General features: G+C 70.8%; 47 protein-coding genes, 1 tRNA gene and 3 pseudogenes (1 of these 51 cut by a window edge). 24 read left to right on the top strand and 27 right to left on the bottom strand.

The window, feature by feature from the left end; genetic code table 11:
• Positions 1-453, bottom strand: partial view of a helix-turn-helix transcriptional regulator gene (locus ABZT12_RS13220; RefSeq protein WP_356382035.1) — the 5' portion only. It extends 432 nt beyond the left edge of the window; 453 of the gene's 885 nt are visible here — the first part of the coding sequence; its start codon is at positions 451-453; its stop codon lies off the left edge, out of view.
• Between the two features lie 335 nt (positions 454-788).
• Between ABZT12_RS13220 and ABZT12_RS13215 the strand changes: the two genes are divergently transcribed.
• Positions 789-1268: a hypothetical protein gene (locus ABZT12_RS13215; RefSeq protein ID WP_356382032.1), complete on the top strand. Its 480-nt coding sequence runs from the start codon at positions 789-791 to the stop codon at positions 1266-1268.
• A 43-nt stretch (positions 1269-1311) separates the two neighbouring features.
• On the opposite strand, the gene ABZT12_RS13210 is transcribed toward ABZT12_RS13215, so the two are convergent.
• From ABZT12_RS13210 to ABZT12_RS13200, 3 genes are all read right to left on the bottom strand, one after another.
• Positions 1312-2169 carry a hypothetical protein gene (locus tag ABZT12_RS13210; RefSeq protein WP_356382029.1) on the bottom strand — a complete coding sequence of 286 codons (858 nt, stop codon included), beginning with the start codon at positions 2167-2169 and terminating at the stop codon, positions 1312-1314.
• A 316-nt stretch (positions 2170-2485) separates the two neighbouring features.
• Positions 2486-4507, bottom strand: a complete 2022-nt coding sequence (locus tag ABZT12_RS13205) for an MFS transporter (RefSeq protein ID WP_356382026.1) — start codon at positions 4505-4507, stop codon at positions 2486-2488.
• Between the two features lie 186 nt (positions 4508-4693).
• Positions 4694-7249: a D-alanyl-D-alanine carboxypeptidase gene (locus ABZT12_RS13200; RefSeq protein ID WP_356382023.1), complete on the bottom strand. Its 2556-nt coding sequence runs from the start codon at positions 7247-7249 to the stop codon at positions 4694-4696.
• Positions 7250-7483: 234 nt separating this feature from the next.
• Between ABZT12_RS13200 and ABZT12_RS13195 the strand changes: the two genes are divergently transcribed.
• The 3 genes from ABZT12_RS13195 (at position 7484) to ABZT12_RS13185 (ending at position 9975) form a co-directional block, all read left to right on the top strand.
• Positions 7484-8239, top strand: a complete 756-nt coding sequence (locus ABZT12_RS13195) for a GPP34 family phosphoprotein (RefSeq protein ID WP_356382020.1) — start codon at positions 7484-7486, stop codon at positions 8237-8239.
• Positions 8240-8582: 343 nt separating this feature from the next.
• Positions 8583-9440, top strand: a complete 858-nt coding sequence (locus ABZT12_RS13190; RefSeq protein ID WP_356382017.1) for a helix-turn-helix transcriptional regulator — start codon at positions 8583-8585, stop codon at positions 9438-9440.
• Between the two features lie 325 nt (positions 9441-9765).
• Entirely contained in the window at positions 9766-9975 is a 210-nt protein-coding gene (locus ABZT12_RS13185; RefSeq protein ID WP_356382015.1) for a DUF397 domain-containing protein, read from the top strand.
• Between the two features lie 138 nt (positions 9976-10113).
• Here the strand turns inward: ABZT12_RS13185 and ABZT12_RS13180 are convergent, their stop codons facing one another.
• Entirely contained in the window at positions 10114-10650 is a 537-nt protein-coding gene (locus tag ABZT12_RS13180) for a glutathione peroxidase (protein WP_356382013.1), read from the bottom strand.
• A gap of 9 nt (positions 10651-10659) precedes the next feature.
• Positions 10660-11676 carry an ArsR family transcriptional regulator gene (locus ABZT12_RS13175; RefSeq protein WP_356382011.1) on the bottom strand — a complete coding sequence of 339 codons (1017 nt, stop codon included), beginning with the start codon at positions 11674-11676 and terminating at the stop codon, positions 10660-10662.
• A gap of 79 nt (positions 11677-11755) precedes the next feature.
• Between ABZT12_RS13175 and ABZT12_RS13170 the strand changes: the two genes are divergently transcribed.
• On the top strand, positions 11756-13024 hold the full coding sequence (locus ABZT12_RS13170) for an MFS transporter (protein ID WP_356382008.1): 1269 nt from the start codon (positions 11756-11758) through the stop codon (positions 13022-13024).
• 142 nt (positions 13025-13166) lie between these two features.
• Here ABZT12_RS13170 and ABZT12_RS13165 read toward each other — a convergent pair whose 3' ends face one another.
• From ABZT12_RS13165 to ABZT12_RS13155, 3 genes are all read right to left on the bottom strand, one after another.
• Positions 13167-14597, bottom strand: a complete 1431-nt coding sequence (locus ABZT12_RS13165; protein ID WP_356382004.1) for a DUF2252 domain-containing protein — start codon at positions 14595-14597, stop codon at positions 13167-13169.
• A 159-nt stretch (positions 14598-14756) separates the two neighbouring features.
• Positions 14757-15083 (bottom strand): carboxymuconolactone decarboxylase family protein, encoded by a 327-nt coding sequence (locus tag ABZT12_RS13160; protein WP_356382001.1) that lies wholly within the window; start codon positions 15081-15083, stop codon positions 14757-14759.
• A gap of 91 nt (positions 15084-15174) precedes the next feature.
• A complete protein-coding gene (locus ABZT12_RS13155) occupies positions 15175-15654 on the bottom strand; it encodes a hypothetical protein (RefSeq protein WP_356381998.1) in 480 nt (159 codons plus the stop codon).
• A 790-nt stretch (positions 15655-16444) separates the two neighbouring features.
• Between ABZT12_RS13155 and ABZT12_RS13150 the strand changes: the two genes are divergently transcribed.
• The gene (locus ABZT12_RS13150) at positions 16445-17017 is read left to right on the top strand and encodes a hypothetical protein (protein WP_356381995.1); all 573 of its coding nucleotides are present in this window, start codon (positions 16445-16447) and stop codon (positions 17015-17017) included.
• Positions 17018-17456: 439 nt separating this feature from the next.
• On the opposite strand, the pseudogene ABZT12_RS13145 reads toward ABZT12_RS13150, so the two are convergent.
• Together ABZT12_RS13145 and leuA are read right to left on the bottom strand one after the other, a co-directional pair.
• Positions 17457-17878 (bottom strand): annotated as a pseudogene (locus ABZT12_RS13145) (ATP-binding cassette domain-containing protein); the annotation flags it as partial.
• Between the two features lie 20 nt (positions 17879-17898).
• Positions 17899-19701 (bottom strand): 2-isopropylmalate synthase, encoded by a 1803-nt coding sequence (leuA, locus tag ABZT12_RS13140; RefSeq protein ID WP_356381992.1) that lies wholly within the window; start codon positions 19699-19701, stop codon positions 17899-17901.
• Positions 19702-19893: 192 nt separating this feature from the next.
• Here leuA and ABZT12_RS13135 point away from each other — a divergent pair, with 192 nt between their 5' ends.
• Positions 19894-20610 carry a FadR/GntR family transcriptional regulator gene (locus ABZT12_RS13135; protein WP_356381989.1) on the top strand — a complete coding sequence of 239 codons (717 nt, stop codon included), beginning with the start codon at positions 19894-19896 and terminating at the stop codon, positions 20608-20610.
• Positions 20611-20863: 253 nt separating this feature from the next.
• Here ABZT12_RS13135 and ABZT12_RS13130 read toward each other — a convergent pair.
• Positions 20864-21434 (bottom strand): annotated as a pseudogene (locus ABZT12_RS13130) (Uma2 family endonuclease).
• A 388-nt stretch (positions 21435-21822) separates the two neighbouring features.
• Here ABZT12_RS13130 and ABZT12_RS13125 point away from each other — a divergent pair.
• The 3 genes from ABZT12_RS13125 to ABZT12_RS13115 all read left to right on the top strand — a co-directional run bounded on the left by ABZT12_RS13125 (position 21823) and on the right by ABZT12_RS13115 (position 24429).
• The gene (locus tag ABZT12_RS13125) at positions 21823-22092 is read left to right on the top strand and encodes a type II toxin-antitoxin system prevent-host-death family antitoxin (RefSeq protein ID WP_356381986.1); all 270 of its coding nucleotides are present in this window, start codon (positions 21823-21825) and stop codon (positions 22090-22092) included.
• Positions 22082-22549 (top strand): type II toxin-antitoxin system VapC family toxin, encoded by a 468-nt coding sequence (locus ABZT12_RS13120; RefSeq protein WP_356381983.1) that lies wholly within the window; start codon positions 22082-22084, stop codon positions 22547-22549. Before ABZT12_RS13125 ends, ABZT12_RS13120 begins: the two co-directional genes overlap by 11 nt.
• Positions 22550-23010: 461 nt before the next feature.
• A complete protein-coding gene (locus ABZT12_RS13115; RefSeq protein WP_356381980.1) occupies positions 23011-24429 on the top strand; it encodes a DUF234 domain-containing protein in 1419 nt (472 codons plus the stop codon).
• Positions 24430-24514: 85 nt separating this feature from the next.
• Here ABZT12_RS13115 and ABZT12_RS13110 read toward each other — a convergent pair.
• From ABZT12_RS13110 to ABZT12_RS13095, 4 genes and pseudogenes are all read right to left on the bottom strand, one after another.
• A pseudogene (locus ABZT12_RS13110) lies at positions 24515-24672 on the bottom strand (NAD(P)/FAD-dependent oxidoreductase); the annotation flags it as partial.
• 92 nt (positions 24673-24764) lie between these two features.
• A tRNA-Arg gene (locus tag ABZT12_RS13105) sits at positions 24765-24837 on the bottom strand.
• A gap of 90 nt (positions 24838-24927) precedes the next feature.
• The gene (locus ABZT12_RS13100; protein WP_356381977.1) at positions 24928-26697 is read right to left on the bottom strand and encodes an IclR family transcriptional regulator C-terminal domain-containing protein; all 1770 of its coding nucleotides are present in this window, start codon (positions 26695-26697) and stop codon (positions 24928-24930) included.
• A gap of 351 nt (positions 26698-27048) precedes the next feature.
• Entirely contained in the window at positions 27049-28326 is a 1278-nt protein-coding gene (locus tag ABZT12_RS13095) for a M6 family metalloprotease domain-containing protein (RefSeq protein ID WP_356381975.1), read from the bottom strand.
• 273 nt (positions 28327-28599) lie between these two features.
• Here ABZT12_RS13095 and ABZT12_RS13090 point away from each other — a divergent pair, with 273 nt between their 5' ends.
• Both ABZT12_RS13090 and ABZT12_RS13085 read left to right on the top strand, forming a co-directional pair.
• Complete coding sequence (locus tag ABZT12_RS13090) at positions 28600-29244, top strand: TetR/AcrR family transcriptional regulator (protein ID WP_356382357.1); 645 nt, start codon at positions 28600-28602, stop codon at positions 29242-29244.
• Between the two features lie 141 nt (positions 29245-29385).
• Complete coding sequence (locus tag ABZT12_RS13085; protein ID WP_356381973.1) at positions 29386-30933, top strand: MFS transporter; 1548 nt, start codon at positions 29386-29388, stop codon at positions 30931-30933.
• Between the two features lie 133 nt (positions 30934-31066).
• Here ABZT12_RS13085 and ABZT12_RS13080 read toward each other — a convergent pair whose 3' ends face one another.
• Positions 31067-31594 (bottom strand): MarR family transcriptional regulator, encoded by a 528-nt coding sequence (locus ABZT12_RS13080; protein WP_356381970.1) that lies wholly within the window; start codon positions 31592-31594, stop codon positions 31067-31069.
• A 94-nt stretch (positions 31595-31688) separates the two neighbouring features.
• On the opposite strand from ABZT12_RS13080, the gene ABZT12_RS13075 reads away from it, so the two are divergent.
• Complete coding sequence (locus ABZT12_RS13075; protein ID WP_356381967.1) at positions 31689-32480, top strand: class III extradiol ring-cleavage dioxygenase; 792 nt, start codon at positions 31689-31691, stop codon at positions 32478-32480.
• Between the two features lies 1 nt (position 32481).
• Here the strand turns inward: ABZT12_RS13075 and ABZT12_RS13070 are convergent, their stop codons facing one another.
• The gene (locus ABZT12_RS13070; protein WP_356381964.1) at positions 32482-33012 is read right to left on the bottom strand and encodes an N-acetyltransferase family protein; all 531 of its coding nucleotides are present in this window, start codon (positions 33010-33012) and stop codon (positions 32482-32484) included.
• A gap of 170 nt (positions 33013-33182) precedes the next feature.
• Here ABZT12_RS13070 and ABZT12_RS13065 point away from each other — a divergent pair, with 170 nt between their 5' ends.
• Positions 33183-34181: a sigma-70 family RNA polymerase sigma factor gene (locus ABZT12_RS13065; RefSeq protein WP_356381961.1), complete on the top strand. Its 999-nt coding sequence runs from the start codon at positions 33183-33185 to the stop codon at positions 34179-34181.
• Positions 34182-34725: 544 nt separating this feature from the next.
• Here the strand turns inward: ABZT12_RS13065 and ABZT12_RS13060 are convergent.
• Positions 34726-35691 (bottom strand): YafY family protein, encoded by a 966-nt coding sequence (locus ABZT12_RS13060; RefSeq protein WP_356381959.1) that lies wholly within the window; start codon positions 35689-35691, stop codon positions 34726-34728.
• A 144-nt stretch (positions 35692-35835) separates the two neighbouring features.
• Here ABZT12_RS13060 and ABZT12_RS13055 point away from each other — a divergent pair, with 144 nt between their 5' ends.
• The 8 genes from ABZT12_RS13055 (at position 35836) to ABZT12_RS13020 (ending at position 44951) form a co-directional block, all read left to right on the top strand.
• Entirely contained in the window at positions 35836-37377 is a 1542-nt protein-coding gene (locus ABZT12_RS13055) for an MFS transporter (protein WP_356381956.1), read from the top strand.
• Between the two features lie 1604 nt (positions 37378-38981).
• Positions 38982-39713, top strand: a complete 732-nt coding sequence (locus ABZT12_RS13050; protein WP_356381953.1) for a Crp/Fnr family transcriptional regulator — start codon at positions 38982-38984, stop codon at positions 39711-39713.
• 207 nt (positions 39714-39920) lie between these two features.
• Positions 39921-40439: a hypothetical protein gene (locus ABZT12_RS13045; RefSeq protein ID WP_356381951.1), complete on the top strand. Its 519-nt coding sequence runs from the start codon at positions 39921-39923 to the stop codon at positions 40437-40439.
• Positions 40440-40552: 113 nt separating this feature from the next.
• Entirely contained in the window at positions 40553-41314 is a 762-nt protein-coding gene (locus ABZT12_RS13040; protein WP_356381948.1) for a DeoR/GlpR family DNA-binding transcription regulator, read from the top strand.
• Positions 41311-42258 carry a 1-phosphofructokinase gene (gene pfkB, locus ABZT12_RS13035; RefSeq protein ID WP_356381945.1) on the top strand — a complete coding sequence of 316 codons (948 nt, stop codon included), beginning with the start codon at positions 41311-41313 and terminating at the stop codon, positions 42256-42258. The genes ABZT12_RS13040 and pfkB overlap by 4 nt, the downstream gene beginning before the upstream one ends.
• Positions 42255-42497 (top strand): hypothetical protein, encoded by a 243-nt coding sequence (locus ABZT12_RS13030; protein ID WP_356381943.1) that lies wholly within the window; start codon positions 42255-42257, stop codon positions 42495-42497. The genes pfkB and ABZT12_RS13030 overlap by 4 nt, the downstream gene beginning before the upstream one ends.
• Entirely contained in the window at positions 42494-44566 is a 2073-nt protein-coding gene (locus ABZT12_RS13025; RefSeq protein WP_356381941.1) for a fructose-specific PTS transporter subunit EIIC, read from the top strand. The genes ABZT12_RS13030 and ABZT12_RS13025 overlap by 4 nt, the downstream gene beginning before the upstream one ends.
• 130 nt (positions 44567-44696) lie before the next feature.
• A complete protein-coding gene (locus ABZT12_RS13020; RefSeq protein WP_356381938.1) occupies positions 44697-44951 on the top strand; it encodes a hypothetical protein in 255 nt (84 codons plus the stop codon).
• A 24-nt stretch (positions 44952-44975) separates the two neighbouring features.
• On the opposite strand, the gene ABZT12_RS13015 is transcribed toward ABZT12_RS13020, so the two are convergent.
• Complete coding sequence (locus ABZT12_RS13015; protein ID WP_356381935.1) at positions 44976-45722, bottom strand: DUF6227 family protein; 747 nt, start codon at positions 45720-45722, stop codon at positions 44976-44978.
• Positions 45723-45949: 227 nt separating this feature from the next.
• On the bottom strand, positions 45950-47050 hold the full coding sequence (locus ABZT12_RS13010; protein ID WP_356381932.1) for a P1 family peptidase: 1101 nt from the start codon (positions 47048-47050) through the stop codon (positions 45950-45952).
• Positions 47051-47127: 77 nt separating this feature from the next.
• Here ABZT12_RS13010 and ABZT12_RS13005 point away from each other — a divergent pair, with 77 nt between their 5' ends.
• Positions 47128-47304, top strand: coding sequence for a hypothetical protein (locus ABZT12_RS13005; RefSeq protein WP_356381929.1), 177 nt, complete (start codon positions 47128-47130; stop codon positions 47302-47304).
• Positions 47305-47312: 8 nt separating this feature from the next.
• Here ABZT12_RS13005 and mscL read toward each other — a convergent pair whose 3' ends face one another.
• From mscL to ABZT12_RS12975, 6 genes are all read right to left on the bottom strand, one after another.
• A complete protein-coding gene (gene mscL, locus ABZT12_RS13000) occupies positions 47313-47810 on the bottom strand; it encodes a large conductance mechanosensitive channel protein MscL (RefSeq protein WP_356381926.1) in 498 nt (165 codons plus the stop codon).
• Between the two features lie 138 nt (positions 47811-47948).
• Positions 47949-48584 carry a hypothetical protein gene (locus ABZT12_RS12995; RefSeq protein WP_356381923.1) on the bottom strand — a complete coding sequence of 212 codons (636 nt, stop codon included), beginning with the start codon at positions 48582-48584 and terminating at the stop codon, positions 47949-47951.
• 127 nt (positions 48585-48711) lie between these two features.
• Positions 48712-49545, bottom strand: coding sequence for an S-methyl-5'-thioadenosine phosphorylase (locus ABZT12_RS12990; RefSeq protein WP_356381920.1), 834 nt, complete (start codon positions 49543-49545; stop codon positions 48712-48714).
• An 85-nt stretch (positions 49546-49630) separates the two neighbouring features.
• Complete coding sequence (locus ABZT12_RS12985) at positions 49631-49975, bottom strand: FmdB family zinc ribbon protein (protein WP_356381917.1); 345 nt, start codon at positions 49973-49975, stop codon at positions 49631-49633.
• A 67-nt stretch (positions 49976-50042) separates the two neighbouring features.
• Positions 50043-51305, bottom strand: a complete 1263-nt coding sequence (locus tag ABZT12_RS12980) for an MFS transporter (RefSeq protein WP_356381914.1) — start codon at positions 51303-51305, stop codon at positions 50043-50045.
• A 270-nt stretch (positions 51306-51575) separates the two neighbouring features.
• Positions 51576-53102, bottom strand: coding sequence for a potassium/proton antiporter (locus ABZT12_RS12975; protein WP_356382354.1), 1527 nt, complete (start codon positions 53100-53102; stop codon positions 51576-51578).
• A gap of 280 nt (positions 53103-53382) precedes the next feature.
• Between ABZT12_RS12975 and ABZT12_RS12970 the strand changes: the two genes are divergently transcribed.
• Positions 53383-56241 (top strand): penicillin acylase family protein, encoded by a 2859-nt coding sequence (locus ABZT12_RS12970; RefSeq protein WP_356381911.1) that lies wholly within the window; start codon positions 53383-53385, stop codon positions 56239-56241.
• Positions 56242-56359 lie beyond the last annotated feature (118 nt).

Below are 56359 nucleotides of genomic sequence, written 5' to 3'. Positions count from 1 at the left end.
CGGAACAGTCCCCTCGAACACCGCCCGCGCATACCCCTCCGACTGCAACAACCCCGGCACCAACCGGCACTCGTACGTGTACAGGCTCACCGCCACCCGCTCCAACTTGGCCCACTGCCGGAACCACGCCGCAAGCCCCACATCCCCGCGCCCCCGCGTCACGTACTTCGACGACTTACGTAACGCCCCCGTGTTCCCCAGCAGCTCCTCGGACCGCTCCACGTACGCCTCGTCCGCCAGCCGCCGCCCCAACTCCACTGACTCCACGGTGTGTTTGGAGTACCGCACCAGCTCCGCGAAGTCGGCCCTGCTGTACCCCGCGTGCTCGCGCAGCGCCTGGGCCACCGCCCCGAACGTCCGCAGACTGTCCGAGGGGTCGGGCTCACGATCCGGCTCACCGCTGACCGGCTCCCCGACGCCGCTGTCGCCCATGATGTCGATGCCGCCCGTCATACGCGGCCACCTCTCGTTCCGTACACGCACCACGCACTGTCCGTCGGCCCACGTCCGACAGCGCCCAGCGTGACGGAAGACCCCGCGTACCGTCCACAGAATGTCCCCGTACGGTGACGCACCGTACGGACCTCACCTCCGGAACGCGCCCCCACGGCGGCCTCCTGAGCGCAACCCTTCCCCCGCTGGTGGGCACCGTGGCGACGTTCGCCGGAGCGGCTCCTGTCCTCCACTCGCCGAGGTGTCCCCCTCGCCCGCCTCCTCGCCACAACCCGGCTCCGCGCCCCTCTTCTGGGCGATAGCGCCAGGCCAACTTTCGAAGTAGTTTCGAAGTCATGAGCGCCGCGAGTGCAGCCGTGAACTTCTCCGAGCTGGTGAACAAGAACAAGCAGACGCTTGCCCGCCTCCAGGAATCGCCGAGACTGCTCCTGCACCGCAGGGATGGCGAGGATCTGGTCCTCACCACCGCAGCGCGGGCCGAGCAGGACCAGACCGTGGTGTCGGCAGCCACCCGGATGCTGGTCGCGATGGCTCGACGGGAGCCCGGCAGCATGGAACTGCTCCTCGACATACTGCCGGACGCATTCCCGTGGGTTCGATTCCTGCCCGAGCCCGATCTCCACGCCTTCGCCGTCGAACTGGTCGACACTATGCGCGCCGCCGACTCCCTCGGCAACAGCGCGTCCGTCGCCCAATTGCTCATCGCCTGGCAGCACACCGCCGAGGTCCACTCCGACCCCGAACTGCTGGCCGCACTGTCCAGGGATCACGGCGAGGACTACGGCCCGGTACCAGACCCACGGGACGTGGCGTGACCGCGGGCCGCGTGTGTGCGACCTCAGACGGCGCGCGTTGGGCTCATCGCAGCTCGTCCACGTAGCGGTCCGTTCCCGGCACGGTGGGGATGAACGGTGCGACGAACCGCACGACGCCCAACTCCGAAGCCGCCACGGCCGTGTCCAGGTTCGCGAAGTGGTCGCGCCAGGTGTCGCGGGGGTCGTGTTGCAGGAACCACAGCAGGGTCAGCCGGGTTCCGACCCCCTCGACCTGCTTGACGTAGGTCATCCGGTCCATGGGCAGCGGCGTCGGCGCGAAGACGGTCACCATGGCCGCGGGCGAGCCCGCCAGCTGCTTCGGAAGATGGTCGTCGCGCAGCCAGGCGAGCAGGTCCGTGAGCCCGGCGGGGGAGTCGGCGTCGATGACCTGGACGACGAGCCCGGCGTAGGGATGGTCGAGGGCATGGATGTCGCGGGGACCGTGGCCCCCGTCGCGGTAGACAGTCGTCGTGTGGTCCTGGAAGGCGGTGAAGACGTGCGTGCGATCCTGGAAGACACGGTGGTCGCGGTTGAGGCGCTTGTTGATGCCGACAGTCCATTTCATGTGGTCGGCGTAGCGGCCGGCGGTCATCCAGTAGACGGATAGGTAGCACCCGGCCGTCACTGGCTGCGCGACGGCGGACTTCTCGGGGTAGCGCAGGAGTTGCAGGTCCCGCGTGGCGACCCAGCGGCGCCCGGCGTACATCCATGGCATGGCCATCGCGCCGGCGATGAAGTGGTCGTCTTCGTACCAGCGATTGTATTCGCGCTCCCGGCCGGGGTGCGGCTCGACCATGGTGATGAGCGCGTGCCCGAGGTCGGCTCCGTAAGGGCCGACGGCGGCCAGCTCGGCGTACAGGTCGCTGTGAGTTCCGTCTGCGTGCGTCGCGTCGTCTGTCATGGCTCCGGTCTAGCTGACGCGGCATCAGATTGGGAGAGGCGTTCCGCTCGACTCTGTCCGAGGTTCAGCGATCACGCGCGCCAAGCCGACAGGCGGATCAACGGCCGCGCCCCGCCGCGCGCAACGGACCACCGACAAGGAACGAGGATGCTGCGCCGACTCTTCGCTGACCACGGCTCCTTCCGTACGGTGACGTCGCGTTCGTCCCCGATCCGCGTGCCCGAATCGGGCCTGGGACGCGTGGAGTTGCTCGCTCCGTTCGTCCCCCACGGTGCCGGGCACGGACACCTACGTGGACCGGCTCCGCTGGCCGCCGCTACTTCTTCAGCTCGTCCGGACACGCGGTGCCCCGCGGCAACTGGTACGGCGCCGCCAGCCGGTACGTGCCCGCCTTCGGCGCCAGCAGCATCGTCCACTTGTCGCCCGACGCGTCCTGCTCCGTCTCCATCAGACAGCCGTTGACGTTGTCGAACGTCTTCGGCGTACCGTTCGCGCGGTGCTTGGACGCCGCCGTCTCCTGGGGCGCCTGCACGCTCTTGCCCTTGGCGTCGACCAGGCCCAGCCAGGGGGAGTACGGCACCCGGATCAGGACCCGGCCCGGCTTCTTCACCTCGATGGTCAGCTCGCCCTGCTCGGCCCGGTCCACCGTGGCCGGCGGATCGGCCAGCGGCACCGGGTCGGTCACCGCGAACAACTGCCAGTTCGCGTCGCCCCAGATCTGCTTCAGATACGGCATCCCGCGCTGCACCAGCCCCCGTTCGCGCTCCCCGCCGGAGCCGTCCGGCTCGTCCTTGGGCAGCACGACGTAGTGCACCGCCCAGCGCTGCAACCACTGGTGGTAGTTGGCCGAGTCGAGGGTGTCGTCGTAGAAGAGGGGGTTGCGCTCCATGTCGGCCTGACGGTTCCAGCCGCGCGCCAGATTGACGTACGGCGCGAGTGCGGAGGCCTCGATGTGCGAGCGGGCCGGGACCACCTCGACCCGGCCGCGCTCGGCGCCGACGCCCTGCAACTCGTTGACGAGCGGGGCGAGTTCACGGGCCCAGGAGGCGGCAGGCGTGGTGTGCACTATGTCGTCGACCGACTTGAAGCCGATCCAGCCGGTGAAGCCGAGGAAGGCGAGCACGATCACGTACCACTTGCGCGACCGCGGCACCGCGAACGGCAGCGCCGCGATCAGCACGACCCCGGCGAAGAGCATCGCCAGCCGCGTGATGTTGGAGCCGATCTGCGAGCTGACCAGCCAGACCAGGATGACCCCGAGGGAGTAGACGGCGGACGTCAGCCGGACCGTCGTCCACTCGCGGGGCACCACGGCGTAGACGAGGACCCCGGACAGCAGCGGCAGGATCACCGAGCCGAACCCCATCGGCTGGGTGCCCGAGAACGGGAACAGCCACGCCGACACCGCGACCACCGCCGCCGGCGCGACCCCCAGCGCCCAGGCGCCCGGCCGCCGCTTCTGCAGGAACAGGGCGACCGCCACCAGCCCCACGAACAACCCCGCCACCGGCGAGGACATCGTCGCCAGCGCGGCCAGCGGCGCCGCGCACAGCGCCTTCGCCCAGCGCTTGTAGCGCCAGCGGTACGGCCAGCAGAACACGACGGCGACCGCGCCGAGCGCGAAGACCGTGCCCAGTCCGTACGTCACCCGGCCCGACGCCGCGTTGCACAGCAGCGCGAAGAGTCCGGCCAGCGAGGCCCACAGCGGGTTCCTCACCGAGCGGCTGCGGATCAGGATCATGGTGAGCAGACCCGCCGAGAGCGTGCCGGCGATCATCATCGTCGTACGGACGCCGAGCACCGACATCAGGTACGGCGACACCACGCTGTACGACACCGGGTGCATACCGCCGTACCAGGCGAGGTTGTACGCCGAGTCGGGGTGGCGGCCGACGAACTCCGCCCACGCGTCCTGTGCGGCCAGGTCGCCGCCACTGTTCGCGAACGTGAAGAACCAGACTATGTGCAGGGCACCGGCGAGGAGGGTGATACCGACCACCGGGTGCCGCAGGAAGGGGGCGCGCGCTTTGAGCACGAGGGCGAGCGCGCGGGCTTTCCAGGTGGTGCGGGGCGGGTCGGGGACCTGTGCGGTCTGCTCGGGCCGCGAGGGCTGCGAGGGCTCCGCGGAGTGCGCGGGCTGTGCGGGGTGCGCGCTCTGCGCCGTATGGGTGGCGGCCCGCGGGGTGGGGGCCTCAGGAGTGTCCGGGGTGTCCCGAGTCTCCTGGGTCTCCCGGGCGTCCGGGGTGTCCAGGATTTCTGACTCGGGCAGGCGTATTCGCGGGCCGGTACTCCGGCCCGGTTCGACGTCGTCGGTGCGTGTCGGCTCCACTGTGGCCACCTGAAGGCACTCCCCGTGTCCCGTCTCCTGTTCGCGACCGCGTCCCGTTCTGTGCGCGGTCGGTGTGCGGTCGCGTCCCGGCGACCGACTGCTCGCCCCGTTTCGTGACGCTAGCACGCACCCCGCCGGTCGGCTCCGGAGCAGACCCCGGACAGCGGGGTGCGGTGACACACGTCGGCTGTCGGGTCAGCCGAGGCGGGTCAGTTTGTCGCTGAGGCCCGGCTCCGCCAGGTCCTTCTGGAGGGCCACGGGGACCTTGACCGCGCCGCTGGAGCCGTCGCCGACGGTGAGCGTGCCCACCTGGGTGCCGGCCTTCGCGGTGTGCGGTACGGCGTCGGCGTCGAACGACAGCTTCACCTTCAGGCCCGCCCAGCCGACCGCGGCGACGTCCTTGGTGAGGACGACCGGGGTGTGGTTGCCGAGCTGGTCGTCCACGTACCCGACGACGTCACCCTTCTTCAGGATCTTCGCTGAGGTCAGCGCCGACTGCGCACCGAGCATCGCGGTCCTGCTGACCGTGTTCACCGTGTCGATGATCGGCGCCGTGTGCTGGCCGAGGATCGCGCCGACGACGGTGACCGTCTCGCCGCCGACCGCCTTCGTCGCCGCGAACAGCAAATTTCCGCCGGCCGCGGTCGTCGTGCCGGTCTTGATGCCGATCGCGCCGTTGTACGGCACCAGCTCGTTGTAGTTGCGCCACTTGTGGCCCGACGGGTCGGTCCAGCTGGGCAGCTTGGTGATGTCCATCAGGGCCGGGATCTTCACCAGCTCGTTGCCGAGCTTCACCTGGTCCTCGGAGGTGGAGACCGTCGACTCCTTCAGACCCGAGGCGTCGGTGTACGTCGTGTGCGTCATCCCGAGCTTCTTGGCGGTGGCGTTCATCTTCCGGATGAACGCCGTCTCGGAACCCGCGTCCCACCGGGCAAGCAGCCGCGCGATGTTGTTCGCGGACGGAATCATCACCGCGGACAGGGCCTGCTTCTCGGTGAGGACGTCGCCGGCCTGCACCGTGTTGAGGGTCGACTCGCCGTTCTTGTCGTAGCCGCCCTCCTTCTGCGCCGTCGCGTCGACCTTGATCTTCGCGCCCTCAGAGCCCGTCTTCAGCGGGTGGTCCTTGAGAACGAGGTACGCGGTCATCGCCTTCGCCACCGACCCGATGGCGACCGGGGTCTGCTTGCCGAAGTTGCCCATCGTGCCGATGCCGTTGACGTCCAGCCAGCCCTGCCCCTCGGAGGGCCAGGGGAGGGCCGCCTTCTTGCCGCCGAAGGTGTACGAGTCGTCGGCGGTGAGGGTGAGGGACGGGGCCGGGAGCGGGCGTACGGCCTGGACGACCGCGAGCACGATCGCCAGCAGGAGGACCAGCGGGGTCCAGATCTTGACCCGCCGGACGATCGTGCGGACCGGCGTCTCCGGCGGCGGCGGAGTGTTGGTCAGCTCGGCGAGCAGGTCGAGCGGGGGCTTGGGCGGCAGCGGCTGCTGGGTCGTGCGCTCGGGACCGACCTGCGGGACCGGGCGGGTCGCGTCCGGCTGGGCGCGCCGTTCGTCCAGCGGCTTGAGGGCGACGAACCTGCTGATGCGCTCGGCTTCCGACTCGGATGACTCGGGGGCCTTGAGGGTTTTGAGGTTTTTACGATTCTTGGGGGTTTCGTCGGCCTTGGGAGAGTCCGTGGGAGTGGGCGTGCTGCCCAGCTTGAGCATGGTGGTCGGCTGGTCGCCCTCGGGCTCGGGCGGGCGTACGGCCTTGAAGATGGCGGTGGGGTGATCGACGGGAGCGGCGGGCTCGGGCGCTCTTTCGCCTTCGGCCTCGGCCTCGGCCTCGTCGGCCTCGGCTCCGCCCTCGGCCTCGTCGGCCTCACCCGCGTCGGCCGTGCGGCTTTCGTCGTCGGTTGCGGGTTGCTTCCGCGAGGCATCGTCGGCAGCGGCAGCGGCAGCGGCACCGGGAGCAGCATCTGCGTCTGCGTCGGTGGCCTTGGGCTCAGGCTCGGCGTCGGTCTCCGGCTTCGGGTTCGCGCCGGCAGGCGCAGGCGCCGTGGTGCCGGTCGCGTCCTCGGCCTCGGTGGCTCCTGCCGCGTCCTCGGTGTTGTCCCCGGCCTTGTCCACAGCCGCGGGTGTCTCCGCGGCTGCGCCCGCGCCCGCGGCCGGAGTCTCCGCGCTCTTGTCCTCTGCCTCGGCCGGTGGCTCGACCTCAGCGACAGCCTCAGCCTCAGCCTCAGCGTCGTCCTTGCCGTTGCCGTTGCCGTTGCCGTTGCCGTTGCCGTCGGCCGTGCCCCCGGAGTCGCCCGCGGCCTCGGCACCGTCATTCGCGTCGGCCCCGGAGTTTGCGTCCGCAACAACTTCCTTGTCCGGAGCGGGCGTTGACGCACCCTCCGCCTCCGCCCCCGTTCCGGACCCCGACCCGGTCTCCGGCGTCGGCTTCTCGTCCTCCGGTCCCGCGCCCCGGGTCACGACCGCCTCGCGGAGAGGGGCCTCGCCCTCCGGCTCGGGGGCGGGCGTGGGGACGGGTGCGGGGGCGTCCGTGGCGTCCTTCGGGAGGTCCCGTACGGAGAAGACCTTCGTCGCCGTGTCCACGCCGCCGCGCGCGGTCGACGGCTTGTTCTCCTCGCGGGCCACCGAGAGCCGCGGGTCGCGGCTCCCGGTCCTGGCCTCGGGAACCGGACCCGCGCTCCCCGACGTCGGTTCTGCCGACGACTCGCGCTGCTTCGACCTGTCGGGGGACTCGCCCGCCACCGATGCCTCCTCCATGCGCCGCACGCTCTCCGTGCGTCTACCGAACCGACCGCTCTACCGCTGACTGCCGCTCCGACAACGACTCCCCATCGCTGTCCGAACCATGTACCAGTGTCCTGTGTGCGGGCTTGACTCCTGCGGTAGACGAGAACGACATACCTATCGGTTCCACTACGAAGCGGTCACGCACCCTCGACAAGCCAATGTGAGAGGGGTCACCCTGTCATTCATCCACGCGGGGAGGCATGGATGGGCAGGAGCCGCAGAACCATTCCGGAAGAGCTGCTGTTGCTGGCGCTGGACCCGACCACGGGTACCACCGCACAGCCGCAGTCGCTCGACCTTGGTCTGGCCGGAGCACAGCTAGTGGAGCTGGCGCTGGCCGGACGGATAGCCCCAGACGGGGATCGTATCGCCGTGGTAGCCCCACGGCCGACCGGAGATCCGACTTTGGACTCCGCACTGGAGTTGCTGCGCAGGCGTGGCGCTCCCGTACGGGCCGTCCATTGGATTGGCGGGCCCCGCCTGGGGCTGCGCCAGACCTACCTCTCGCATCTGGAACGGTGCGGCATGGTGCATGCCGTGGCGGGTCAGATGTGCGGGGTACTGCCGACGACTCGCTATCAGGCGACCGACACCGAGATCAGCCGGGAGATCAGGTCCAGGCTGGACTCCGCGATCCGTACCGGCGTCCCGCCGGACCCGCGGACCGCGGCGCTCGCCGCGCTGGCGCACGCGGTCGGCCTCGGCAAGCATCTGTATCCGGGCAACGAGGGACGCTCCTCGCGTTCCCGGTTGCGCGACCTGATCAGGCACGACCCGATGGGCGGACTCGTGGCGCACGCCGTGATGGACGTCCAGAACGGTGCGGCCGCTCAGCCGCGCCGCAGCCAGGCTCCGGCCGGCCGTCAGGCCGCACCCGGATCCAGGCCCGCGCCGGAGCCCGCTCATGGGGTTCCGATGCAACCGCGCCGCGGCGGCATGGCGCGCGCCGTGGCCCACTGAGCCGCAGTCCCACGGCTCCGCACGACCGTAGGAGCACCACCGCAGCACCGCACCGCCAACAAGCGCCGCACCGCCAGTCCCCAAGACCCGGTACGGGAGCCGCTGGTCCGAGCGGGGTGCAGAGACGTTACGTCTCCGCACCCCGCTCGGCCGCGTCCGCACCCCTTCGGACCGGACGGGGCCCTGCCGCATATCCCTGGTTCGGCAGCGCCGGTAAGCATCTTGGTGGCAGTCTGCTCAACAGCAGATACGCAAAGTCGCACGCGGCACGTCAGCTGCGACGAGCGACACGTCGTCAGCAGCAATCAGCAAGCGAAGGCACGCAGCCGGAGGTGCACGTCCCGTGGCGTCCAATGTCAATCCCACCGTCAGAAGGCGCCGGTTGGGCCAGGAGTTGCGCCGGCTCCGCGAGCTCAAGGGCATGACGGCCGAAGAGGTCGCCGAGCGCCTCCTGGTCTCCCAGTCGAAGATCAGCCGGCTGGAGAACGGGCGCCGCAGCATCAGCCAGCGTGACGTCCGCGATCTCTGCGGGGTCTACGAGGTCGAGGACCACCGGATCGTCGACTCGCTGATGCAGATGGCCAAGGACTCGCGCCAGCAGGGCTGGTGGCACTCCTTCGGCGACATCCCCTACAGCGTCTACATCGGCCTGGAGACGGACGCGGCGAGCCTCCGCGTCTACGATCCCCAGGTCGTCCCGGGCCTGTTGCAGACCCGGCAGTACGCGGAGGCGCTGATCGCCGGCGCGCTCCCGGAGACCGCCCAGGCCGACATCGACAAGCGCGTCCAGGTACGGCTGCGCCGGCAGGAACGCATCGTCGCCCCGGAGAACCCGCTGCGGCTGTGGACCGTGCTGGACGAGTCCGCGCTGCGCCGGGTCGTCGGCAACCGCTCGCTGATGCGGGACCAGTTGGAGCACCTCGTCGAGCAGTCCCAACTGCCGCACGTCACCGTGCAGGTGATCCCCTTCGACATGGGCGCGCACCCCGGGCTCAACGGGCAGTACGCGATCCTGGAGTTCCCCGACGCGGCGGACTCCAGCGTCGTCTACATCGAGGGCGTCACCAGCGACCTGTACCTGGAGAAGGCGAACGACGTGCAGAAGTACAGCGTGATGTACGAGCACTTGAGGGCGCAGGCGCTGAACGTCGAGCAGTCACGGCAGTTCATCGCGGACATCGCCAAGGAGTATGCGCGCTGAGGCAGTTGGGGAATTGAGGGAACTGAAGGAGCTGAGTGGCGCGCTGACGGGGCTTCGGGGGATGAGGGAGTCGGGCGGGCGAACGGCCCGTACCGACTGACCCGTACAAGCGGGGCGGAAGATACACCCTGCCTCAGGTTGGATGGAAGACCCAAGGGGATATGCCATCCAGACGAGTGAATAGTCGCTTCGCAGGCCGAAGTTGGCGAGTAGCGTCGATCACGCCATCGATTCACACCGATGGCGCAAACCGCGCGACGGGCCCGGGAACGGACCCCCGTGGCGCGGGGGACAGCAACTCACCAACTGGCATTCCGGAGCAAAAATGGCAATTCGTCAGGGCGCCACGGACGCGTGGACCAAGTCGTCGTACTCCACGGGCAACGGCGCGTGCGTCGAGATCAAGTCACCGCTTCTCGCGGCGATGGCCGTCAGGGACTCGAAGGTTCCCGGGGGCCCGACGCTGGCCTTCCCCGCGGAGTCGTGGAACGCCTTCGTCACCGAGGTCGGCAGCGGAGCGTTCGACCGCCACTGACGCGGCACCGGCTCCCCCGACTCCACAAGCACCACCGGCAGGACCGCGTACCAGCACCACCGCACGAGCGGCACAGCACCGAAGAAGGAGCCCTCTCGACCAGTTCGCCGTCTTGGCCGAGAGGGCTCAGGTGTTCGGCTACGCGGCGAGCTGGGCCTCCACCGCCGTCACGACCTCCGCCGACTCCGGCTCGGTCTGCGGGGAGAAGCGGGCCACGACCCGGCCGTCGCGGCCGAGCAGGAACTTCTCGAAGTTCCAGCGGATGTCGCCGCTGTGCCCCTCGGCGTCGGCGAAGCCGACCAGACGCTCGTACAGCGGGTGCCGGCCGGCGCCGTTCACCTCGGCCTTCTCCGTCAACGGGAACGTCACTCCGTAGGTCGCGGAGCAGAACTCGGCGATCTCCTCGGCGCTGCCGGGCTCCTGCCCGAGGAACTGGTTGCACGGGACGCCGAGCACGGTGAAGCCCTGCTCCGCGAACCGTTCCTGCAACCGCTCCAGACCGGTGTACTGCGGGGTCAGTCCGCACTTGGAGGCCACGTTCACCACGAGGACCGCCTTGCCCGCGTACTGCGAGAGGTCCGCCGAGCCGCCCTTGAGAGCGCCGATCTCCACCCCGAGAGGGGAACTCCCCTCCGTACCGTCCGTACCGTTCGAGCCGTTCGTGTCTGCAGTCATAAGCGGATGCTAGCTCCGAAAGGCGCCGTCACCCCCGCTGACCCCGGCCGTTCCGGCCGTTCCGGCCGTTCCTGACGCCTCCACGAGCGCCTCCCCGGCGGCCGTCCGCGAGTACAGCACCGACCGCCCCGAACGCCGGCGCCGCACCAGCCCCGCGTCCAGCAGTATCCGCAGATGGCGGCCGACCGAGCCGAGCCCCTGCCCGGTCACGGCGGTCAGCTGGCTGGTACTCATCGGCGACGCCAGCAGCACCAGCACCCCCGCCCGAGCGGTGCCCAGCAACGTGCCCAGGGCCGCGGGCACCGGCCGCCCGCCGCGGTCGGCGAGCGCGCCCGCGCACGGGTAGACGACCGCGTACCGGTCCGGCTCCTCCCACGACACCCACCCCGCCTTCGGCGTGACCGGCACGAAGAGCAGCTCCGCGCCGGAGATCTCCCGCGGCGGATACTCGTGCGGATTGACCTGGAGCCGGTTCTCCCCGAGCCACCGCGTCCCCGGCCGCAGCGCGTCCAGCACGGCCGCCCAGCCGCCCTCGCCGACCTGCGCGGTCCGCGCGACGACATCGGCCTCCAGCACTCGGCGCCGCCGCTCCCAGGACGGCCGTACGGTCTCCCGCCAGACGTACTCCAGGAGAGCCGCCGCGTGCTCGGGCAGATCGTCGCGCTCCAGCGGGGCGGGGAGCGGACCCGCGAGCGAGACCCGCAGATGGGCCCGCGCCCGCCCGGGGGGCGTCGCCCGTACCCGCTCCACCGCCTCCTCGAACGTCTCCCGGTCCCTCGGTGCCGGGGAGAGGAAGTCGGCGATCCAGGCCCGCCCCAGCCCCGCCCGGATCAGCGGTCCGGTGACCGGATCGGCCGCGAGGCGCGCCCGGTATCCCGGCAACTGCTCGTGCAGCCAGGCCCGTTCACCGGGATGCGCGGCCCGCCCCGAGTGCAGCAGCCTCAGCGCCGCGAAGGTCTCCGCGAACGGCGACAGCACGAACCGGCTCCGCGCGAGCGTGTCGGCGTTCACCTGCCACCAGCCCATGAACATCCCTCTCCCGTACGATGTTTCGCCACCCCGCGAAACAGTACGACCGCGGCCCCGGCCACCGCAGACTTCCCGCATGCGCACCGACCGCCGCCCCCGTCAGGGCTACCAACACCTTTTCCGCACACCGGAGTTCACCCCCCTCTTCATCGCCTCGGCCGCCCAGGGCGCCGCCGGAACCGTGGGCAGTCTGGCCCTGGGCACCCTCGTGTACCGGGCGACGGAATCACCCCTGCTCTCCGCGGTGAGCATGTTCGGGCCGTCGCTGGCCCAGGTGCTGGGCGCCACCACACTGCTCTCGGCGGCCGACCGGCTGCCCCCGAGAGCGACCATGGCGGGCATCGCTCTCGCCTTCGCGGCCGGTACGGCCCTCCTGGCCCTGCCCGGCCTGCCGATCGGTGCCCTCTTCGCCCTCGTACTCGCCCTGGGCCTGGTCGCCTCCCTGGGCGGGGGAGTGCGCTGGGGGCTGCTGAACGAGATCCTCGCCGGGAACGCCAACGGCGGCTATCTGCTGGGGCGTTCGGTCTTCAACATGATGAGCGGACTCACCCAGGTCATCGGGTTCGCGACCGGCGGCGCACTGCTGACCACGCTGTCGCCCCGCGTGGCACTGCTCCTCGCGGCCGTCCTCTACCTCGCCGCGTCGGCCGTACTGCGCCTGGGCCTGTCCGGCCGCCCCCCGCGCACGTCCGGCCGGCCGTCCGTCGCGGCGACCTGGCGCACCAACGCCGTCCTGTGGTCCTCCCGCCCCCGCCGCCTCACCTACCTCGGCCTCTGGCTCCCCAACGGCCTCGTGGTCGGCTGCGAATCCCTCTACGTCTCCTACGCCCCCGGCAGCGCGGGCACCCTCTTCGCCTGCGGGGCGCTGGGCATGCTGGCCGGCGATGTCACGGTGGGCCGCCTGCTGCCACCTGCCGTCCGCCGCCGTACCGCCACCCCGCTGCTGCTCCTACTGGCCCTGCCCTACGCCCTGTTCGTACTCCGGCCGGCCGTACCCCTGGCCGCCGCGCTCGCCGCCGTAGCCTCCGTCGGTTTCGGCGCGAGCCTGGTCCAGCAGGAACGGCTGATGGAACTGACACCCGACGAACTCAGCGGCCACGCCCTGGGATTGCACTCCGCCGGCATGCTCACCATGCAGGGCGTGGCCGCCACCCTGGCCGGCTCCCTGGCCCAACTCACCACCCCCGCAACAGCGATGACCACCATGGCCCTCGCCTCGGCCACCATCACCCTGACCCTGTCCGCACTCGCCCGCCCCAAGAGGGCGATGGCCGACAGCGGACCGGCGGACGGGGTTCCGGACGGCGAAGCGGGCCGACACGTCGGAGGGCGGACGAGGAAGTGAGCTGCCGGCCCAGGAGTTGAGAGCCGGGGAAGCCCGTCCACGCGAGTCCTCGGCGTGTCCCCGGTGCGTCCTCGGTGCGAAGTGCTGTCGGGAGGATCCGCTGGCGGACGCGGGCCGGGCGCGGCGCTTCTCGCGGGTCAGGTCAGGCCGCCGGCAGTTGTTCCGCCCTCAGCCGGCCCGCGCGTACCGCGTCGACCAGGGCTTGGTGGTCGCGCTCGTTCTGGTCGGCGTATGCCTCCGCGAAGGTGGCGAGTGCCCGGTCGAACGAGTCGCCGCCGCCCAGGTACCCGGCGATCGCGATGCGGTCACCGGAACGCGCGTGCGCGCGGGCCAGGGTGACCCCGCACACCTCGCCGAACGCCCGCATGCCCTTCGGCTCCATGCTCTCCGGTACGGCGATGCCCTTCCAGTCGCGCAACTGGCGGACGTAGAAGTCGCGTTGCCTGCCGTCGATGCCGTCCACCCGTTCCCAGCCGAGGAAGATGTCACTGGTGGCTTGCATCAACCGCTGGCCGGAGACCACCCGTTCGCCCTGGTTGCGGTAGCGGCTCGCGCCTACGTGCGCGGCGAGTACCGAGGTGTCGGCTTCCTTGGCCTGGAGGAAGAGCGGGTCCTGGCCGTCGCGGCCGAGCAGGAGGAAGATCCAGCATCGGGTGCCGACGCTGCCGACCCCGACCACCTTGCGGGCGACGTCCGCCAGCCGGTAGTCCTCCAGGAGCGTGCGCCGGTCGGACGTCAGCGTGCTGCCGTACCGCTCGATGAGACCACGGAACTGGCGCTCCAGGGCGCTGCGTTCGAGGTCCGGCAGCAGGTCGCCGGCCGGGATCAGCAGCGGGGGATCCGCCGCGATCCTGCGCCGGCCGTCGGCCGTCTCGGTCAGCTTGTCGAACGCCTGCAAGCTGTCGCGGGTACGGGCCTTCGCCAGAGCGCGGGCCACGTTCTTCTGACCCCGCTTGCGGAGCCGGCCCGCGGCCATCGACTCAAGAAGGTCCGCGTCGATCCTCGCGTACCAGAGGTCGAGGTTGCCCGTCCGGGCGAAACGGATCATCGTCTCGCGGTACGAACGGACCGTGGCGCTCACGATGCCGGCCCGCTCGGCGTCGTCGAAGCCGTTCGCCCGGCCCGCGATGACGAGACTCGCCGAGAGCCGCTTGACGTCCCACTCCCAGGGGCCCGGCAGCGTCTCGTCGAAGTCGTTGATGTCGAACACCAGCCGTCTCTCCGGCGAGGCGAGCAGCCGGAAGTTCAGCATGTGCGCATCCCCGCACAGCTGGGCCGAGAGTCCCGAGCGCGGGCTGTCCGCCAGGTCGGACGCCATGATCGCGGCGGCGCCCCGGTAGAAGCGGAACGGGGACTCCATCATCCGGCCGTAGCGGATCGGGACGAGTTCGGGCACCCGTGCCGCGGACTGCGCCTCCAGGAGCGCCACCGGGTCCGGCCGGTCCGGAGACGGCTTGTACACGGCGTGGGCCGACCGCGGTGAGCGGCGCCGCGCCTCCTTGCCGAGAGCCGCGCGTTCCCCGGGCGTCGTGTGGGGTGCCGCGCGCATGGCCGTGGTCGCTTCGCGGGACATCGAAGGCCCTCCTGCCTGCTCGTTCCTCGGCCGTTGAGATCCCGGCGCAGGGCGCGTCCGCGCGTCGGCGCGCCGGAACGTCGGACGGAGAGCGGCTCGGTGGTCCGCCCTCCGACGCCCGACCGCGCGGATCATCGATTGCCGGGTGGGTGCCCGCTCTCAGCTCTGAGGATCCATTCCGGCGTCGGCGACGGCGATGGCGATACCGAGCGCGGTGGCGATGTTGCCCGCTGCCGTCATGACGCGGGCGGTGCCCACGATGGGAGCGATGGCGACCAGGACGTCCTGCAACTGTTCGGCGGTCAGGCCGGTCCTGAGGGCGGGGTCGATGTGGGCCACGTAGGAGATGGGCGGGGCGTCCGAGGCGGCGAGTGCCGCGATGCGCGTGAGGATGAGCATGTCCGGGGCCATCCCGCACCGCTCCAGTGAGTCGACCGTCATGGCCGCGAGGGTGTCGAGGACAGGTGTTTCCGATGAAGTGGACATGTCGCATGCCCTCCTGGTGAGTTCCGAACCCGAGAGATGGAAGGCGGATCCGCCGCGAGACAGGAGACGGACGCGCGAACGTGGAATTCCCTCAACCGTAGAACGCTTTCGAGCCACACGCATGGGGGGCGGACAGCCGGGCGCTCGGCGCGGCCTCGCCCCACCCCGCGCATCCGCGACGCCCGCTCCGGCCGCCAGCGCGTCCGACGGAGGTCCGGACCGAAGAAGCCGCAGACGCGCTGCGAGTCCCGAGGGAGGAGACACCGCCGGCGACGGAGGCAGCGGGGCAGGAAGCCGAACCGTCCAGGCCGAGGCGGATCACGGCGAGTGCTTCGGCTGTCTCGACGGTCATCTCGTCGTCGGGGCCGAACACCATGCACATGTCCTGGTGCAGTGGTTCGAGGACCTGCCGGGCTTCGGCGGCCCGGCCCCGGGCGAGCAGCAGCATCCCGATGTTGTGCCGCGGTTCCACGGCTTCATCGCTCACGTCGCTGGCGACGGCCCCTACGACGGTCAGCACGCCCTGGAGCGCGACGAGCGCGTCGGTGACCTGGCCGACTCGGAGCGGCACCGGGCTGCCTGGGCGCGGCAGGCGCGGGCCTGCTCGCCGGTGGGTCCGGCGAGGCGGGCGTAGGCGAGGGGGTCGAACTCGGGCAGGGCGGCCCGGTAGTCGCCGCCGAGGAGGCGGATCGCCGCCCGCCGGCGACGCAGCGCCAGGACCTGCTGGCTCTCGGAGCCGAGGGCGTGGGCCGCGCGTACACCTCCTGCGTGCCGGCGGGCCGCGCCTCGGGCGCCTTGCGCAGCAGGTGCAGGACCAGCTCCTCCAGCGCCTGGGGGACTCTGCCAGTTGTGGGGAGTTGACCGACGCCTGCTGGATGAGCTTCACGGCGACGGGCCGGTCGAGCACGGCGTCGTCGTAGCCGCGCCACACGTCCCCCATGCCGCCGTGGCTGAGCTCCTCCAGCAGTTCGTAACGGTCGGAGATCGCCTCCCGCGGCACCTTGCCCGCGGTGTGCGTGGCCGGGGCATCACCCCGCGAACGACGGCAATCAGCGGTTCGCACGGGCGTGCGCGTCACCCCTTCATCGAGTAATGTTGCAGATGCGCAACACCCAGTTAGGTTGGCCTGTTGATTTCCAAAGGAAGGCACCAGGACGGCGATGTCGCCGCCGCCCTGGACCGAGCCCGGAAGGCCGGTTGCCGCGTGATCGCAGACGAGAACGGCCACCGCTGGGGATGGGTGGTCTGCTGTGGTTGCGGAGTGCGCCTCGCCGTGTCCGGCACGCCCAGGAATCCCGGGAACGAGGCGAAGCGCATCGATAGGTTCGTCACGGTGCATCAGCACTGAAAGGAGCGCGACCATGCCCGAGTGGAATTTCACCCTCCGGCTCAATCAGGCCCTCACCCCTGAGCAGGCCGATGCCTTCGACCACTGCGACGCCTTCGCCGATGGATCCGTGTCGTACGTTCTCGGCCCTCAGCCCCCGGAGCGGATCCCCTCGCTCAGCCCGGACGCCGCAGAACTCAGGGAGTTGGTATGCGACGTCGAGGCACCAACGCTTCTGGAAGCCATCGCGCAGGTCTCCCGGGACATCAGGCTGATCCCGGGACTGCACGCCGTCGGGGTCCACCACGACGACATGGTCACCCTCGGAGATGCCGCGCAACGCTGCGGGCGGTCACGGCAGTCCCTGGTGCAGCTCTCCCGGGGACAGCGGGGCCCGGGAGACTTCCCGGAACCGGTCGCCCGTACCGGGGGCACGGTCTTTTACTCGTGGTGGCGCATCGCGGGTTTCCTCCGAGACATCGGCGATGACATCCCGGAAGCCCCCCGTGACCTGATCATTGCCGACCATGCGCTCCGCCTGGCCGACGAGCTGGAAGGGGTCCCCGTCGCACCGGGTACGCTCCGCTCCCTCGGGGTGGTGGCATAGAGCGCGGCACCCGTCGCGTGGGCGCGAGGGCGCTGCGGCCGGTCAGCCTCCCGCCGGCAGGACGCACTCCGCCCACACCGTCTTGCCCGGGCCGTCGGGGCGGGGGTGCCAGTCCCAGCGGTCGGCGAGGTGCTCCACCGGGGAGCAGGCCCCGGCCGGTGTCGCTGAGGTCTGTGGGCGCTTTCTGCGACCGGTCCGCCTTTGGTACGGGTGTCGGTGACCTCGATCCGTTCGGTCGTGGCGCCGGTGGCCAACGCGAGACGGAAGCCGCGGCCGGGGACCCGGCCGTGTCGAACGGCGTTGGCGGCGAGCTCGGCGACGATCGGCGTCAGCGCATGGTGCGCGTCGCAGGCGTAGGTGATGCCCCACGCGTCGAACCGCTGCCCGGCGAGCAGCCGGGCGAGCCGCGCGCCCCGCGAGGTGGAGCTGAAGCGCATCGCTCGTCGGCGGGTCCCGACGCCAGGCAACGCCCGTCGCACAGCAGCGGCACATGGGTCGTCCTCGGAGGCAGCTCCTCCAGGTGGTGGGTGACCAGGACCGACGCGAGCTCCGGGCAGGTGTGCTGAAGCGTGGCGATCCGCTCGATGAGCTGCTCGCGGCCGGCGACGTCCAGGCCGGTCGCGGGTTCCTCGAGCAGCAGCAGTCGCGGACCGGGCATGAGGGCACGAGCGATCAGTGCACGGCCCTGTTCCCCCTGTCCCCCTGGGACAGGGTCGGCGCGAGCGCCCCGAGGAGACTGAGCAGGGTGCTCTTGCCCGCCCCGTTGGCGCCGAGCAGCGCCCAGTGCTCACCGGCGCGTACGGTCAGCGACACCTCGCGCGGGGTCGGGTTCCCGTCGCGGACGACATCCACGCCTTCCAGGCGCAGTACCGGGGTCGTGCTCACGAGGAGACCCGCCCGGAACGGTTCACGGCAGACATGACCGCGTGGACCGACGCGGTCAGGACCGAGGTGTCCCAGCCCACTCCCCAGCAGGTGACCTCGTCCACACGGCCCTCGACGTAGGCGACGGCAGGGCTGCCCGGCCCCGAACCGGTCGCGTGCTCCGCGTAGTTGAGGATGTCGACGGTGACGCCGGCACCCCGGAGCGCGTCCGCGAGCGCGGACAGCGGCCCGTTTCCGGCGCCCTGGCATGAGCGTTCCTCTCCGCCGATGCGCAACGTGCAGGTCAACTGGTGCTCGCCGGGGGCGGGTTCCGTGGCGCTCCAGGACGCCAGGGTGACCGGGCCGTCCAGTGCCGGAGTGACGTACGTGGTACGGAAGAGCTCCCACAACTCCTTGTGGGACAGCTCCTGACCGGTCGCGTCGGTGACGTGCTGGACCGCGCGGGAGAAGTCCGGGCGCATCGTCCGGGGCAGGTCCAGTCCGTGGTGGGTGCGCAGGAGGTGGGCGATGCCCCCCTTGCCGGACTGGGAGTTGATGCGGATGACCTCCTCGTACGTACGCCCGATGTCGCCCGGGTCGATGGGCAGATACGGCACGTTCCACGGGGCATCCTCGACGGGGAGCCCCTTCTCGGCGGCCTGCTCGGCGTGGTGGGCCATGCCCTTGGCGATGGCGTCCTGGTGGGTGCCGGAGAAGGCCGTGTGCACGAGATCGCCCCCGTAGGGGTGGCGGGGGTGGACCGGCAGCCGGTTGCAGTACTCCACCACCTCGCGCACCGCGTCGATGTCGGAGAAGTCGATCATCGGGTTCACGCCCTGCGCGTACAGGTTCAGCGCCAGGGTCACCAGGTCGACGTTCCCGGTGCGCTCACCGTTGCCGAACAGGCAGCCCTCCACGCGCTGCGCGCCTGCCAGGACGGCGAGTTCGGCACAGGCGACGCCGGTGCCGCGGTCGTTGTGCGGGTGGACCGACAGAATCACGGACTCGCGGCGCGCCAGGTGACGGTCCATGTACTCGATCTGGTCCGCGTAGACATTGGGGGTGGCGATCTCCACCGTTGCCGGCAGGTTGTGCACCACCGGCCGGTCCGGGCTCGCCTCCCACAGCTCGGTCAGGCTGTCGCACACGTCCAGGACGAAGTCCGGCTCGGTGAGGTTGAAGACCTCCGGGGAGAACTCGAAGCGGATGTCGGCACCCGGCCGTTCTTCGGCACGCCGCATCAGGTAGGTGGCGGCGTCCCGGATCAGCACGTGGAGCTCGGCCCGGGAGCGGCTCAGGACCACGTCCCGCCACGTGGGCGCGGTCGCGGTGTAGAGGTGGACGAGGGTGCGGGGGAGTCCTTCGACGGAGGCGATGGTCCGGTCGATCAGGTCCCGGCGCGCCGCGGTGAACACGGAGACGGTCACGTCATCGGGGACAGCGCCGCTGCGGGCCAGGTGACGTACGAAGTCGAAGTCGGTTCGGCTGGCCGAGGGGTAACCCACCTCGATCTCCTTGAAGCCCATGGTGACCAGGAGGTCGAACATCCGGCGCTTGCGCTCGGTGTCCATCGGCTCGGCCAGCGCCTGGTTGCCGTCGCGCAGGTCGACCGGCACCCACAGCGGGGCCCGCTCGAGCCGCCGAGACGGCCAGGTCCGGTCCGTCAGGGGCAGGGCGACCCGCTGCTCCACCGGCCGGTAGCGGTGATGGGGCATCGCGCTCGGGCGCTGGGGATTCCAGCGGGGTGAGTCCGCCGGGATGTCACCGGAGGGAGTGCGCAGGGTGCGGAACGCCGCCGCGCTCCGGAAGGAGGAAGCCATCGTGCGGAACTTCTTTCAGTCGGCCGTACGTCGACCGGCGCAGCCCGGTACCCCGCTGCGGGGTGCCGGTCGGGTCAGGCCCCGCAGCGGCAGCCGAGAAGAAGACGCTCGCGCAGCAGCATGCGGGTACAGTAGCGACAACTCAGCTCCTCAGACAACCTGAGTAGTGCGACGCGGGAAAGTGAAGCTCTCATGTCACTAGGTGCCTTGCGGCCGTCCCCTCTGGTCGAGCAGGCCACAGAGCACTTGCGCGAACAGATCACCGGAGGTGAATGGCCCGTCGGGACGAAGCTCCCCGGCGAGACCACCCTGGCCAAGTCCCTCGGTGTGGGGCGCTCCACTGTTCGGGAAGCTCTGCGGGCACTGGCCGGCGCCGGGCTGGTGCAGGCACGCCAGGGCGCCGGTGTCTTCGTCATCGCGACCAAGCCCAGGGAGGACTGGGCCACCCGGCTCCGACAGGCGGCCATCACCGATGTCTACGAGGTCCGGATGCTCGTAGAAGTCGAGGCCGCGCGGTTGGCCGCGCAGCGCCGCACCGACGACGACATCGCCGCGCTGCACGATGCTCTGGCGAGACGTAGGGAGGCTGCGAACTCCGGCAGCCCCAGCAACCCCAGCAACTCGGGCAACGCCGCGTTCGTCGAGGCCGACATCGCCTTGCACGAGGCCGTGGTCGCCGCAGCACACAACCCGGTGCTCACCGGCATGTTCACCGAGTTCGTCCCCGTGCTGAAACGACGGCTACTCGATCTGGTCGACCTGCTCGACCTGCGTTCCGACGATCCGAACCACGGCGACGAAGGCCACACCGCACTGATCAACGCCGTCGTACAAGGGAACGCCGAGGCAGCCGGACGCGCCCTACGGGACGAGCTCGAACAGACTCTGGCCCTGCTCCACTCCCTCTGACGTCGCCCGCCGTTCCGGTTCCCGTCCCCCGTCCCCCGTCCCCTGTCAATCAAGGGACGTGGAACGTGGTCATGCCCGACGGACGCCGATCCACCGATCCGCCGGATCCGCTGTAACGGGTCCTTCCCTGTCCGGCCGGCGCCGACTGCCGCGCCTTGGACTTGATCCGGCTGATGCCGCCCTGTGTCGGGCCGTCCGCTCACGCATCGCTCACGCATCGCTCACGCGCCGCCGACTGCGAAGCAGCGCAAGGTCAGATCTGGCCGAGGTCGATCTCCACCGGGAAGGGGGCCGCTACCTTGAGGACGCCGGTGAGCACGTCTCCGTCCCGGTAGGTCTTCGTCGCGGGATCGAGAACGTAGGTGTACACAAGAGGGACGCCTGTCGCGGCTTGCTCGATCCGCCAGTAGAAGCCGATGCCTGCCTTGGCGTACTGGTCGACCTTCACGATCCGGTCAGTGGTCTCCGAGCCCGGCGACACCACCTCCGCGACCAGCAGCACGTGCTCAGGACGGGTAGGGGCGATGTCGATCATGTCTGCGCGGTACACGACGACGTCCGGGCGGCGATTGGTGAGCGGGACGTCCAGCAACCGGACGTCGAAGTCCGTGTCGGCGTTCCACTCCCGGCCCGCCGCGGCATCCAGGCCGTTCGCCAGAATCCGAGCCAACCGGCTGTGCCGCTTGCCACGCACTCGGACGGCTGACAACGACCATCCCGTCCACGATCTCGATACCGGCGCACTGCTCCTCGGACCAGGACTCGTACTCCTCCGCCGTGATCTGCTCATGCATCCATGCCGGGGCCACCATCTCGGCTGTCATGAAGCACCTCCCGGACACTGTGCCGCGGGCCCGATCCTGCTGGATTCAGCGTACTGTCCGCCACGGTCCGGCACGCTGATCTCGCATACGCCCCCTCCCCGCCGCCCGGCAGCGACCGGCGAGCCCACGACAAGCGAGAAACCGGCGCGGTGGACTCGTCACCGGGGGATCGGAAGAGACGAGCGGCACCACCGAGTCGGTTCAGAGTGCCCTGGCCGATGCCGCTCAGCGGTCCGTACCTGTTCGCGATGTTTGGGCTGCCCGTGACGAATGCAGGGCCTGCCCTAATCGCTCTCTGCGCTCAGGGTCGAAGGCTTGTCGGCGCAAGGCTTCCAACAGGGAGTACTCGGAGTGCTACCTGGTAGCACCGGGTGCTACCGTGGGTGGTATGAGCGTTCAGCCCGAAATCACCCAACGGGATCTGCGTAACCGGTCCCGCGAGATCATGGACGCCATACAGGGTGGCCAGTCGTTCACCGTCACCCGTGACGGACACCCGATCGGTCAGCTCGTCCCGCTGCGCCGACGCCGTCGGTTCGTCTCCCGCCAGGAGTTCGCCGCGATGTCCAGGACCGCGCCCGACACCGACCTCGACGCGTTCCGCGCCGACCAGGAGGCCACGGCCGACACCTACCTGGATGATCCATATGCGCACTGACCGCTCCATGTACGAGCAGGGCCTCCTCGACACCAACATCATGATTTTGCGCCGGTGGGTGGTCCCTGAGGAGCTACCGGACGAAATGGCGATCACGGCCATCACGCTGGCCGAGTTGTCCGCCGGCCCGCACGAGGTCCGTCGCAACGACGAGCACAGCGGCTACGACGAACACGCCGAACGCGCCCGCAGGCTCGACGTCTTGCAACGCGCTGAGCACGAGTTCGACCCCATCCCCTTCGACACCGACGCGGCCCGCATCTACGGTCGCATCTGTGCCGCGGTGATCAGTGCGGGCCGCAAGCCGCGCCGCCGGGTGGCCGACCTGATGATCGCCGCTATCGCTGTGGCCGAGGACCTTCCCCTCTTCACCACCAACCCCGACGATTTCAAAGGGCTGGACGACCTGCTTACCGTCGTACCGGTCACCCGTCCGAAGGTGCCCCACGAAGGCTGACGGCAGGGCGCCGGCTCGGTAGGAACACAACGGACTTCCTGGTCAGAAATCGGCGCAGGCGTATTCGCGCAGCAGGGCCGATCCGGGGGAGTAAGCCCTTCGAACCGGTCCACGGCTGCTGTGCCCCCGGCAGGATTCGAACCTGCGCCACCCGCTTTAGGAGCGGGATCGAATCTCTGACGCGTGGTGCTCTTCTGCCTGGTCAGTACTCCGCAGCACGGCCGCCCCTCCGGATCAGGGTGGCTCCTGTCGCGTAGTCCGCTCACGCGCCGCTCACGCATCCGGCGGTCCTGGGGTGTTCAAGGGGCAAGCGTGCTGCGGGGCCCGAAGGTCGATTTTCTCCCGTGGGTGTACCGGGACAGGAAGAACCCTTCCGAGTCATCCTCTGTCACTAACATATATGTTGCTAACTGCAATGTTAGTATCAGTGAGGAATTTAGGCAACCCGAGAAGGCGGCGACGTGGCAGATTTCGTGGGCAGGCGTCACGAGCTCGAGACGCTGGACCGAGAGCTGGGCAAGGTGACGGCCGGGGTCGGTGGGGAGCGGCCCGGGCGCTGCGTGATGCTTCGAGGGCGCCGCCGGGTGGGTAAGTCGCGGTTGGTGGAGCGGTTCGCCGAGAGGTCCGGTGCGCCGTTCCTCTTCTATGCCGCCACAGGGGCGTCGCCGGGGGCGGACCTGGAACGGCTCGGCCAGGATGCGCAGTCATCCAGCCTTCCGCTGGCGAATCTGCTGTCCGCGGCCCGCCCGGCGAGTTGGGATGCGGCCTTCGACGTGCTGGCGGCGGCACTTCCGCACGACCGGGCGAGTGTTGTGGTCATGGACGAGGTGCCCTATTTGATGGATGCGCAGAGCGCCTTCGAGGGCATGCTTCAGCGGGCCTGGGACCGAGTGCTGGAGAAGAAGCCGGTTCTGCTGGTACTCATCGGTTCCGACCTGTCGATGATGGAGGCGCTGAACAGCTATGGACGCCCGTTCCACCAGCGCGGACGGGAGATGGTGCTGGGTCCGCTCAACCCGGCGGAGGTGGGCGAGATGCTTGGCCTCGAACCTGCCTCGGCTTTCGACGCGGCCTTGATCACCGGTGGGCTGCCTCTGATCTGTGCGGAGTGGGCGCACGGTGCCGGGATGTGGGAGTTCCTGCGGGAGGCGCTCAGTGATCCGGTTTCGGCCTTGCTGGTGTCGGCGGAGCGCTCGCTTGCTGCAGAGTTCCCCCAGCAGGTGCAAGCCCGCACCGTCCTCTCGGCGATCGGCAGCGGTGAGCGGACGTTTTCCAATATTGCTCGCGCCGCGGGCGGGATCGGGGCGACCCCGCTGCAGCGGTCGCTGGGGATCCTTGCGGATAAGCGGGTGATCGCGGCGGAGCTGCCCGTGTCCACGCGGCCTTCGAAGGATCGTCGCTACCGGGTTGCGGATCCCTATCTCCGATTCTGGCTGAAGCTCTTGGGTCCGGCGATGGAGGAGATTGAGCGGGGCAGGGGTGACCTGACGCTGCGGCGCATCCGGGAAAACTGGACCAGTTGGCGTGGCAGGGCCGTTGAACCTCTGGTGCGTGAGGCGCTGGCACGGCTGCTGCCCGATGCGAACCTCCCCGCGGCCCCCGCCGTCGGCGGCTACTGGACCCGTACCCACGACGTCGAGATCGACGTCGTGGGAGCGGACCGGGCGCCGATCGCCAAGGAGCTGTTGTTCGTCGGCTCGGTGAAGTGGCTGGAGAACTCCCCGTTCGACCGGCACGATCTCGCGGCGCTGCACCGACACCGCGCCGCGCTCACGCCTGATCCTGTGCCTGTGATCGCTGTCTCGCGCAGCGGGACCGACTGTTCGGGGCTCGACGCTGCGTACGGACCGGCGGAACTCCTCGCGGCGTGGTCCTCCTGAGCATGCCGGGATACATGTTGGACCGAGGCGTACGGCCTGCCGGTCGGATCCGGGTCGGCCTGGACGCAACTGAGGAGCAGAAGTGCACCCGGATGTTGGTCGCCTGCGCGGGTCGCCCCGCCGTCGACCGGCGCACGATGTTCAGCATGCCACGGACCGTCAGCCGTACCCGGGCCGAGCCGGCCTCGGACAGGTCCACCGCGGCCTCGGCACCGTGCCGACACCCTCGACGAGAACGTCCTTCCGCTCACGCAAACGGCTCCGGACGCGTCGTCCGAGGCCGAATAGAAGCCCTCCCTGAGGGATAAACCCCAGGTCAGAGCGGTAAAGCGTTGTGCCCCCGGCAGGATTCGAACCTGCGACACCCGCTTTAGGAGAGCGGTGCTCTATCCCCTGAGCTACGAAGGCGGGGTTTTGGTGACGTGGGTGGGTTGTGGCCGTGTCACCGCTGACAGTGTAGCGGGTGGCTGTGCTGGGGCGGCCGGGGTTGGGTGGGGGTCAGGAGGGCGGGACTCGGGTGAACCGGCCTGCCACGCGTAGGTCTGCCTCTACCCGTCCCGCTGTTTCGAGGAGGGCGGGGAGGATGTCCTGGACGCACTCCTCGGGGGTGCGGCGGGCGGCGTGGGTGGTGGCGTTGAGGGCGGCGACGACGTGGCCCGTGCGGTCGTGGACCGGGACGGCGATCGAGCGGAGGCCCTCCTCCAACTCCTCGTCGACCAAGGCGTAGCCCTGGGTGCGGACGGTGTTCAGCAGGGCGGTCAGGTGGGCCGGGTCTGTCACCGTGTGCGGGGTCAAGGGGGCGAGCAACTCGGGCTCAATGGGGAGGTGTTGGCGTTCGGGGGGTGGGCGGTGGGCCAGGAGGACGCGGCCCGGGGAGGTGGCGTGGGCGGGGAGGCGGGTGCCGACGGCGATGTTCACGCTCATCACCCGGTTCGTGGCGACCCGGGCCGTGTACTGGATCTCCGGGCCGGTGAGGACCGCCAGGGACGCCGACTCGTGGATGCGGGCGGTGAGGGCGGCGAGGTGGGGGGTGGCGATCTCGGGGAGGGTCGTACGGGACAGGGGTGGGAAGCCGAGGGAGAGGACCCGGGGGGTCAGGGCGAAGCGACGGTCGCCGGCCGGGGTCACCAGGCCGAGGTGTTCGTAGGTGATCAGGGCTCGGCGGGCGGTCGCTCGGGCCAGGCCTGTCGCTGTCGCGACCTCCGTCAGGGTCAGGGTGTCGCGGCCCTCGCCGAAGGCGGTCAGGACGGTGAGTCCGCGGGCGAGGGATTCGATGAACTCCCGGCCCAGTTCGAGCTTGGAGGCGCTTGTCCAGGTCGCGAGGCCGGACGGGGTGACGGGTGTCGCCGGGGGTGCCTCGCGCAGGTCCGCCTCCATCGCCCGCACGGCCGACCGCAGGCGGGGCAGCAGGGTGGTGCGCAGGCCGTCGGCCGTGTGCCTGCTGGTGTGGCTGACCACGTTCGCGGCGCAGACGATCCGTCCGGTACGCGGGTGGCGTACCGGTACCGACACGGCGACCAGGCCCGGTTCGATCAGCTGGTCGTCGAGAGTCCAGCCGTCCTCGCGGGCCTGGTCGACCAGGCGCTCGAAGTCGCCTCCCCGGGGCGGGAGTTCGCGTGGGGGTACGGTCGGGAAGCCGCGGTTCTCGGGGTCCTTCGTCCGGCGTGCCCGCCAGCGGTGCCAGTCGGCCGGGGTCCACTCCGTCGCGAACAGTGCGCCGGGGGCGGTGCGTTCGGCCGGGAGGAGGTCCCCGATGCGGAAGCTGAGGGACATCGCGCGGCGCCGGGTCGCCTGGTGGATGAACCGGATGCCGTCGCGGTCGGCGACCGCCAGCGAGACCGACTCGTCGAGTTCGTCGGCGAGGGCGTCCGCGCGCGCGTCCAGGAGGGCGGGCAGGCGCAGGGCGGCCAGGTAGGCGTTGCCGAGTTCCATCACGCGCGGGGTGAGTACCGCGTCCCGGCCGTCCAGCCGTACGTATCCCATGCGGGCCAGGGTCGCGGTGATCCGGTCGACGGTGGAACGGGCGAGACCGGTGGCCCGTTCCAGTCCGCTAAGGCTCAACATGCCGTCCGCGGCGGTCAGTTGGCGTAGCACGGCGATTCCGCGGAGCAGCGGGGTGACCGCCTCGGCGGGCGGCACGGACACCTCCGGTGCGGTGCCGCCGGCGGCCTCTGTCCCGGCGGCCTGGGTCCCGGCATCCGTGTCGACGTCTGTGCGGGCGTCCGTGCGGGCATCGGCAGCGGTATCGGTCTGGGGGTCGGCGGGCATCGGCTCTCCGGTACGGCGATCTCGGCAGGCTTACCGTAAGCCCGCGCCTTGGTCGCCCGGTCCCATCTCGCGTTCTCGCCCCCGCCTCGGTTACCCGCCTCGCGTTCTCGCCCCCGCCCCCCGTCCTCCGCCTCGCGTCCCCGCGTCCCGTCCTCGTCCCCGGCCCGATCCCCGTCCCGGCCTCCGTTCCCCGCCCTCGCGTCCCCGCCTTCGTCCGCCCACCTTCGTCCGTCCGCCTCCGTTCCCCGCCTCCCGTCCTCGCCCCGCCCCGCCTAGCGTCCCCGCCCCGCCCCGTCTGGCTTCTCCGTGTCCTGCCTCGCGCCCCGCCCCCCGCCCCGCTCCCGCCCCCCCTCACCACCCCCGTCCCACCGTCACCCGGTAGTTGCCCGACTGGTCCGTGCCTGTCACCGTGACCTGGATTCCCGAGTGGGGGTCCCGGAACGTCTCGCCCGGGGTGAACGGTGCGTCGGAGAGTTCGGCCTGGATGTTGGGGCCGCGGGTGCAGCCGCCGCTGTCGCGGTGGGCGTCGTAGACCCTGATGGGGCCGCGGCCGGTGTCGATGTCGGCCTCGACCTTGTAGATGAGGATGCCGGGGCGGCAGACGGACTCGTCGTTGCCCTCGTGGGTGCGGAGTTCGAGGGCGTATCCGGTGCGGCGGTCGATGGGGACGATGACGAGCTTCGGGCCGCCGGGGCGTTCCAGCGGGGTCAGGGTGTACTCGGCGGGGCCGGGGCCGGACGCGCAGCTCACCTGGGTGGGGTCCAGCCAGCCGAGTTTCCACTTGTGCCAGCCGAGGAAGTCGTTGTCGGCGCCCCAGTCCTCGCTCATGATGTCCCAGTGGCCGACCGAGCCGCCGCCGTCCTGGGTGTAGAGGTCGGGCAGGCCGAAGACGTGGCCGTTCTCGTGGGGCAGGACGCGGTAGCCGGTCCGGGAGTAGGAGCCGGAGCCGTCGTCCTGGCGGGAGTAGATGAAGGAGGCGTTGGCCACGGGGACGCCGTCCGCCACGGGTGCGTCCGGGTTGCCGGCGAAGGTGACGGACAGGACCGTGTCCAGCGCGGAGGGTCCCGCGTTCGGGGTGACCAGGACGTTGAGCAGGTCGTAGCGGCGGAAGTCGACCTCCGGGTCGGCCGCGGCCACGATGTCCTGGACCAGGCGCCGGTAGCCGGGTTCGAAGGGGGCGCCGCGTTCTATGCCGTACGCGCGGAACGGCTTGGGCATGCGCAGCCAGTGCGTGACCGGGGTCTCGGGGCGGTAGTCGAGGCGGCCGTAGGAGCTGGTGCGGAACCACTGCTGGGTCTTGGGGAAGAACTCGCGGTAGCGGTCCAGGGCGGCGCCCGCGCCGGGGGCGTCGGAGAAGTCGACCATCAGGGTCAGGGCGTGGACCGTGCCGGTGGAGCGGGAGTAGCCGCCGGGTGTGGGGATGCCCTCGGACATCTGGACGTCGGCGGGACCGTTGATCTTGCAGGGGCCGAGTGCGGAGGTGTGGGTGGGCGCGACGGGGCCCGCCGCCGTCGTGGAGCCCGGGGTGAGGCGTCCGGTTCCCGCCGAGGTGCTGAGCGCCAGGGTCAGGACGGTCACGGACGCGAGGGCGGCCACGCGGCGGGGGCGTATCCGACGGCTGGGCTGCATGCAGGGACCCTTCGCGCCGCGGCAGCCGCCGGTCTCCGACTGCACCCTTCCGATCACCCTGTGTCGTGGGGTGGCCGGGCGCGCGCTGGGGGAGACCGACCGTGTGGTTCCCGCGAGGGGGCAGGGGAGGGGCCGGCGGAGGGTGTGACCCAGGTCACGGTGATTATTTCCGAGAGCGGGAAATAACCGGGGATCGTTTCCCCGTTTAGCCCTGTGTCCGAGCGAAACGGGGAGCTGATCCCCGGATCGCCCCAGCAGCCCGAGGAGTACACCGTGTCGACCGCCACCCCCGTACAGCGAAAGGTGACCCGGCCGCGCGCCGACGCTTTGCGCAACCGGGAGCGGATCGTCACCGCCGCCCGCGAGATGTTCGTCGAGTTCGGGCCGGACGTGCCGCTCGACGAGATCGCCCGCCGGGCCGGCGTCGGCAACGCCACGTTGTACCGGAACTTCCCCGACCGTGACGCCCTCGTCCGCGAGGTCGTCTGCTCGGTCATGGACCGCACGTCGGAGGCGGCGGAGCAGGCGCTCGCCGAGACCGGTGACGCCTTCGCCGCTCTGGAGCGCTTCGTGCACGTCTCCGCCGACGAGCGGATCAGCGCGCTGTGCCCGATGATCTCCAGCACGTTCGACCAGTACCATCCGGACCTCGAAGCGGCGCGCGAGCGCGTCGAGCAGCTCATCGACGAGGTCATGGACCGGGCGAGGACGGCCGGGCAACTCCGGTCCGACGTGGGTGTCGGCGACCTGATGGTCGCCGTGGCCCAGCTCAGCCGGCCCCCGGCCGGCACCGGATGCCTCAGCGCCGACCGCTTCGTACACCGACACCTGCAGCTGTTCCTGGACGGACTGCGGGCCCCGGCCCGCTCGGTCCTGCCCGGCACGGCGGCGACGATGGAGGACCTCCGGCAGCCCTGACCGACCAGTCCGGCACTTCACGGCCGTCTCACCAGCAAGCTTTCCCTTACTTACTGACAGACCTCCGGCTCTCGTCGTCGTAGACGAGCCGTCCCCGGTCACACCCTTTTTCCGTCACGAAGTCCCGAAGTGGGTACACCCATGTCTGAAACAGCCCGTAGCGTCCCAGGCGCTCCCGACAAGGCCTCCGACGCCCATTCCAACCGGTGGAAGGCGCTCGCCTTCATCGCGCTCGCCCAGCTGATGGTCGTGCTCGACGCGACCATCGTGAACATCGCCCTGCCGTCCGCCCAGGCGGACCTCGGCATCACCGACGGCAACCGGCAGTGGGTCGTCACCGCCTACGCCCTGGCCTTCGGCGGACTGCTGCTCTTCGGCGGCCGGATAGCCGACCTGTGGGGGCGCAAGCGTGCCTTCGTCGTCGGTCTGACCGGCTTCGCCGCCGCCTCCGCGCTCGGCGGCATGGCGACCTCCGGCGCGATGATGTTCGGCGCCCGTGCCCTCCAGGGCGCGTTCGGCGCACTGCTCGCGCCCGCCGCGCTCTCCCTGCTCGCCGTCATGTTCACGGATGCCAAGGAGCGCGCCAAGGCGTTCGGCATCTACGGTGCGATCGCCGGTGGCGGCGGCGCCGTCGGCTTCATCCTCGGCGGTGTGCTGACCGAGTACATGAACTGGCGCTGGACGTTCTTCGTCAACATCCCGTTCGCGATCATCGCGGCGGCCGGCGCCTACTTCGTCATCCGTGAGCCCGAGGGCGGCCGCAACCGCAACCCCCTCGACATCCCGGGCGTCCTGCTCTCCACCCTCGGCCTGGTCTCCCTCGTCTACGGCTTCACCCGCGCCGCGTCCGACGGCTGGGGCGACTCGATCACCGTCGGCCTGTTCGTCGCCTCCGCGGTGCTGCTGATCGCCTTCGTCGTCACCGAGGCCAAGGTCAAGGCCCCGCTGCTGCCGCTGCGCGTGGTAACCGACCGCAACCGCGGCGGGATCTACCTCTCGCTCGGTATCGCCATCATCGCGATGTTCGGCACGTTCCTGTTCCTCACGTACTACCTCCAGGTCGTGAAGGGCTTCTCGCCCATCAAGACCGGCTTCGCCTTCATGCCGATGATCGTGGGCATGATGATCGGCTCCACCCAGATCGGCACCCGCCTGATGACCCGGCTGCCGGCCCGGCTTCTGATGGGCCCCGGCTTCCTGGTCGCCGCCGTCGGCATGCTGCTGATGACGCGCCTGGAGATCGGCTCGTCGTACGCCTCGACGATCCTGCCGGCGATGCTGCTGCTCGGTCTCGGCATGGGTACGGCCTTCATGCCGGCGATGTCCCTGGCCACCCTGGGCGTCGAGCCCCGGGACGCCGGTGTCGCCTCCGCGATGGTCAACACCTCGCAGCAGGTGGGCGGCGCGATCGGCACCGCCCTGCTGAACACGATCGCCGCCTCCGCGACGACCGCGTACATCAAGGACCACATCGGCGGCGCGACGTCCAAGACCCAGGCGCAGCTGGTCCAGCTCCAGGGTCAGGTGCACGGCTACACCAACGCCATCTGGTTCGCCGTCGGCATGCTGGTGGCGGCCTCGGTGATCGTCTCGGTCCTCGTCACCGCCGGCAAGCAGGGCTCCGGCCCGGTCGTCGCCTCCGGTGAGGGCGCCGAGGAGGAGCTGCCGATCCCGGTGGTCGCCCACTGACGGAGGGCGTCCGGCCGTACCCCTTCGTGGTCCTTCGCACGACCAGCACCACCGGTACCGCCCGTACGTACGGGGAGGGGACGCTCCGTACGTACGGCCTCCGGGACCTGCCCCGGCCCGCCGGGCGAGCGGCTCAGCGGAGCCAGGGCAGGTCCGCACCCGCTTCGTTCGGCTGAAGTCCCTCGGCGATGATCTCCATGATCTCGCCGAGGGACTTCCGCTGTTCCGGGGTCAGCCGCGCGAACAGCGCCTGCCGTACGGCGCTCACATGGCCCGGCGCGCTGCGGTGCAGCACCCGCTCGCCCTCGTCCGTCAGCACCGCGAACTGGCCGCGCCGGTCGGAGGGGCAGTCCTCGCGGCGCGCCCAGCCGTTCTTCTCCAGGCGGGCGACGGCGTGCGAGAGGCGCGAGCGGGTGATCTTGGCGTCCCTCGCCAGCTCGGTCATCCGCAGTCGGCGCTCCGGGGCCTCGGCGAGCTGGACTAGCAGGCCGTAGTAGATGTGCGGCATCCCCGCGTCGCGCTGGAGCTGGCGGTCGAGGTGGTCGTCGAGGAGCGTGGTGGCGTGCTGGTAGAAGCGCCAGACGCGCTGCTCCTCGGCGGTGAGCCAGCGGGGTTCCGCGGCGGGTGCCGCTTCTTCGGTGGAGGCCGGTGCCGTGTTCATGGACCCCACTGTACGAGCGTTCTCCTTGAAGGTTAAACAAACGCGGCGTATGCTCCGACAGGGAAGTTGAGAGTTCAAGCATGAGGAGAACGTCATGTCCGCCACCGCGCCGGAGCGCATGCCCGCCCTCTACCTCAGCCACGGCGCGCCGCCCCTCGCCGACGACCCGGTCTGGCCCGGCGAACTCGCCGCCTGGTCCGCCGCGCTCCCGCGCCCCAAGGCGATCCTCATGGTCTCCGCCCACTGGGAGGAAGCCCCCCTCGCCCTCGGCGCCACCGAGCCCGTCCCGCTCGTGTACGACTTCTGGGGATTCCCCGAGCACTACTACCAGGTGACCTACGGCGCCCCCGGAGCCCCCGAACTCGCCCAATCCGTACGGAAGTTGCTGCGCGCCCCGGGCATACCCGTGCAGGACGTCCCGGACCGCGGCCTCGACCACGGGGCGTACGTCCCGCTCGTCGAGATGTTCCCGGCCGCCGACATCCCGGTCCTCCAGATCTCGATGCCCACCCTCGACCCCGCGAAGCTGATGGAGATCGGCCGCAGGCTGGCGCCACTGCGCGACGAGGGCGTGCTGATCGTCGGCTCCGGCTTCTTCACCCACAACCTCGCCGCGCTGCGCCACACCGGCGGCGGGGTGCCGAGCTGGTCGGCGGAGTTCGACGACTGGGGCAGGCGCGCGCTGGAGGCCCGCGACTGGGACGGCCTGCTCGACTTCCTGCACAAGGCCCCGGCCGGCCGCTACGCCCATCCCCGCACCGAGCACTTCGCCCCGCTCTTCGTGACCATGGGCGCGGCGGAGGCCGCCGGCGAACTGGACGCGCAGCGCTCCGTGATCGACGGCTTCTGGCTGGGCATGGCCAAGCGGTCGGTGCAGTTCGGCTGAGCTACAGCTCCTTCTCGTACCAGGCGGTGTCCCAGTAGCGGCCGAACTTGCGGCCCACCTCCCGGTAGATGCCGACAGGCCGGAACCCGAAGCGTTCATGCAGCCGCGTGGACGCTTCGTTGGGCTGCGTGATGCCCGCATACGCCCGGTGCAGGTCCTGGCCGGCCAGCGCGGCGAACAGGGCCGTGTAGAGGAGCGTGCCGACACCGCGGCCCACGGCGTCCGGGGCGACGTAGACGGTGACCTCCACCGAGGTCGCGTAGGCGGCCTTGGGCCGGTGGGGGCTGGAGGTGGCGTAGCCGAGGATTCGCTGTGAGTTGCCTGGGAGAAGCCGCCGCGTGGCAACCATCAGCCGGTACGGCCCGTCTTCAGGGTGGGAGAGCAGCCAGGGCCGGCGCTCCTCCGGCGTGAAGACGGCCGTGTCGAAGGTGATGGGCGTCTCGCGCACGTAGTGGTTGTAGAGGTCGGTGAGGGCTTCGAGGTCACCCTCGACCCCCGGTCTGACCTGCACGTCCACGTGTTCCGACCGCATCGCTTCCCCCCTTGTGGCCGGACAGGGTACTGCAAGATCAGAAAAATAGGGGAGCGGGTGGGGAATTCTGTCCGGATTCCAGTCGTTGTTCCCATCAGATGCGGGCACACGAGGACAGTGCCGAACCATCCGACGAACACCTGCTGACCTACCATCGCAAGGGAGCACGCATGGCAACCCGTGCCGTCGCCCGTCGTACGTCCGCCACCGGCGAGACCTCCGACGGGGCACGCAGTGTTCGCGCCCATGGCGGCGAAATCGCCGACCGCGACCTGGTCGGCATGTATCTCGACGAGATAGCGCGGACACCCCTGCTCGACGCCGCCAAGGAAGTCGAGCTGTCCCAGACCATCGAGGCGGGCGTCTTCGCCCGCCAACTCCTCGACGGGACGGCCGAGTCGAAGGCGGACGCCTCCCATGAGGAGCTTGAGGCCCTGATCGCCGAGGGCGAGCGGGCCAAGGACGTCTTCATCCGCTCCAACCTCCGTCTGGTCGTGGCGGTCGCCCGGCGCTACCCGCGCAGCGGTCTGCCCCTGCTCGACCTCATCCAGGAGGGCAACGCGGGCTTGGTGCGCGCGGTCGAGAAGTTCGACTACCGCAAGGGCTTCAAGTTCTCGACGTACGCCACCTGGTGGATCCGTCAGGCCATCACCCGTTCGATAGCGGACCAGTCGCGGACCATCCGGCTCCCCGTCCACCTGGTGGAGGAGCTGGGCCGGATCCGGCGCGTGCAGCGCGAGTTCAACCGCGAGCACGGGCGGGAGCCGGAGCCCGCGGAGATAGCCACCGAGCTGGCCTCGACGCCGGAGCGCGTGACGGACGTACTGGACTGGGCCCGTGACCCGGTCTCGCTGAACATGGGGATCGACGACGCGGGCGAGACCCAGTTCGGCGACCTGCTGGAGGACACCTCCGCGGTCTCGCCCGAACAGTCCGTCCTGACCCTGCTGCGCAGCGAGGAACTGGACGACCTGATCGGCCGCCTCGACCAGCGCACCGCCTCCATCATCAAGATGCGCTACGGCATCGACGACGGCCGCGAGCGCACCCTGACCGAGGTCGGCAAGGAGCACGGTCTGACCCGCGAGCGCATCCGCCAGATCGAGAAGCACGCCCTTCTGGAGCTGAAGAAGCTGGCCCACCAGACCGGGTTCGACGCGGCGGCCTGACCGGGAGCGCGGAGCCGGGGTACACGGGGGCGCCCGTCACCCCGGAGTACGCCGGGTGGCGTACTCCGTCCCCTGCCCGCGTACGCCGGTTGGCCGAACCCCGCGCGAACATGGCTGTGGGACGGCGCTTCAACCTGCGAAGCTCAGGGAACAAGACCTCCGAGTCCACCCCGGCAGTTCCCGTCCGGGGCCCCCGCCCCGTGACCCCCAAAAACCAAGTCCCGTCGCTACCCCCCCGGCGCCGGGACTCTCCCCGAGTCGGGCCTCGGCGCCTACCCCCCCCAGGCGCCGGGGCCCGGCTCTCTTTTTTCGGAGCGGGGAGCCGAAACAGGAACCAGGGGCAGGGAAGCGGGGCGGGCAGACGCGTGAAGGGCGGGGCACCCCGTACCTGAACTCCGGGGTGGCCCGCCGGACGGCAGATTGTGCCACAGGGGCATGGTTTGCCGACGAGAGCGGCCCCACCCCCGGCACCGCATCCCGGCACCGGGTGCCCCGCGCCCGCGCCGCGTCCCCGTATCGCGTGCCCCGGTGCCGGGACCGCGCTTCAGGTGCTCGTCGCCCGGAGCAGCCGGTCGCCCAACTCCTTTACGTACCGCACCAGTTCCGCCGGTTCCTCCACCGTGAACTCGTGTTCCAGCATCGCGAGGCGGACCGCCAGCCAGGGCACGGCGTCGCCCGTCGTGGCCCGCAGGCGGCAGGTGTGGTCGTCGAGGGGTTCGGGGGTGCCGAGCCAGTGCGGCACCCGGGCCGCGATGACCTCGGCGGGCGCGGCGAAGGTCACCGAGAACGCGTACGTCTCCTGGCGCTTGTGCATCGACTGGCGCAGGTACTCCGCGGCGCTCCCCGTCGGCAGCTCGCGCGGGGTGAAGCGCACACCGGTGGCGAAGGGATCGCTCACCCGGTCGACCCGGAACGTACGCCAGTCGTCGCGATCGAGGTCGTAGGCGACGAGGTACCAGCGGCGGCCGGTGGAGACGAGCCGGTAGGGCTCGGTCAGGCGGCGGGAGGCGGTGCCGTCGCCCGCGCGGTAGGCGAACCGCAGCCGCTCCCGTCCGGCGACCGTGGAGGCCATCACGGTGAGCGTCTCCGGGGCGATGCTCGCGCCGTCCCCGCTGGTCAGGTGGGTCGTCGCGGCCTGGAGGGTGGAGACGCGGTGGCGCAGCCGGGAGGGCAGCACCTGTTCCAGTTTGGCCAGCGCACGGACCGAGGCCTCGTCCACACCCTCGACCGCGTGGCCGGCCCCCGCGCGCAGTCCGACGGCGATCGCGACGGCCTCCTCGTCGTCGAGCACGAGCGGCGGCATCGCCTTGCCCGCGACCAGACGGTAGCCGCCGTCGGCCCCCAGCGTGGCCCGCACGGGGTAGCCGAGCTCGCGCAGCCGGTCGATGTCCCGGCGGACGGTGCGGCGCGAGACCCCGAGCCGCCCGGCCAGCTCGGCGCCCGGCCACTCGCGGGGCGTCTGGAGCAGCGAGAGCAACTGGAGCAGCCGGGCCGGGGTGTCCGTCGTCATGAGTCCTCCGTCGTCACGGGCCGGGCGTCCTCCAGGAAGTCCGCCGACTTCCGCGGGTTCCGCGGGCTTCCACACGTCTTACGGATTCGAGGATGCCGTAGATCTAGGACACGGTCTGGCCTAATGCGGACCTAGCCTTCCGGCATGACCTCCACCGAAACCCTCGCGGACAGCCCGGCCGGGGCCGGCGCGGCCGACCGGCGTCGCTGGTTCGCCCTCGCGATCGTGATGACCGCGGCCTTCATGGACCTCGTCGACGTGACGATCGTCAACATCGCCATCCCCTCGATACAGCGGGACGCGGGCGCCACCTTCGGCCAGATCCAGTGGATCACGGCCGGCTACGCGCTCGCCTTCGCCGCCGGCCTCATCACCGGCGGGCGGCTCGGCGACATCCACGGCCGCAAGCGGCTCTTCCTCGTCGGCATCGGCGGTTTCACCCTCGCCTCCGCGCTCTGCGGCTTCGCCGCCAACCCGGAGATGCTGGTCGCCTCGCGCATCCTCCAGGGCGGTATGGCGGCGCTCATGGTGCCGCAGGTCCTGTCGATCGTGCACGCCACCTTCCCGGCGCACGAGCGCGGCAAGGTCTTCGGTCTCTTCGGCGCGATCGTCGGCCTGGGCGCCGTCTCCGGGCCGCTGCTCGGCGCCCTGCTCACCGAGTGGAACCTGTTCGGCCTCGAATGGCGCCCGATCTTCCTCATCAACCTCCCCGTCGGTGTCGCCGCGCTCGTCCTCGGCCGCCGCTTCATCACCGAGTCCAGGGCCCCGCGCGCCCTCAAGCTGGACCTCGTCGGCGTCGCGCTCGTCACCCTCGGCCTGCTGATGCTGCTCTACCCGCTCACCCGCGGCCGTGAGCTGGGCTGGCCGCTGTGGGGCTACGGGTCGATGGCCGGCGCGCTCGTCGTCTTCGGCGCGCTGGTGGCGTACGAGCGCCGCAAGGCCGCGCGGGACGGGTCGCCGCTGGTGGAGCTGGAACTGTTCCGGGTGAAGAGCTTCGCGGCGGGCATAGCGGTGCAGACGGTGTTCGGGGTGAGCCTTGGCGTCTTCTTCCTGGTGTGGACGCTGTACATGCAGATCGGGCTCGGCTGGAGCCCGCTGCGGGCCGGGCTGACCGGGGTGCCGTTCTCGATCGCCGTCTCGGTGGCGGCCGGGATGTCCGTCCAGCAGCTCGTCCCGCGCTTCGGCCGCAAGGTGCTCCAGGCGGGCGCGCTGGTGATGGCGGCGGGCGTCCTGCTCTACATCTGGGAGGCCCACCGCTACGGCCTCTCCATCGCCCCTTGGCAGATGGCGCTCCCCCTGGTCGTGATGGGCGCGGGGATGGGCCTGATCGTGGCCCCGCTGACGGACGCGGTGCTCTCCGAGGTGCCGCGCGAGCACGCCGGTTCGGCGTCGGGACTCATCAACACCGTGCAGCAGATGGGCAACGCGCTCGGGCTCGGCCTGGTGTCGGTGGTCTTCTTCGGTTCGATCGGCGACCGGCTGACCCCGGTACAGGTGGGGCCGGCCTTCGTGCACGCCTTCCAGCACGCGCTGGGGTGGGTGGCCGGGGTGCTGGGCGTGATCTTCCTGCTCATGTTCGCGCTGCCCCGGCGGCCCGCGGCGGCCGGACCCGAGGCGCCGGTGGCGGAGGAGGAGAGGGAGCTGCCGGAGGAGGAGAGGGAACTGGCGGAGTCGGGCCGCGGCTGACACCGCCCCTGTACCGCCGCCTGGCGCGGGACGACACCCGCCCTCGTACACCCTCGCCCTCGGGCTGTAGGGCCCCGTACGGGGGCGAGGTGTCGTCCCGCGTCGCGTGCTCGCGTCCCGCGTCGCGTGCTCGCGGCCTTTCCAATCGGCGCGCCGGGCGACGGAGCGCTCGGCGCAGGTGTTCGGCGGGGCGCTCGACGTCGGCCGCTGGGGTGCGGGCGTACGCCGGTGACCGGAGTGAGGCGTTACGCCGGCGGCCGGAGCAGGACGTACGTCGGGCGGATCCCTACGGGCGCTCGCGGTGCCGAACGGTGCGCTACGTACGAGAATGATCTCTTCTGGGCCGAACACTCCGGTTTTGCGTGGCCCGGGTCCTCAACCTGCTTGTCAGGGAAGGGAACTGACGGGCCGTGAGTGCCGGTGGGGGTGGGTGAGCGGCCGGGGTGGGGCGGGAGTGCCGATACGGGACCGGACGACGGTGTCCTTGTGCACTAGTCGACATTGCGTGTTCCGTCGCGCCGGACCGTGGATAACCGGGCGGAATTCCGCTCCCCAGGCGGTTTCTCCGTAATTCCTGTCGATGTGAATTGCCCTTCGGAAATGAATTCACCGCAGCGGTGGCAAGGCAATTCGACGGGTGGGAGCGGTCGGCTCCGCCGGTTTAGGCGGGCGGGGTTTCGTGCGGAGGGGACGGCGACGGTACGCGGCCGGGTTGACCGGTTCTGTTTACTCCTGATCGTCGGCCGTCATTTGATAACGCTGTCACCGGTCCCGGTGGAAGAAGAGGTGCTTCGCATTCCGGTGGGCAAAAGGGGTAAAACGTGCGGCCGGGCGAGAGGTGCCGACGGGGCGTGCCAGACGGTGTGCTGTCGGTGACAAACCCCACGGCCGGGGGTTCTGGCTGGTTGCCCGGCAAGGAAGACCTCCATGCCGGCTGGTGAGGAGTGACCCAAAGGCGGTCCGTGGTGTTTACTGGACACCGGTCTGATCCCTGGTGGGTCCGGACCTTTTCGGGAGGTCCTGGGGGTGGTGCCCCGGGGCCTCTCGTTTTTCGTCCCGGATTTGTCCGGGCGTCACACGTCGCTCACCTGGGAAGAGCCGAGCCCGCTTTTCGCGCGGGGCCGGACAACCGGATCGCAATCCCGGGAAAAGGGCGCCGACGTTCACGTCCCGATCGCGCGTGCTGTTCCATGAGGGGGCTCCGCCGCGTACCGGCGGGCCGCATGATCGCTATTTCCCGGGGCGGCTGCCAAAGCGTGACTGGCTCTCGACTCGCGACGGGGGGTACCTTTTATCTCGCTCGACCGTCCCCACCCGCCCGGACTCACCACCCGGGCGCTGTCGTACCTCCCCGCCAGGGAGGCCGGAGCCACCGCCCGGACCCACCACCGGAACCCCGCTGACCGGCGGGGCCCCAGTTCATCAACAGAACAGGGATCAGAGCCCATGCACACCGTCGACGACGACGGCGTCCTCGCGCCGTCGTGCCACTCGTGCCACGAACCCCGCCCCGTATGTCCCCTGACGGAGCGTCACCACCACTTGTTGTGCGGCGCGTTCACCGGAACAGCGGCCAACTCCCGTTCCGGAGCGGGGGAGTGAGCGTGCCCCCGACCACGGATGCCTTACGGCCGGCCGACCGCCTCAAGGACCACCAGGACAAGCCCGAGGGCAGCTTCCTGTGGCACCTGCCCGCCGAACACTGGCGCGCCCTGCACCGCGAACGGCTGCGAAGCCGCACCTTCGCCCGCGACGAGCACCTGCCGACGGAAGCCGACGGCCAGGACATCCACATCATCTGGGCAGGCATCGTCCGACAGGACCGCTTCCCGCTGGGCGACCGGGAGAACGTCCCCACCGTCACCCGGTTCCGCGGCGCCGGCCAACTGGTCGGCGAGGCCAAACTCATCGCCCCCGGCTCCGCCGTCCGCACCAGGTGCCTGACCCGGACCGACGTCATCCTCTGCCGCGCGGACCGCTTCAACCTCCTGCTGCGCCGCCGGCCCCAGCTCCAACTCGCCCTGCTGCGCAGCCTCGAAGACCGCGGCCGCAGCGACGAACTCGTCTACACCATGGCCACCCGGCCGCCCCTGGAGCGCGTCAGCAGACTGCTGGCCCACCTCGCCGACACCGCGGGCACACCCGGCCCCCTGACGGGATGCACCACCATCGCGGGACCGGGCCAGAAGGACATCGCCGCCGCCCTCCAACTCGCCGTCTCCACAACGGAGAACGCGATCCGCACCCTGCGCTACCACGGCATCGTCGAAGCCCAGTACCGCCGGTTCGTCGTCCACGACGTCGACGCGCTGCGCCACCTCGCCGCCGGGATCTGACCCCGCCGACACCGCTTCGGTGCTGCTTCGGAGCGCCGGGGTCCGACACCGCCCCCGTGCTTCGCAGCGCCGGGATCTGAAACCCGCCCCGGCATCCGCAGCGCCGGGATCCGACACCGCCCCGTACTTCGCAGCGTCGGTATCCGACACCGCCCCGGCGTTCCTGACCCACCGCCGCTCACGCGTCACCCCTGAACGGACCACAGCATGATGACCAGCACCACCACGTCGGCGATCGGCACCGGCGCCGGCTCCCTCGCGCTGACCGCCGTCTCCGCTCTCCTCACGGGTGTCCTCGCCACGTACACCCTCCGGCATCACAGACAGGTCTTCGCCTGGACGCGGCGGATCCGCGGCAGGGACGAGGCCGCCCTCGCCTACGACCGGCCCACCGAGTGGCTCGCCGACCTCTACAAGGCCCAGTGCCGCCTCGCCCAGAAGCCCTGCCACGCCGACGACTTCGAGGACATCTCGCAGACCGGCAACATGATCAAGGGCATCGCCGACCACACGGAGGCCCTCCGCACCGAACTGACGAGGGTCGTGGAACGCGTCGACGAGTACGTCGCCACCGCCCTGCCCGACCCCGGCCCGGCCGTGCGCCTCGCCCTCCCCGACCACCGCGCCCAGCTCGTCCGGGCCATGCGGCAGGAGGCAGCCCGCGGCGAACTGGCCCGCGCCATCATCACCGCCCAGCAGAAGATCACCGCACAGCGGTTCACCTGACCGGGCATGCCCATTTATGTCCGCCCAATGTCCGGACCCGTTTACTTTCCGGGAATCCGGGCGTAATCTCCCCCGAAACCACAAGCTCGGGCATCAGTCGGAGGTGAACGGACATGTACGCACCGGAACGGCAGCAGGAGATCCTCCGGCTCGCCCGCGACGGCGGCCGGGTCGACGTCGTATCGCTGGCCGAGGAGTTCCAGGTCACGGCGGAGACCATCCGCCGCGACCTCAAAGCCCTCGACCGCGCGGGCCTGCTCCGCCGGGTGCACGGCGGCGCCCTCCCGGCCGGACGCCTCGACTTCGAACCCGACCTCACCGAACGCGAGTCCACCGCGGCCGACGAGAAGGACCGCATCGCCAAGGCGGCCCTCGCCGAACTGCCCGACGCCGGCACGGTGATCCTCGACGCCGGCACCACGGTCGCCCGGCTCGCCGGCGCCGTCCCGCTGGAAGCGGAACTGACCGTCGTCACCCACTCCCTGCCCATCGCCGCCCGCCTCGCCGACCACCCGGGCATGCAACTCCACCTGGTCGGCGGACGCGTACGGCACCGCACGCGCGCCGCCGTGGACGCCTGGGCGCTACGGGCCTACGGCGAGATCCGGGCGGACGTCCTCTTCGTGGCCGCCAACGGCTTCTCCGCCGAACACGGACTCACCACCCCCGACCTCGCCGAAGCCGCGGTCAAACGGGCCGCCGTCGCCGCCGCCCGCCGCGTGGTGCTGCTCGCCGACTCCGCCAAACACGGCCAGGAACACTTCGCCCGCTTCGGCGACCTGAGCGACGTCGACCTCCTCATCACCGACAGCGGGCTGAGCCCGGAGGACGCCATCGCCATCGAACGCGGCGGCACGGAAGTGGTGCGCGCATGATCATCACCCTCACCCCCAACCCCTCCCTCGACCGCACCTACGAAGTCCCCTCCCTCGACCGAGGCGACGTCATCCGGGCCACCGGCGAACGCATGGACCCCGGCGGCAAAGGCGTCAACGTCTCGCGCGCCGTCGCCGCCGCCGGGCAGCGCACCATCGCCGTCCTGCCCCTGGGCGGCGCACCCGGCGCGCTCGTCGCCGACCTGCTCCACGCACAGGGCATCGAGGTCGCCCGCGTGCCGATCGCCGGTGCCACCCGCTCCAACATCGCCCTCGCCGAGGCCGACGGCGTCCTCACCAAGATCAACGCACCCGGACCCGAACTCACCCCCCAGGAACAGGAGTTGCTCCTGGAGACGGTACGGCTGCGCTCGGCCGGCGCGGACTGGATCGCCTGCTGCGGCAGCCTGCCCAGGGGACTCGCCCCCACCTGGTACGCCGAACTCGTCGCCCGCGCGCACACCGCCGGCGTACGCATCGCACTCGACACCTCCGGACCCGCCCTCCTCCAGGCACTGCGCGAACGCCCCGACGTGGTGAAGCCGAACGCCGAAGAACTCGCCGAAGCCGTCGCCCGCCCCCTGGCCACCGTCGGCGACGCCGTCAAAGCCGCCGAAGAACTGCGCGAACGGGGCGCGGGCGCCGTCCTCGCCAGCCTCGGCGCCGACGGACAACTCCTCGTCGACGACGCCGGCACCTGGTACGCCGACGCACCCGTCGACGCCGTACGCAGCAACGTGGGCGCCGGCGACTCCTCACTCGCCGGCTTCCTCATCGCCGGCGGCCACGGCCCACAAGCCCTCGCCTCGGCAGTCGCCCACGGCGCTGCCGCCGTCCAACTGCCCGGCAGCGTCATGCCCACCCCCAGCGACCTGGACCCGGCCGCGGTCACCGTCACCGCCGACATCCCGGTGGACCGCCCCCTCACGGAGCCGGTGTCATGAACGGTCCCGCCACGCCGTACCCGCCGAACCGCCCCCGTACGGCCGACCGCCTCGCCACGACGGTCCACCCCGGACCGGAATCCGAGCGACGGATCCCCCCGTTACGCGCCACCACCACCCCGCGCACCACCCGCCCCACCCTTGGCACCTCCCCTCCCCTCACCCCCCGCCGCACCCCCGTCCCCACCCCCGCCCACGACACCTCGCGGGCGATACGCGAGCGAAGGAGCCCGCGATGAGCGACATGATCACCGCGGACCTGGTCGACCTCGACCTGTCCGCCGACACCAGAGAAGCGGCGGCACGCGCCCTCGCCGAACGCATGGTCACGAGGGGCCGGGTCACCGACCTCGACGGCTTCCTCGCCGACGTGGCCGCCCGCGAGGCACAGATGCCGACCGGCCTGGACGGCGGCATCGGCATCCCGCACTGCCGCAGCGAACACGTCACCGAGCCGACGCTCGCCTTCGGGCGCAGCGCCGCCGGCGTCGACTTCGGCGCACCGGACGGCCCCGCCGACCTGATCTTCCTGATCGCCGCACCTGCCGGCGCCGACGACGCCCACCTGACGATCCTGTCGTCCCTGGCCCGGCAGTTGATGAACACCGAGTTCACCACCGCGCTGCGGGCGGCCGGCGACGCGGAGACCGCGGCAGCGCTCATCCGCGGGGACACCACCCCCGCGCCGAGCACCCCCACCGACCCCGTCGCGGCACCGGCGGCGGCCTCCGCCGGTGCTGCGACGGACAGCACGACGCCCGCCGCCACACCCGCCACAACCCCCGCCGCCGCGGCCGACGAGGCCGAAGAGCCGTTCCGGATCGTCGCCGTCACCTCCTGCCCGACCGGCATCGCCCACACCTACATGGCCGCCGAGTCCCTGGAGAACGCCGGCCGGGCCGCAGGCGTCGAACTCGTCGTCGAACCCCAGGGCTCGGCCGGCTTCACCCGGCTCGACCCCGCGGTGATCGCCGCCGCGGACGGCGTGATCTTCGCCCACGACGTCCCCGTACGCGACAAGGAACGCTTCGCCGGCAAGGCGACCGTCGACGTCGGCGTCAAAGCGGGCATCAACCGGCCCGGCGAACTCATCACCGAAGTCCGCGCCAAAGCCGCCCGCGGCGAGGTGACGGCCGGCTCGGCCCCCGGCACCCCGGTCGAGCGCACCGGCGACTCCACCGAGGGCTACGGCACCAAACTGCGCAAGTGGCTCATGTCCGGCGTCAGTTACATGGTCCCCTTCGTCGCCGCCGGCGGCCTGCTGATCGCCCTCGGCTTCGCGATCGGCGGCTACGAGATCAAATCCGCGCCCTCGGTCATGCAGCACTTCGTGTGGACCCAGACCGACAGCTGGGGCGCCCTGCTCTTCCAGATCGGCGCCGTCGCCTTCGGCTTCCTCGTCCCGGTACTGGCCGGCTACATCGCCTACGGCATGGCGGACCGGCCCGGCCTCGTGCCCGGCTTCGTCGGCGGCATGATCGCCTCCACCATCAACGCGGGCTTCCTCGGCGGCCTCGTCGCCGGCCTGCTCGCCGGCGGAGTCGTCATCGGCATCCAGAAGGTACGGATCCCGAAGGCACTGCGCGGCATCATGCCGGTGGTGGTGATCCCGCTGATCTCCTCGGCGGTCGTCGGCTTCCTGATGTTCGTCGTCATCGGCAAACCCATCGCCTCCGCGCAGAAGGGCATGACCGACTGGCTCAACGGACTCACCGGCTCCAACGCCGTCCTGCTCGGCGCCCTGCTCGGCCTGATGATGTGCTTCGACCTCGGCGGCCCCGTCAACAAGGTCGCGTACACCTTCGCCACCGCCGGCATCGCGGTCTCCAACCCCGGAGACTCCGCCATGAAGATCATGGCCGCCGTGATGGCCGCCGGCATGGTCCCGCCGCTCGCCATGGCCCTCGCCACCACCCTCCGCGGCAGGCTCTTCACCGAGACCGAACGCGAGAACGGCAAGGCCGCCTGGGTCCTCGGCGCCTCCTTCATCACCGAAGGCGCGATCCCCTTCGCCGCCGCCGACCCCCTGCGGGTCATCCCCGCCGCCATGGCGGGCGGCGCGACCACCGGTGCCCTGTCGATGACCTTCGGCGCCACCCTGCGCGCCCCGCACGGCGGCATCTTCGTCGTCCCGCTGATCGGCAACCCCTTCCTCTACCTCATCGCCGTCGCCGCGGGCGTCTGCGTCAGCACCGCCCTGGTCGTCGTCCTCAAGGGCATGCGCAAGCAGGCACCCACGGCGGCAGGACCGGAGACGGCCGGGAGCACCACCGCGGCCACCGAGACGAAACAACCGGTCGCCGCCTGACCGCCGGCCGCCTCACCGGCCACCGCGGACCCGACCGCCCTCTATAGGTGGCTCTGAGGTGTTCACGGCAACTGCGAGATACGTCACGGTCCGGGACGGAAGTCCCGGACCGTGGTGTCTACTGGACCGCATGTCTCAGCACGTCTCGATGCTCCAGCTGGCCGGCGCGGCCGTACTCGCCCTGGTGACCGTCGTCTGGGTGATCGCCCTGTCGCGGCTGCTGCGCCACGGCCGCTCCGGGACCAGCGTGTGGTCCGCCGGCCACCTCCCCCACGCCCTGCCCGGCCAGCGCTCGGGCGGCCCCCACCGGGAGTCCGTCGAACTGACCTCGGCCGAACGGGACGCGTTCGCGGGACTCGTACGACAACTCAGCGACGGCCGCTGAACCGCTCCCCCAGCCACGCGCCCCTCACGACAGGTGCGCCGCCCGACGCTCCATCGCGTCCCGGGCCGCGTCCTCCGTGCTGTACACCTCACACATGTGACGGCCGTCCGGGGTCGCCGTGTGCTCGACCTCCCACAGGGAGATCTCCGCACCGTCACGCAGCAGGAAAGCGTGCTCGTAGAGCGAGAAGCAGAGCCGGGCACGGCCCGCGCGACAGGGCCTGCCGAACGCCTGGGTGATCTGGTGCGCGAACGCCGTCCCCAACAACTCGACCGTCTCCGGGCCGGGCCCGTCCGGGTTCTCCGCCCGGCGCAACAGCCGCCGCGCGTGGTCCGCCGAGTCGTCGGGCACATACGAGTGCCGGGGCTGCGGGGCGGGGGACAGTATCACCATCACCGGCAGTTCGAAGTCCGGAGCGTCCGGCGGCATCGGCAACCGCGCCGTCGCCGCCCGTAACTCCTCCTCGTCCACATACACCTCGTGCTGCGGCTCACTGCCCGGCACCGTGTTGTGGACCAACTCCCAGAGCGTGAGCGCCGAACCGTCCGCGAGCAGCCACGTGTGCCGGTACGTCTCCCGGTGCAGACCCGCACTGTGGTGCGCGGAGTGCAGTGAACTGTCGTGCGCCAGCGCACAGTCGAGACGGCATATCGTCTCGTCCGGCAACTCGAAGGAGTTCAGGGCACGGCCGAGGAGTCGCGCGAGATGCTCCTCCGGAGACTCGGGCGACTCGGGTGGTTCGTACGCTGTTGTGTCGTACGGAACGCTCAAGGCTTCTCCCGGCGTTGCTGCATGTCACCTTGTGGGTGCATACCGTAGCCCCTCGGTCGGACATCATGTCCGGGAACCGAGAAAACGTATGCCCAGAAAACGCCCCACCATCGCGACGAGTTCCCCGGCTACCCGCAATGGTGGCAAAGGGGGGCGGCGGAGGGGGAGTTGGGGCTAGGCGTTGGGGGGAGGGGGCTCCCCCTCCCCCCTCCCCACCCCGCCCCTCCCTACCGGCCGCCCCCGCCGCCCTCGCCCGCCCCGTCACCCTCACGGCCCTCATGGCCCTCGCCGCCCCCACCGCCCACGCCTCCGTACAACTCCGTGTACGAGGGCCATGTCCCGCCCGGTCCGTCCATCGACTCGGCGGTGCGTACCGCGCGGACGATCGCGCGGGTGACCTGGTCCGCGGCTGCCGCGAGCAGGGGGTTGAGGGCGAGAGGGTGCTCGGGCTCCAGCGGGCGTACTCCCGTGGCCAGGGTGAAGACGGTGTCTCCGTCGTTCAGCAGGTGCACCGGCCGTACGGCGCGCGCGATGCCGTCGTGTGCGGTGCCGGCCAGTTTCTGGGCTTGCGCCTTGGTGAGTTCCGCGTCGGTGACGACCACCGCGAGTGTGGTGTTCAGCGGGGGACGCGCGTTCTTCGCGGCGGTCTCCGCGAGGCGTCGGCTCGCGGCCTCGTGGACGCGCGGGTCCGGGTACGTCACGCGCCCCTGGAGCAACTCCCCGTACAGGGCGCCCGTCTGGGGATCCACCGCCGTTCCCACGGCGTTGACCACGACCAGCGCGGCCACCGTGATCCCCGATTCAAGCACCGTGCTCGCGGTGCCGACCCCGCCCTTCATCGGTCCGATGGCGGCCCCCGTGCCGGCGCCCACACACCCCTCGCGCACCCGCGCTCCCGGCCCGGTCGCCGCCGCGGCCTCCACGGCCGCCCGTCCGGTCGCGGCATCGGGTCTCGCCCGGAAGTTCCCGCCCCGGCCGAGATCGAAGACGCAGGCGGCGGGCACCACCGGCACGACGTGTGCGGGGTCCGTTCCGACGCGCACTCCGCGTCCCTGCTCCTCCAGCCAGGCCATCACCCCGGACGCGGCGTCGAGTCCGTACGCGCTGCCGCCGGTCAGGACGACGGCGTCGACCTTTCCCACCACGTTGCGCGGATCGAGGGCGTCGGTCTCCTTCGTGCCGGGTCCGCCGCCGCGTACGTCCACGGCGGCCACGGCCCCGCCCTCCGGTGCGAGGACGACCGTGGTGCCGGTGAGCCATCCGTCGCCCGAGCGCGTCGCATGCCCCACCCGCACTCCGGTCACGTCCGTCAACGCGTCAAGTGTCATGGGGCCAGTCTCGTCCAGTACCGGCCGCGCGGGGCCGGCCATCGCACCGGGCGGGGCCTGGGCCGTACCCTGGAGCCATGAGTACCGCTCCCGATCCCGCGCCGCGCGCGCCGAAGCCCGCGCTGGTCTTCGACGACCCGCTGGCCCAGCAGTCCTCGGACGACACGGACCGTGGATGGGGCGAGCGCTCCGACGGCGACGCCGCCGCCGACCTCAAGCGCTTCCTCGACGAGAAGCCGCCCCACCACATCTGAGCCGTCGGCTACAACTCCCGTCGCCCCGCGTCCCGTCCCGCGTCCCGCTGCGCGTCGCGCCCCGCGTCCCGCTGCGCGAGAAGGGCGTCGCGGATCTCCTTGAGCACCTCCAGCTCGGTCACCTCTATGACCTCCTGCCTGCCCTCCTTGGCCCTCCGGTGGGCTTCCAGACGGGCCAGGTACTTCGACATGGGCAGGACCATCAGGAAGTAGACGACGGCCGCGGTGATCAGGAAGGAGAGCGCGGCGCCGAGCACCGAGCCCCACATCAGCTGGATGCCCTTGTCGCCCCGGCAGGTGCTGCTCAGGCAGGAGCTGTAGGTGTCGAGGTTCTGGGTGCCGATCGCCCCGACGAGCGGGTTGATGAGCCCCTTCACCACCGAGTTGACGATGTTCGTGAAGGCGGCGCCGATGACCACCGCGACTGCCAGGTCGACGACGTTCCCGCGCATCAGGAAGGTCTTGAAACCCTGCCAGACGCTCGGTTCCTGCTGGTTCACGCTCAACTCGGACCCTCTTCTCGCACGCGCACGGTGTGGAACGAACAGCTCCGCAACCTACGTCAGGGCACGGACGTTCTGTCCAATCCCCCAGCTGGGCAGGGGGAGTTGACAGCGGTGCGCGCAGGAAGCGGAAGGCACGGCTCACCATAGTGTCACCGCCAGCCGGGCCGTGGTGCCGGCGCCCGCCAGCCGGACCGCGGTGGAAGGCGGCACCGACAGCACGACCAGCGCCCCGCTCTCGGCCGCACCGTTCAGCGGTACCGGCACCTCTGTCACCCGTGCCCGGCGGGCGACGACCCACGCCTCGTCGGTGGCCGACCGGCCGGCCGCGATGACGTCGACCCGGTCGCCGGGCCGCAGCAGCCGGACCGTGGCGGCGTCGGCGATCCGCACCGGTGCCGCCACCCGCTCCGGCGCCCGGCGCTGCCGTACCGGATCGGTCCTCGGATGCCCGCGGGCCCGCTCCGGGTGCCGGGTGGCCGCCGTGTCGCTCGGGCCCGCCGCGACGAGCGCCACCGCGGTCACGGCGAGACCCGCGGCGACGGCCCGCCGTCGATGCCGGAGGAACCGGCGCAGTCGGTGCCGCGCGCCGCGCACCCGCACCGGCGCGAAGTGCGGTACCTCGCAGGTCGGCGGCGCCTCCACACCCAACGGGCGCGGCAGGGACGGGGGAAGGGCGAGGGGAGGGGCGAGCGGAGGAAGAGGCGGAGGGGAGAGCGGGGACTGCGGGGAGGTGGGGGAGAAGGAGGGATACGGGGGGAGGGGGGACTGGGGCATGGGGAGCACCACCTGTGTCGAGGGACCGGCTTGCGATCCCACGATGAGGCTTCGGGCCGTCGCCCGTCGGAGCCCGTGGAGCACGTGCGGGTTGTGGACAACTCCGCCCCCCGAACGGGTCGTTCCGCTACGGCAGCTCGAACCCCGGGTCCATCCCGCCCAGCGCGTCCGCGCACGGGCAGTCCCGCGCCGTGTTCTCCGGCAGGGCGGCCACCGCGTCGAACAACACGCCCCGCAGTCGGTCCACATTGGCGGCGAAGACCCGCAGCACCTCGTCGTGCGAGACGCCCTCGCCGGTCTCGGCGCCCGCGTCGAGGTCGGTGACCAGGGTCAACGACGTGTAGCAGAGCTCCAGTTCGCGGGCGAGCGACGCCTCGGGGTGACCGGTCATGCCGACCACGGACCAGCCCTGCGCCTGGTGCCACAGCGATTCGGCGCGGGTCGAGAACCGCGGTCCCTCGATCACGACGAGCGTGCCGCCGTCAACGGGCTCCCACTCCTGTCCGCGCGCCGCCTTCAGCCCGGCCGCCCGGCCGGCCGGGCAGTACGGGTCGGCCAGCGACACGTGGACCACGTTCGGCAGCTCGCCGCCGGGCAGCGGCAGTCCGTCGAAGTACGTCCCCGCCCGGGACTTCGTACGGTCCACCAGCTGGTCCGGTACGAGCAGGGTGCCGGGCCCGTACTCGGGGCGCAGACCGCCCACCGCGCAGGGGCCGAGGACCTGGCGCACCCCGACCGAGCGCAGCGCCCAGAGGTTGGCGCGGTAGTTGATGCGGTGCGGCGGCAGATGGTGGCCGCGTCCGTGCCGGGGGAGGAAGGCGACCCGCCGGCCGGCCATCTCGCCGAGGAAGAGGGAGTCGCTGGGCGGCCCGTAGGGGGTGTCGACCTGGATCTCGGTCACGTCGTCGAGGAACGAGTAGAAGCCGGAGCCGCCGATTACGCCGATCTCTGCGTTCGCCATGACCCGCACACTAGCGGGCGCCGGATACGGCGAGGACCCCGCCGTCGGGTGACGGCGGGGTCCTCCAGAAGCTCCTGGTGTGGCCCTACGCGGCGGAGCTCTTGCTCGACGAGGAGCCCGTGGTCGAGCTGCCCGACGACTTCGAGTCCGAGGAGGACCCCGAGCCCGAGGAGCCCGAGCCGGACGGGGCCGAGGGCTTCGACTCCGCGGACGTCGACGGCTTCGCGGGGGCCGGCGAGGTGCTCGACGACGAGCCGCGGCTGTCGTTCCGGTAGAAACCGGAGCCCTTGAAGACAATGCCGACCGCGGAGAACACCTTCTTCAGGCGGCCGCCGCAGTTGGGGCACTCGGTGAGGGCGTCATCAGTGAACTTCTGCACCGCCTCGAGGCCCTCGCCGCATTCGGTGCACTGGTATTGGTACGTCGGCACTGTCTTCCTCCTGGCACTCTCACTCAGTGAGTGCTAACGACGGTCCATAGTGACGTATTCCGCGGGATCAGTCCACCGTGACCGGCGTGCGGTGACCGACGCCACGTGCCACGGTGTGACTGCGGGGGCGGCTCTCCAGCCGGGAACGCAGGGCCAGGAGGGTCGTCAGCGCGAGCAGGGTACCGGCCATCGGGACCAGGAAACCGGCCCCGCCCCACAGGCGGTCTTCCAGTTGTCCGGCGACCGTCACGGCGGCCGCCTGGCCGAGCGCGACGGCGCCGGTCAGCCAGGTGAACGCCTCGGTGCGGGCGCCGGCCGGGACGAGCCCCTCGACCAGCGTGTAGCCGGTGATCAGGGCGGGCGCGATGCACATGCCGACCAGGAGGCCGAGGCCGGCCAGGACGAGTACCGAGTGCGCGGTCCACAGGGCGGACGCGGTGAGCGCGAGCGCCGCGTAGCCGACGACCAGGCGCCGCTGCGGGGCGACCTTCCAGGCGACGGCTCCGCAGACGAGGCCGGAGAGCATGTTGCCGGCGGCGAACGTCCCGTAGAGGACGCCGTTGAGGCCGGGCTCGCCGATCGACTCGCTGAACGCGGCCAGCGAGACCTGCATGCCGCCGAAGACGGTTCCGATGCCCAGGAAGGTGGCGATCAGGACGCGCACCCCGGGGACCCTCAGTGCGGGAACGTGCTCCACGCGCGCGTGCCCGGCGCCGGTCACCGGCGGCTGGGTGCTCTTGCGCGCGGCGAAGAGCAGCCCGCCGACCAGGGTGAGCGCGGCCTCGGCGACCAGGCCGGCGGCCGGGGTGACGGCGGTGCACAGGGCGGTGGCCAGCAGCGGTCCGAAGACGAAGGTCAGCTCGTCCGTGACCGACTCGAAGGCGGCCGCGGTGCTCATCAGGGGCGAGTCCTGGAGCTGGACGCCCCAGCGGGCTCGCACCATGGGCCCGACCTGGGGTACGGAGGCGCCGGTCGGTACGGCCGCGACGAAGAGCGCCCACAGGGGTGCGTGCGCCAGTGCCAGCGCCGTGAGGGTCAGACCGGAGACCGTGTGCAGCAGGACGCCGGGGAGCAGGACGGCGCGCTGTCCGTGGCGGTCGGCCAGCCGGCCGCTGTAGGGCGCGAACAGGGCCATGGAGACGCCGGTGACGGCCGCCGCGGCGCCCGCCGCGCCGTAGGAGCCGGTGGTGTGCTGGACGAGCAGCACGATGGAGAGGGTGAGCATCGCGAACGGCTGGCGTGCGGCGAAGCCGGGGAGCAGGAACGTCCAGGCGCCGCGCGTGCGCAGCAACTGTCCATATCCGGGGCGGGAGTTGACCGTGGATGCCACGGCCCGTGCCTTTCTGCCGCCTGGTAGCGCGCCCGTGCGGGGGCGCCGAGAGCTGTCCTCGTTGCGCGGAACTGCGGTAGATACCGGCGTCTGATGAGGAGAACGTCCCGGCCGCCATACGGTCGCGCCAGCACTGCTTCAGGCAGAGTTGGTTCGATCAGAATGTGCCTTCATCGTACAGGGAGTGACGCCTGGTGTGCCTGTGAAAACGGGCACCACGGGGACGTTCACCTGCGATCGGCGCCCGTGTGAACCGTACGAAACATGCCGTTAACGGCTGTGGCCGCGGGTTCCGCCGATGCCGGTCCCGGTGTCGGTGCCCAGCCAGCCGGCCAGTTTGCCGCCGCGGCCGATGGCGCGCAGCCGCTGTTCCGCCGCGTCCCGGACGGGGTCCGTGGCCACCACGAGGAGTTCGTCGCCGCGGCGCAGGACCGTCGTGGGGAGCGGGACGAACGACTTCCCCTCGCGGACGACGAGGGTGACGGCGGCTCCGGGCGGCAGTCTGAGTTCGTTGACCTCGACGCCGTGCATCTTCGACCCCGGAGGGATCGCGACGGACAGCAGGTGGCCGCGCAGCCGCTCCAGGGGGGCCGATTCGATGCCCAGGTCGGCGGCCTCCTGGTCGTCGCCCAACCGCAGTTTCCGCGCCAGCCAGGGCAGGGTCGGGCCCTGCACCAGGGTGTAGACGACGACCAGGACGAAGACGATGTTGAAGACCCGGACGCTGGATTCCACGCCGTTCACCATGGGGATGGTGGCCAGGATGATGGGCACGGCGCCGCGCAGGCCGGCCCAGGACATCAGGGCCTGCTCCTGCCAGGGCACCCGGAACGGCGCCAGGCTGAGCAGCACGCCCAGGGGGCGGGCGACCATGGTGAGCACCAGGCCGATGACGAGCGCGGGCCAGACGTCGTCGCCCAGTTCGTGCGGGGTGACCAGCAGGCCCAGCAGGACGAACATGCCGATCTGGGCGATCCAGCCCAGGCCCTCGGCGAAGCCGCGCGTCGCGGGCCAGTGCGGCAGCTTGGCGTTGCCGAGCGCCATGGAGGCGAGGTAGACGGCGAGGAAGCCGCTGCCGTGGGCCAGTGCCCCGCCGGCGTACGCGGTGACCGCGATCGCCATGACGGCGATCGGGTAGAGGCCGGAGGCGGGCAGCGCCACGTGCCGCAGGCCCCAGGAGCCGAGCCAGCCGACCGCGAGGCCGATCGCCACGCCGATGGCCAGCTCCATGGCTATCTCGCCCACCAGTACGTACCAGTGCTCCACGGGTCCTGCCGTGCAGAAGGCGACGACCAGGATGACCACCGGGGCGTCGTTGAACCCGGATTCGGCCTCCAGGGTGCCCGTCACGCGGGCGGGCAGCGGGATGCGGCGCAGTACCGAGAAGACCGCTGCCGCGTCCGTGGAGGAGACCACCGCCCCGATGATGAGCGCCTGGCGCCACTCCAGCCCGATCAGGTAGTGGGCGCCCGCGGCAGTGACGCCGACGCTCACCGCGACGCCCACCAGGGCCAGTACGGTGGCGGCCGGCAGGACCGGCCCGACCTCCTTCCACTTCGTGCCCAGACCGCCCTCGGCCAGGATCACGACCAGGGCCGCGTAGCCGATGACCTGGGTCAGCTCGGCGTTGTCGAAGTGGACGTGGCCGACGCCGTCCTGGCCCATGGCGATGCCGATGCCGAGGTAGACGAGGAGGCTGGGCAGCCCGCTGCGGGAGGAGATGCGGACCGCCGCCACGGCGACGAGCAGGACCAGTGAGCAGACGAGCAGGAGCTGGTTGAGGTGGTGGACAGTCAGCGGCTGTTCCCTTCCCTGGCTGACGCGCGCGGCGCGCGCGAACTCGCGTGAGCGGAGCCGGGGCTGGGGCGCCCCGGTGTCCGAAAAGCTTCAACTACTTCGTTACCTTACCTAACTCTTGACGCTTTCTTGACGCTTCCCCAGGCAAGATCGACGGTCAGTCCGCGCTCGTACCCGACTCCGCGTCAAGTGGCTCGGGGCCCTGCGCCTATGGTTGCTCCAGCGCTCAGTCATCAGCACAGCCCGCCCTGCCGCTCGCGTTAGGACAGCAAGGACAGCGATGCCCCCCAACACCACCGCCTCATCGGGTCATGCGCCCGGCAAGTCCGGCAGGAAGAAGGGGCGCAAAGCCCGTCTGCTCGTCATCGTCCTGGTGCTGGCCATCATCGGGGGCGTCGCCTACGGCGCGTACTGGTCCGTCAGCACGGTGCGCGCCTCCTTCCCGCAGACCAAGGGATCGATCACCCTCAGCGGCCTCTCGGGCCCGGTGGACGTGAAGCGGGACGGCTACGGCATCCCGCAGGTCTACGCCTCCTCCGACGAGGACCTGTTCATGGCGCAGGGCTACGTCCAGGCGCAGGACCGGTTCTACGAGATGGACGTACGCCGGCACATGACCTCCGGGCGCCTGTCCGAGATGTTCGGCAAGAGCCAGGTCAAGAACGACGAGTTCCTGCGCACCCTGGGCTGGGACCGGGTGGCGAAGAAGGAGTACGACACCACTCTGTCGGCCTCCACGAAGAAGTACCTCCGGGCGTACGCCAAGGGGGTCAACGCCTATCTCCAGGGCAAGGACGGCAAGGCCATCTCCCTGGAGTACGCGGCCCTGGGCTTCACCAACGACTACACGCCCGTGAAGTGGACCCCGGTCGACTCGGTCTCGTGGCTGAAGGCGATGGCCTGGGACCTGCGGGGCAACATGCAGGACGAGATCGACCGCGCCCTGATGACCAGCCGCCTCGGCCCCCAGCAGATCGCCGACCTCTACCCGGACTATCCCTACAGCCGCAACAAGGCGATCGTCTCGGAGGGCCAGTACGACGAGCTGACCCAGACGTTCCAGCAGGGCGGCACCTCGACCGGCACGACCGGCACGACGGGGACGACGGGGACCACCGGGACCACGGGGACGACGGGGACCACCGGGACCACGGGGACGACGGGGACGACGGGGACCACCGGGACGACGGGGACCACCGGGACGACCGGCACGTCGTCCGCCGGCGGTACGGCCGGTTCGGCCCTGGAGAGCCAGTTGTCGGGGCTCTACGACGTGCTGGACGACGTCCCCGCAGCCGTCGGGGTGAACGGCCAGGGCATCGGCTCCAACTCCTGGGTCGTCGGCGGGAAGTACACCATCACCGGCAAACCGCTGCTGGCCAACGATCCGCACCTGTCGGCATCGCTGCCGTCCGTCTGGTACCAGATGGGCCTGCACTGCCGCACGGTCTCCAGCAAGTGCCAGTACGACGTCACCGGCTACACCTTCGCCGGCATGCCCGGGGTGGTCATAGGGCACAACGCGGACATCGCCTGGGGCATGACCAACTCCGGGGTCGACGTCACCGACCTCTACCTGGAGAAGCTCTCCGGGGACGGCTACCTGTACGACGGCAAGACGAAGCCCTTCACGAGCCGTGAGGAGACCATCAAGGTCGCCGGCGGCACGTCCAAGAAGATCGTCGTCCGGGAGACCAACAACGGCCCCCTCCTCTCCGACCGCGACAACGAACTCGTCAAGGTCGGCAGGAAGGCCTCCGTCGACACCGCGGCCCCCGACCGGGGCGACGGCTACGGCATCGCGCTGCGCTGGACCGCGCTCCAGCCCGGCACCGCCATGGACGCCGTCTTCGCCATGGACAAGGCGTCGGACTGGACCGACTTCCGCGCGGCGGCCACCCACTTCGACGTGCCCTCGCAGAACCTGGTCTACGCCGACACCAAGAACAACATCGGCTACACCCTGCCCGGCAGGATCCCCGAGCGGGGCAAGGGCGACGGCTCCCTCCCGGCACCCGGCTGGGACCCCGCCTACCGCTGGACCGGCTACATCAAGCAGGCCGCGCTGCCGTACGAGTACAACCCCAAACGCGGCTACATCGTCACCGCCAACCAGGCCGTGGTCGACAAGGACAAGTACCCGTACACGCTCACCACGGACTGGGGTTACGGCACCCGCAGCCAGCGCATCACCGACCTGATCCAGTCGAAGATCAACGGCGGCGGCAAGATCTCCACCGACGACATGCGCCAGATGCAGCTCGACGACAGCAGCGAGATCGCCAAGCTGATCGTGCCCAAGCTGCTGAAGATCGACGTCCCCGACAAGGACGTCCGTGCCGCGCAGAAGCTCCTTGAGGGCTGGGACTACACCCAGGACGCCGACTCGGCGGCGGCCGCGTACTTCAACTCCGTCTGGCGCAACATCCTCAAGCTCGCCTTCGGCAACAAGCTGCCCGAGGAGCTGCGGGTCAAGGGCCAGTGCCTGTGGGTGGCCCCGGCCGACAACACCGGTCCCGCGGACGAGGACAACAAGAAGGTCCGCGAGTGCGGCGACCGCGACGCCGACCAGGCGCAGCCGGACGGCGGCGACCGCTGGTTCGAGGTGGTCCGCAAGCTCATGGACGACCCCAAGAGCGACTGGTGGAAGACGCCCGCCTCGGGCACCCGTCCGGGCGCCGACAACCGTGACCAGCTCTTCAAGCGCGCCATGATCGACGCCCGCTGGGAGCTGACCGCCAAGCTCGGCAAGGACATCGACACCTGGAGCTGGGGCCGGCTGCACCGCCTGTTCCTGAAGAACCAGACCCTGGGCACCGACGGTCCCGGCCTCATCCAGTACGTCCTCAACCGCGGCCCCTGGAAGCTCAGCGGCGGCGAGGCCACGGTCAACGCGACCGGCTGGAACGCGGCGGGCGGCTACGGGGTCGTCTGGGTGCCGTCGATGCGGATGGTGGTCAACCTCGACGACCTCGACAAGTCGAAGTGGATCAACCTCACCGGAGCGTCGGGACACGCCTACAGCGCCCACTACACCGACCAGACCGGCAAGTGGGCCGACGGCGAACTGCTGTCCTGGTCCTTCTCCCCCAACGCGGTCGACAAGAGCACGAGCGACACGCTGGTGCTGAAACCCTGAGCCGTCGGCGAACCCGTCAGACCGGCGCCGGGGACCTCGGGCGCCGTCCACGCGGTGCCGACGTCGGCGAGGGGCACCGGCCGGGCGGAGACGGAGAGGCCACCGTTCTGGCCGCCCG

It is taken from the genome of Streptomyces sp. NPDC005423 (assembly GCF_040606415.1).
Lineage (GTDB): Bacteria > Actinomycetota > Actinomycetes > Streptomycetales > Streptomycetaceae > Streptomyces.
The sequence above is the reverse complement of the archived record's forward strand: the minus strand, read 5'-3'. Positions and strand labels throughout refer to the sequence as shown.

Bases quoted from the DNA above. Each gene is read 5' to 3' on its own strand.
- ABZT12_RS13085 (WP_356381973.1), top strand. From the start codon at position 29,386: ATGTCTGAAACAGCCCGTAGCGTCCCAGGCGCTCCCGACAAGGCCTCC.
- ABZT12_RS13200 (WP_356382023.1), bottom strand. From the start codon at position 7,249: ATGGAGGAGGCATCGGTGGCGGGCGAGTCCCCCGACAGGTCGAAGCAG.
- ABZT12_RS13120 (WP_356381983.1), top strand. From the start codon at position 22,082: ATGCGCACTGACCGCTCCATGTACGAGCAGGGCCTCCTCGACACCAAC.
- pfkB (WP_356381945.1), top strand. From the start codon at position 41,311: ATGATCATCACCCTCACCCCCAACCCCTCCCTCGACCGCACCTACGAA.
- ABZT12_RS13095 (WP_356381975.1), bottom strand. From the start codon at position 28,326: ATGCAGCCCAGCCGTCGGATACGCCCCCGCCGCGTGGCCGCCCTCGCG.
- ABZT12_RS13175 (WP_356382011.1), bottom strand. From the start codon at position 11,676: ATGGGCTGGTGGCAGGTGAACGCCGACACGCTCGCGCGGAGCCGGTTC.
- ABZT12_RS13125 (WP_356381986.1), top strand. From the start codon at position 21,823: ATGAGCGTTCAGCCCGAAATCACCCAACGGGATCTGCGTAACCGGTCC.
- ABZT12_RS13180 (WP_356382013.1), bottom strand. From the start codon at position 10,650: ATGACTGCAGACACGAACGGCTCGAACGGTACGGACGGTACGGAGGGG.
- ABZT12_RS13080 (WP_356381970.1), bottom strand. From the start codon at position 31,594: ATGAACACGGCACCGGCCTCCACCGAAGAAGCGGCACCCGCCGCGGAA.
- leuA (WP_356381992.1), bottom strand. From the start codon at position 19,701: ATGGCTTCCTCCTTCCGGAGCGCGGCGGCGTTCCGCACCCTGCGCACT.
- ABZT12_RS13055 (WP_356381956.1), top strand. From the start codon at position 35,836: ATGACCTCCACCGAAACCCTCGCGGACAGCCCGGCCGGGGCCGGCGCG.
- ABZT12_RS13030 (WP_356381943.1), top strand. From the start codon at position 42,255: ATGAACGGTCCCGCCACGCCGTACCCGCCGAACCGCCCCCGTACGGCC.
- ABZT12_RS13210 (WP_356382029.1), bottom strand. From the start codon at position 2,169: ATGACAGACGACGCGACGCACGCAGACGGAACTCACAGCGACCTGTAC.
- ABZT12_RS13150 (WP_356381995.1), top strand. From the start codon at position 16,445: ATGCCCGAGTGGAATTTCACCCTCCGGCTCAATCAGGCCCTCACCCCT.
- ABZT12_RS13045 (WP_356381951.1), top strand. From the start codon at position 39,921: ATGATGACCAGCACCACCACGTCGGCGATCGGCACCGGCGCCGGCTCC.
- ABZT12_RS12970 (WP_356381911.1), top strand. From the start codon at position 53,383: ATGCCCCCCAACACCACCGCCTCATCGGGTCATGCGCCCGGCAAGTCC.
- ABZT12_RS13065 (WP_356381961.1), top strand. From the start codon at position 33,183: ATGGCAACCCGTGCCGTCGCCCGTCGTACGTCCGCCACCGGCGAGACC.
- ABZT12_RS13135 (WP_356381989.1), top strand. From the start codon at position 19,894: ATGTCACTAGGTGCCTTGCGGCCGTCCCCTCTGGTCGAGCAGGCCACA.
- ABZT12_RS13005 (WP_356381929.1), top strand. From the start codon at position 47,128: ATGAGTACCGCTCCCGATCCCGCGCCGCGCGCGCCGAAGCCCGCGCTG.
- ABZT12_RS13020 (WP_356381938.1), top strand. From the start codon at position 44,697: ATGTCTCAGCACGTCTCGATGCTCCAGCTGGCCGGCGCGGCCGTACTC.
- ABZT12_RS13075 (WP_356381967.1), top strand. From the start codon at position 31,689: ATGTCCGCCACCGCGCCGGAGCGCATGCCCGCCCTCTACCTCAGCCAC.
- ABZT12_RS13185 (WP_356382015.1), top strand. From the start codon at position 9,766: ATGGCAATTCGTCAGGGCGCCACGGACGCGTGGACCAAGTCGTCGTAC.
- ABZT12_RS12995 (WP_356381923.1), bottom strand. From the start codon at position 48,584: ATGCCCCAGTCCCCCCTCCCCCCGTATCCCTCCTTCTCCCCCACCTCC.
- ABZT12_RS13195 (WP_356382020.1), top strand. From the start codon at position 7,484: ATGGGCAGGAGCCGCAGAACCATTCCGGAAGAGCTGCTGTTGCTGGCG.
- ABZT12_RS13100 (WP_356381977.1), bottom strand. From the start codon at position 26,697: ATGCCCGCCGACCCCCAGACCGATACCGCTGCCGATGCCCGCACGGAC.
- ABZT12_RS13025 (WP_356381941.1), top strand. From the start codon at position 42,494: ATGAGCGACATGATCACCGCGGACCTGGTCGACCTCGACCTGTCCGCC.
- ABZT12_RS13070 (WP_356381964.1), bottom strand. From the start codon at position 33,012: ATGCGGTCGGAACACGTGGACGTGCAGGTCAGACCGGGGGTCGAGGGT.
- ABZT12_RS13010 (WP_356381932.1), bottom strand. From the start codon at position 47,050: ATGACACTTGACGCGTTGACGGACGTGACCGGAGTGCGGGTGGGGCAT.
- ABZT12_RS13215 (WP_356382032.1), top strand. From the start codon at position 789: ATGAGCGCCGCGAGTGCAGCCGTGAACTTCTCCGAGCTGGTGAACAAG.
- ABZT12_RS13170 (WP_356382008.1), top strand. From the start codon at position 11,756: ATGCGCACCGACCGCCGCCCCCGTCAGGGCTACCAACACCTTTTCCGC.
- ABZT12_RS12990 (WP_356381920.1), bottom strand. From the start codon at position 49,545: ATGGCGAACGCAGAGATCGGCGTAATCGGCGGCTCCGGCTTCTACTCG.
- ABZT12_RS13060 (WP_356381959.1), bottom strand. From the start codon at position 35,691: ATGACGACGGACACCCCGGCCCGGCTGCTCCAGTTGCTCTCGCTGCTC.
- ABZT12_RS13040 (WP_356381948.1), top strand. From the start codon at position 40,553: ATGTACGCACCGGAACGGCAGCAGGAGATCCTCCGGCTCGCCCGCGAC.
- ABZT12_RS13160 (WP_356382001.1), bottom strand. From the start codon at position 15,083: ATGTCCACTTCATCGGAAACACCTGTCCTCGACACCCTCGCGGCCATG.
- ABZT12_RS13165 (WP_356382004.1), bottom strand. From the start codon at position 14,597: ATGTCCCGCGAAGCGACCACGGCCATGCGCGCGGCACCCCACACGACG.